General features: G+C 39.9%; 51 protein-coding genes, 1 tRNA gene and 1 pseudogene. 8 read left to right on the forward strand and 45 right to left on the reverse strand.

Annotated elements, in window-relative coordinates; translation table 11 throughout:
• Positions 1 to 158: 158 nt before the first annotated feature.
• The 12 genes from QM877_RS03465 to QM877_RS03520 all read right to left on the reverse strand — a co-directional run bounded on the left by QM877_RS03465 (position 159) and on the right by QM877_RS03520 (position 21,634).
• Positions 159 to 1,001: a carbohydrate ABC transporter permease gene (locus tag QM877_RS03465; RefSeq protein ID WP_049502842.1), complete on the reverse strand. Its 843-nt coding sequence runs from the start codon at positions 999 to 1,001 to the stop codon at positions 159 to 161.
• Positions 1,002 to 1,016: 15 nt separating this feature from the next.
• Positions 1,017 to 1,883, reverse strand: coding sequence for a carbohydrate ABC transporter permease (locus QM877_RS03470; RefSeq protein ID WP_075227343.1), 867 nt, complete (start codon positions 1,881 to 1,883; stop codon positions 1,017 to 1,019).
• 233 nt (positions 1,884 to 2,116) lie between these two features.
• Positions 2,117 to 3,442 (reverse strand): ABC transporter substrate-binding protein, encoded by a 1,326-nt coding sequence (locus QM877_RS03475; protein WP_049502843.1) that lies wholly within the window; start codon positions 3,440 to 3,442, stop codon positions 2,117 to 2,119.
• A 117-nt stretch (positions 3,443 to 3,559) separates the two neighbouring features.
• Entirely contained in the window at positions 3,560 to 4,258 is a 699-nt protein-coding gene (locus tag QM877_RS03480) for an N-acetylmannosamine-6-phosphate 2-epimerase (RefSeq protein WP_414317609.1), read from the reverse strand.
• A gap of 281 nt (positions 4,259 to 4,539) precedes the next feature.
• Positions 4,540 to 8,052 (reverse strand): SIALI-17 repeat-containing surface protein, encoded by a 3,513-nt coding sequence (locus QM877_RS03485; protein ID WP_414317610.1) that lies wholly within the window; start codon positions 8,050 to 8,052, stop codon positions 4,540 to 4,542.
• Positions 8,053 to 8,677: 625 nt separating this feature from the next.
• Positions 8,678 to 13,336, reverse strand: a complete 4,659-nt coding sequence (locus QM877_RS03490; RefSeq protein ID WP_414317611.1) for an SIALI-17 repeat-containing surface protein — start codon at positions 13,334 to 13,336, stop codon at positions 8,678 to 8,680.
• Between the two features lie 368 nt (positions 13,337 to 13,704).
• Positions 13,705 to 14,688, reverse strand: a complete 984-nt coding sequence (locus QM877_RS03495) for an acetylxylan esterase (RefSeq protein WP_414317612.1) — start codon at positions 14,686 to 14,688, stop codon at positions 13,705 to 13,707.
• A 445-nt stretch (positions 14,689 to 15,133) separates the two neighbouring features.
• Complete coding sequence (locus QM877_RS03500) at positions 15,134 to 16,060, reverse strand: ATP-binding cassette domain-containing protein (RefSeq protein ID WP_075228297.1); 927 nt, start codon at positions 16,058 to 16,060, stop codon at positions 15,134 to 15,136.
• A 10-nt stretch (positions 16,061 to 16,070) separates the two neighbouring features.
• Positions 16,071 to 17,138 (reverse strand): ABC transporter ATP-binding protein, encoded by a 1,068-nt coding sequence (locus tag QM877_RS03505; RefSeq protein WP_414317613.1) that lies wholly within the window; start codon positions 17,136 to 17,138, stop codon positions 16,071 to 16,073.
• Positions 17,139 to 17,146: 8 nt separating this feature from the next.
• On the reverse strand, positions 17,147 to 18,073 hold the full coding sequence (oppC, locus tag QM877_RS03510) for an oligopeptide ABC transporter permease OppC (protein WP_000104373.1): 927 nt from the start codon (positions 18,071 to 18,073) through the stop codon (positions 17,147 to 17,149).
• Positions 18,073 to 19,569: an ABC transporter permease gene (locus QM877_RS03515; RefSeq protein WP_000761009.1), complete on the reverse strand. Its 1,497-nt coding sequence runs from the start codon at positions 19,567 to 19,569 to the stop codon at positions 18,073 to 18,075. The genes oppC and QM877_RS03515 overlap by 1 nt, the downstream gene beginning before the upstream one ends.
• A 64-nt stretch (positions 19,570 to 19,633) precedes the next feature.
• Entirely contained in the window at positions 19,634 to 21,634 is a 2,001-nt protein-coding gene (locus tag QM877_RS03520) for a peptide ABC transporter substrate-binding protein (protein ID WP_414274110.1), read from the reverse strand.
• Between the two features lie 181 nt (positions 21,635 to 21,815).
• Here QM877_RS03520 and QM877_RS03525 point away from each other — a divergent pair.
• A tRNA-Cys gene (locus QM877_RS03525) sits at positions 21,816 to 21,886 on the forward strand.
• A 483-nt stretch (positions 21,887 to 22,369) separates the two neighbouring features.
• Positions 22,370 to 22,549, forward strand: a complete 180-nt coding sequence (locus tag QM877_RS03530; protein ID WP_414317614.1) for a hypothetical protein — start codon at positions 22,370 to 22,372, stop codon at positions 22,547 to 22,549.
• Between the two features lie 222 nt (positions 22,550 to 22,771).
• Here QM877_RS03530 and QM877_RS03535 read toward each other — a convergent pair whose 3' ends face one another.
• The 12 genes from QM877_RS03535 to QM877_RS03590 form a co-directional block, all read right to left on the reverse strand.
• Entirely contained in the window at positions 22,772 to 23,152 is a 381-nt protein-coding gene (locus QM877_RS03535; protein ID WP_414317615.1) for a PBECR2 nuclease fold domain-containing protein, read from the reverse strand.
• Between the two features lie 220 nt (positions 23,153 to 23,372).
• Entirely contained in the window at positions 23,373 to 24,704 is a 1,332-nt protein-coding gene (locus tag QM877_RS03540) for a hemolysin family protein (RefSeq protein ID WP_414313349.1), read from the reverse strand.
• 252 nt (positions 24,705 to 24,956) lie between these two features.
• Entirely contained in the window at positions 24,957 to 25,787 is an 831-nt protein-coding gene (locus QM877_RS03545; protein WP_301559504.1) for a DNA/RNA non-specific endonuclease, read from the reverse strand.
• Positions 25,788 to 25,984: 197 nt separating this feature from the next.
• Complete coding sequence (locus QM877_RS03550; protein WP_080980079.1) at positions 25,985 to 26,179, reverse strand: DNA-directed RNA polymerase subunit beta; 195 nt, start codon at positions 26,177 to 26,179, stop codon at positions 25,985 to 25,987.
• Positions 26,166 to 27,452 carry a UDP-N-acetylglucosamine 1-carboxyvinyltransferase gene (gene murA / locus QM877_RS03555; protein ID WP_414317616.1) on the reverse strand — a complete coding sequence of 429 codons (1,287 nt, stop codon included), beginning with the start codon at positions 27,450 to 27,452 and terminating at the stop codon, positions 26,166 to 26,168. The genes QM877_RS03550 and murA overlap by 14 nt, the downstream gene beginning before the upstream one ends.
• Positions 27,453 to 27,477: 25 nt before the next feature.
• Positions 27,478 to 27,708 (reverse strand): DUF1146 family protein, encoded by a 231-nt coding sequence (locus QM877_RS03560; RefSeq protein ID WP_000615324.1) that lies wholly within the window; start codon positions 27,706 to 27,708, stop codon positions 27,478 to 27,480.
• A gap of 56 nt (positions 27,709 to 27,764) precedes the next feature.
• Entirely contained in the window at positions 27,765 to 28,802 is a 1,038-nt protein-coding gene (locus QM877_RS03565) for a SepM family pheromone-processing serine protease (RefSeq protein ID WP_000730764.1), read from the reverse strand.
• On the reverse strand, positions 28,786 to 29,274 hold the full coding sequence (gene coaD / locus QM877_RS03570) for a pantetheine-phosphate adenylyltransferase (protein WP_153225126.1): 489 nt from the start codon (positions 29,272 to 29,274) through the stop codon (positions 28,786 to 28,788). The genes QM877_RS03565 and coaD overlap by 17 nt, the downstream gene beginning before the upstream one ends.
• Positions 29,264 to 29,803 carry a 16S rRNA (guanine(966)-N(2))-methyltransferase RsmD gene (rsmD, locus tag QM877_RS03575; RefSeq protein WP_049509607.1) on the reverse strand — a complete coding sequence of 180 codons (540 nt, stop codon included), beginning with the start codon at positions 29,801 to 29,803 and terminating at the stop codon, positions 29,264 to 29,266. The genes coaD and rsmD overlap by 11 nt, the downstream gene beginning before the upstream one ends.
• A gap of 60 nt (positions 29,804 to 29,863) precedes the next feature.
• On the reverse strand, positions 29,864 to 30,856 hold the full coding sequence (gene asnA, locus QM877_RS03580; protein ID WP_281335223.1) for an aspartate--ammonia ligase: 993 nt from the start codon (positions 30,854 to 30,856) through the stop codon (positions 29,864 to 29,866).
• A 96-nt stretch (positions 30,857 to 30,952) separates the two neighbouring features.
• Complete coding sequence (locus tag QM877_RS03585; protein ID WP_414317617.1) at positions 30,953 to 31,636, reverse strand: Bax inhibitor-1 family protein; 684 nt, start codon at positions 31,634 to 31,636, stop codon at positions 30,953 to 30,955.
• 53 nt (positions 31,637 to 31,689) lie between these two features.
• Positions 31,690 to 32,430, reverse strand: a complete 741-nt coding sequence (locus QM877_RS03590; protein ID WP_414317618.1) for a TrmH family RNA methyltransferase — start codon at positions 32,428 to 32,430, stop codon at positions 31,690 to 31,692.
• 33 nt (positions 32,431 to 32,463) lie between these two features.
• Between QM877_RS03590 and QM877_RS03595 the strand changes: the two genes are divergently transcribed.
• Positions 32,464 to 32,742: an acylphosphatase gene (locus QM877_RS03595; RefSeq protein ID WP_049502928.1), complete on the forward strand. Its 279-nt coding sequence runs from the start codon at positions 32,464 to 32,466 to the stop codon at positions 32,740 to 32,742.
• Between the two features lie 77 nt (positions 32,743 to 32,819).
• Positions 32,820 to 33,746 (forward strand): membrane protein insertase YidC, encoded by a 927-nt coding sequence (gene yidC, locus QM877_RS03600; RefSeq protein ID WP_414317619.1) that lies wholly within the window; start codon positions 32,820 to 32,822, stop codon positions 33,744 to 33,746.
• Between the two features lie 140 nt (positions 33,747 to 33,886).
• Here the strand turns inward: yidC and QM877_RS03605 are convergent, their stop codons facing one another.
• The 17 genes from QM877_RS03605 to QM877_RS03685 form a co-directional block, all read right to left on the reverse strand.
• Positions 33,887 to 34,978: a sensor histidine kinase gene (locus QM877_RS03605; RefSeq protein WP_414317620.1), complete on the reverse strand. Its 1,092-nt coding sequence runs from the start codon at positions 34,976 to 34,978 to the stop codon at positions 33,887 to 33,889.
• Positions 34,948 to 35,634, reverse strand: coding sequence for a response regulator transcription factor (locus QM877_RS03610; protein ID WP_049528276.1), 687 nt, complete (start codon positions 35,632 to 35,634; stop codon positions 34,948 to 34,950). Before QM877_RS03610 ends, QM877_RS03605 begins: the two co-directional genes overlap by 31 nt.
• A gap of 61 nt (positions 35,635 to 35,695) precedes the next feature.
• On the reverse strand, positions 35,696 to 36,415 hold the full coding sequence (locus QM877_RS03615; RefSeq protein ID WP_414317621.1) for an ABC transporter permease: 720 nt from the start codon (positions 36,413 to 36,415) through the stop codon (positions 35,696 to 35,698).
• 1 nt (position 36,416) lies between these two features.
• A complete protein-coding gene (locus tag QM877_RS03620; RefSeq protein ID WP_414317622.1) occupies positions 36,417 to 37,202 on the reverse strand; it encodes an ABC transporter permease in 786 nt (261 codons plus the stop codon).
• Position 37,203: 1 nt separating this feature from the next.
• Complete coding sequence (locus tag QM877_RS03625) at positions 37,204 to 37,914, reverse strand: ABC transporter ATP-binding protein (RefSeq protein ID WP_000438101.1); 711 nt, start codon at positions 37,912 to 37,914, stop codon at positions 37,204 to 37,206.
• A gap of 201 nt (positions 37,915 to 38,115) precedes the next feature.
• Complete coding sequence (gene pflA, locus QM877_RS03630) at positions 38,116 to 38,910, reverse strand: pyruvate formate-lyase-activating protein (RefSeq protein WP_001287990.1); 795 nt, start codon at positions 38,908 to 38,910, stop codon at positions 38,116 to 38,118.
• 133 nt (positions 38,911 to 39,043) lie between these two features.
• Positions 39,044 to 40,297 (reverse strand): diaminopimelate decarboxylase, encoded by a 1,254-nt coding sequence (locus QM877_RS03635; protein ID WP_414317623.1) that lies wholly within the window; start codon positions 40,295 to 40,297, stop codon positions 39,044 to 39,046.
• 72 nt (positions 40,298 to 40,369) lie between these two features.
• Positions 40,370 to 41,194 carry a pur operon repressor gene (gene purR, locus QM877_RS03640; RefSeq protein ID WP_049528290.1) on the reverse strand — a complete coding sequence of 275 codons (825 nt, stop codon included), beginning with the start codon at positions 41,192 to 41,194 and terminating at the stop codon, positions 40,370 to 40,372.
• A 102-nt stretch (positions 41,195 to 41,296) separates the two neighbouring features.
• The gene (locus QM877_RS03645) at positions 41,297 to 42,238 is read right to left on the reverse strand and encodes a 3'-5' exoribonuclease YhaM family protein (protein ID WP_075232254.1); all 942 of its coding nucleotides are present in this window, start codon (positions 42,236 to 42,238) and stop codon (positions 41,297 to 41,299) included.
• Positions 42,228 to 43,484, reverse strand: a complete 1,257-nt coding sequence (gene rmuC, locus QM877_RS03650) for a DNA recombination protein RmuC (RefSeq protein WP_414317624.1) — start codon at positions 43,482 to 43,484, stop codon at positions 42,228 to 42,230. The genes QM877_RS03645 and rmuC overlap by 11 nt, the downstream gene beginning before the upstream one ends.
• A 1-nt stretch (position 43,485) precedes the next feature.
• The gene (locus QM877_RS03655; protein ID WP_153225132.1) at positions 43,486 to 44,148 is read right to left on the reverse strand and encodes a thiamine diphosphokinase; all 663 of its coding nucleotides are present in this window, start codon (positions 44,146 to 44,148) and stop codon (positions 43,486 to 43,488) included.
• The gene (gene rpe, locus QM877_RS03660) at positions 44,111 to 44,767 is read right to left on the reverse strand and encodes a ribulose-phosphate 3-epimerase (RefSeq protein WP_049528300.1); all 657 of its coding nucleotides are present in this window, start codon (positions 44,765 to 44,767) and stop codon (positions 44,111 to 44,113) included. The genes QM877_RS03655 and rpe overlap by 38 nt, the downstream gene beginning before the upstream one ends.
• 10 nt (positions 44,768 to 44,777) lie before the next feature.
• Complete coding sequence (gene rsgA / locus QM877_RS03665; protein WP_414317632.1) at positions 44,778 to 45,656, reverse strand: ribosome small subunit-dependent GTPase A; 879 nt, start codon at positions 45,654 to 45,656, stop codon at positions 44,778 to 44,780.
• Between the two features lies 1 nt (position 45,657).
• Positions 45,658 to 46,530, reverse strand: coding sequence for a 16S rRNA (adenine(1518)-N(6)/adenine(1519)-N(6))-dimethyltransferase RsmA (gene rsmA / locus QM877_RS03670; RefSeq protein WP_414317625.1), 873 nt, complete (start codon positions 46,528 to 46,530; stop codon positions 45,658 to 45,660).
• Between the two features lie 31 nt (positions 46,531 to 46,561).
• On the reverse strand, positions 46,562 to 47,989 hold the full coding sequence (locus QM877_RS03675; RefSeq protein ID WP_414317626.1) for an SseB family protein: 1,428 nt from the start codon (positions 47,987 to 47,989) through the stop codon (positions 46,562 to 46,564).
• A 132-nt stretch (positions 47,990 to 48,121) separates the two neighbouring features.
• Positions 48,122 to 48,685: a ribonuclease M5 gene (gene rnmV, locus QM877_RS03680; protein ID WP_414317627.1), complete on the reverse strand. Its 564-nt coding sequence runs from the start codon at positions 48,683 to 48,685 to the stop codon at positions 48,122 to 48,124.
• On the reverse strand, positions 48,682 to 49,458 hold the full coding sequence (locus tag QM877_RS03685) for a TatD family hydrolase (RefSeq protein WP_414317628.1): 777 nt from the start codon (positions 49,456 to 49,458) through the stop codon (positions 48,682 to 48,684). The genes rnmV and QM877_RS03685 overlap by 4 nt, the downstream gene beginning before the upstream one ends.
• A gap of 154 nt (positions 49,459 to 49,612) precedes the next feature.
• Between QM877_RS03685 and QM877_RS03690 the strand changes: the two genes are divergently transcribed.
• Both QM877_RS03690 and QM877_RS03695 read left to right on the forward strand, forming a co-directional pair.
• Positions 49,613 to 51,457, forward strand: coding sequence for an APC family permease (locus QM877_RS03690; RefSeq protein WP_414311208.1), 1,845 nt, complete (start codon positions 49,613 to 49,615; stop codon positions 51,455 to 51,457).
• Between the two features lie 81 nt (positions 51,458 to 51,538).
• On the forward strand, positions 51,539 to 51,709 hold the full coding sequence (locus QM877_RS03695) for a hypothetical protein (RefSeq protein ID WP_414311209.1): 171 nt from the start codon (positions 51,539 to 51,541) through the stop codon (positions 51,707 to 51,709).
• 43 nt (positions 51,710 to 51,752) lie between these two features.
• Here the strand turns inward: QM877_RS03695 and QM877_RS03700 are convergent, their stop codons facing one another.
• The 4 genes from QM877_RS03700 to QM877_RS03715 all read right to left on the reverse strand — a co-directional run bounded on the left by QM877_RS03700 (position 51,753) and on the right by QM877_RS03715 (position 55,466).
• A complete protein-coding gene (locus tag QM877_RS03700; protein ID WP_414317629.1) occupies positions 51,753 to 53,717 on the reverse strand; it encodes a peptide ABC transporter substrate-binding protein in 1,965 nt (654 codons plus the stop codon).
• 142 nt (positions 53,718 to 53,859) lie between these two features.
• Positions 53,860 to 53,994, reverse strand: a complete 135-nt coding sequence (gene rpmH / locus QM877_RS03705; RefSeq protein WP_000831905.1) for a 50S ribosomal protein L34 — start codon at positions 53,992 to 53,994, stop codon at positions 53,860 to 53,862.
• A gap of 507 nt (positions 53,995 to 54,501) precedes the next feature.
• Positions 54,502 to 54,840, reverse strand: a complete 339-nt coding sequence (gene cadX / locus QM877_RS03710) for a Cd(II)/Zn(II)-sensing metalloregulatory transcriptional regulator CadX (RefSeq protein ID WP_049549049.1) — start codon at positions 54,838 to 54,840, stop codon at positions 54,502 to 54,504.
• An 11-nt stretch (positions 54,841 to 54,851) separates the two neighbouring features.
• Complete coding sequence (locus QM877_RS03715) at positions 54,852 to 55,466, reverse strand: CadD family cadmium resistance transporter (RefSeq protein WP_084972499.1); 615 nt, start codon at positions 55,464 to 55,466, stop codon at positions 54,852 to 54,854.
• A 28-nt stretch (positions 55,467 to 55,494) separates the two neighbouring features.
• Between QM877_RS03715 and QM877_RS03720 the strand changes: the two genes are divergently transcribed.
• The gene (locus QM877_RS03720) at positions 55,495 to 55,623 is read left to right on the forward strand and encodes a FanG protein (protein ID WP_080979389.1); all 129 of its coding nucleotides are present in this window, start codon (positions 55,495 to 55,497) and stop codon (positions 55,621 to 55,623) included.
• Positions 55,624 to 55,766: 143 nt separating this feature from the next.
• Positions 55,767 to 56,082, forward strand: a pseudogene (locus tag QM877_RS03725) (IS3 family transposase); the annotation flags it as partial.

The raw sequence follows: 56,082 nt of genomic DNA on the forward strand, positions 1-56,082 counted from the left end.
GTCAAAAATTAAGTTTATAAGTGTCTAACAAAACTTCAAGAAGTAAGGAACTCCTCTCCATTTTGTAGACACTTATAGATCCTATATTCTCTTAGTCTATCAACTATGCTTCTGCATACTGATAAACAGATTGTACTATATTCAATTTTCGCAGAGTACTATCCTTTAACAGCTCCCATAGTAATACCTTGAGTAAATGATTTTTGGAATACTAAGAAGACTGTTACGATTGGCACAGCTGCAAGGGCAGCACCCGCCATAATTAAACCATAGTTGGTTGCCATCTCGGCCTGCATAGTCGCAACCCCGAGTGAGATGGTCAAGTTGTTACGAGATGTCAACATAACCAACTGCATGAAGTAGTCATTCCATGTATTGATGAAGGTAAAGATTGCAAGAGCTGCAAATCCTGGCTTCACGATAGGGAAGGCTACGCTCCAGAATGTACGAATCTCGCCACATCCATCGATTTTAGCAGATTCGAGCAATTCTGTAGGAATGTTTTCACTGAACTGTTTCATGAGGAAGACCCCAAATGGCCATCCGATCAAAGGCAAGATAACTGCCCAAAGAGTGTCGTGGATCCCCATGAAGTTGACGATACGTACCAATGGTACAAGGACAACTTGTTTTGGAAGGGCCATGGCAGCGATGAAGATTGCAAAGAGAATGCGTTGTCCATAGAAACGTTTCTTAGCCAATACATAACCTGCTAGTGAAGAGGTTGCACAAACCAAGAACATCGTTACTAAAGAAATGAAGACTGAATTCCACATCCATTGCAAGGCTGGGTTTTGCACCATCAATTGTTGGAAGTTCTCCATTGTTGGAGCTTTAGGGAACCATTGTGGTGGAATCATAATGGTATCTGGTTGTGATTTGAATGCACCTGTCAAGATCCAGTAGAATGGGAAGATAAACAGTACAGTCAACAAGAGCAAAATGATTGTTGAAATAACAGTAAAGGCTGTTAATGGTTTCTTTTGTTGTGTAGGTTGCATAGCTGTCTCCTTTCCTTAGTATTCTACATCGTTTCCGAGGATCTTGAATTGAGCGAAGCTGACAAGGGCAATCATAACTGCCAAGAATACACCAATAGTATTGGCATAGCCATATTCAGTCAATTGGAAGGCTTTTTCGTAGAGGTAGTACATAAGTGTACTTGTTGAGTAGTTTGGACCACCAGATGTCAACAATTGAATCAAGGCGAAACATTGGAATGAGTTGATGGTTGTAATGATTGCGATATAAAGTGTTGTTGGAAGAAGGCTTGGCCATTTAATCTTCCAGAATACTTGAAATTCAGTCGCACCGTCAACACGAGCTGCTTCTACAAGTGAATTATCAATATTACCCATTGCAGCGATGTAAAGAATGATTGGTTGACCAACTGATGTTGTCAAAAGGATAATCATAATCGCCATCAAAGCCCAGTTTTTATCTCCCAACCAAGAAATGTTTTGGCTGATGATGTGGCTTGACTTAAGCACGAAGTTCAAAATACCTGATAGTGGATCGTAGATCCATTTCCATACTACTGTTACAGCAACACTACCTGTTACTACAGGAAGGAAGAAGACGAAACGGTAGAAAGATCTAGCGATGGCATTTTGTTGGTAAGTTTGTGATGCTACAAAGAGCGAGAAGAGTACAACGACTGGTACAGACCCAATAACCAAGATTACGGTATTAATCAAAGATTTTGTAAAGACAGGGTCTTTAAACATACGGATGTAGTTGTCCAAGCCCACAAACTCAAAGCTAGTCATCGAATAGTTGAAGAAACTAGTGATGAAGCCCATGATCATTGGAGCTAAAACGAAGACGGTAAAGAAGATTAATACTGGTGCTAGGAATGCGTAGGAAATAATAGTTTCCCGCATGCGAATTTTATTGATTTTCACAGTCGGCACCTCACTTTCACATAGTTTTGTTTTTTTGACTGTTATCTGACCCTGATCTAAAATCAAAATGAAATTTTTCTAAGATTCGTCAATGTAAAAACTTCATTTTAATTTTGACCTGTCAGTTGCTTCTATTTCAAACAAAAGCCCCCCTTTTCATACACAGATGTGCTCAGGGAAAAGGGGGGATTTCAGTTTTTATTTAGGGCTTATTATTTAGCTGCTTTTTTGATTGTTTCGTTCGCTTTTTCAGTGAATGCTTTCAAAGCTGCAGCAGGTTGTTCGTCACCATTTGATACAGCTTGCAACATTGGGAACCAAAGTGTTCTCATTTCAGCAAATCCGTCGATTGTGTTGTAGTATGGTGAGTAGTATTGAGTCCAACTACCGATTGTTTCCATACGTTTGTCATCATAAAGTTTTCCAAATGAAGTACGAACTGGGAATGCACCTGTACGAACTACGTCTTTAGGACCCCATTCTTTGTCATCTGCGATGAATTGGATGAATTTCTTAGCTGCTGCGACTTTCTTTTCGTCTTTGTTGTTAAATACTGCAAATCCGTTTACAAGGTATTCAAGAGCTGGTTTACCTGAATCAGATGGGAATGGTACTTCTACCACTTCAACTTTACTTGATTCCAAAAGTTTAGCTTGGATACCATTTTGAGCTGGTGCCCAAAGGATTGTGTAAGAAGTTTGACCGTTTGCAAAGTTTTGGATGTCTGCTCCACCGTCAAATTGTGAACCGTTGTTCAACAAACCATCTTTGATCCAGCTTGATGCTTTTTCAAGACCTTTAACGAATTTAGGATCGTCAGTTGTATATTTAGTTACTTCTTTATCAGTTACAGAACCGCCATAAAGGTTAGCGATGAAGGCGCGTGTTCCTTGGTCTCCCCCTTGACCTGAACTGAACAATGAACCTGGTGTATATCCTTTATCTTTAAGCGCTTTCAAAACTTTTTCAAAGTCATCAGTTGTCCAACCTTCTTTTACAAGGTTTGCAACTCCTGCATCTTCCAACATTTTCTTGTTCATAGCCATGTAGAATGGTGCAGAACTGATTGGATACATGTAAGCTTTATCACCAGCTTTACTTGCTTGGATGATATTTTCGTTGTTGACATCTTTAACAAATTCATCTGTAAAGAGGTCGTTCAACTCAGCCAATTTACCATTTTTACCGTATTGGATGATACGTCCTGGTGCATCAAAGAGAACGTCTGGCGCAGTTCCTGCTTCGATTGCTGTTGTGATTTTTTCTGGACCAGATTTGAAGTCGATTGTTTCTAGTTTAACTTTAACATCTGGATTTGCTTTTTCAAAAGCTTCGATGATAGATTTTTCATAAGTTCCTACACCATCGCCAGTTTTTTCTTGAGTAAAGACTGGGAATGCCCACCAAGTGATTTCAGTTTTTCCACTGTCACTACCAGAGCTAGCAGCATCTTTGTTAGCATCTGATTTGCCACAAGCAGCAAGAGATAGAACCGCAGCACCCGCAAGTACTGTACAAGCTAGTTTTTTAAATTTCATTTGTATTCTCCTAAATGATGATAAGCGTATCCGAATCGGATAATGAGTAATGTCGACTTTGTATACGTTTTCATTTTTTCCTACTAATCAACCACTCTCCTCGTTTTTTATATTGTGTTATTTAAGACCGGCAACAAATCGTTCCGTGATCTCTTTTGGTCTAGTAATAGCGCCACCAACTACGATACCTCGAACTCCGTAACCTAGGATTTGCTTAGCTTGTTCTGGTGTGTGAATTTTTCCTTCAGCGATGACGTCCACTCCTGCATCACAGAGTTTCTTGATGAGTTCAAAGTCTGGGCCATCCACTTTTGGACTGTAAGAAGTGTAACCTGACAAGGTTGTTCCGACAAAGTCAATTCCCGCTTCAACTGCTGTTAGACCTTCCTCAAAGGTACTTGTATCAGCCATCAAGAGTTGATTTGGATATTTTTCTTGGATCTGACGGATAAATTCTTGGATCTCCAAGCCATCATGACGTTCACGTTTGGTACAGTCAAGAGCAATGACTTCGATGTCAAGAGCTGCTAGTTCATCTACCTCTCTCATAGTCGCTGTGATGAATGGTTCCTGTGGTGGATAATCACGTTTAATAATTCCAATAATCGGAAGTTTAGTGACCTCTTTAATTTCCTTGATATCTCGAACACTGTTTGCTCGGATACCGACTGCACCACCTTGTTCAGCTGCTTTCACCAACAAGGGGATAACTCCTCCCGCTTCTGTGTAGAGCGGTTCATGAGGAAGTGCCTGACAAGAAACGATGATTCCATCTTTGATTTGTTCAATCAAGGCTTCTTTACTAATTTGTGGCATCTACTTTCCTCCTTTTCTTTTCCTTTGTGTTTATGTGACTATTATAGCTTATTGTTAAAACGCTTTCAATAACTTGTGCTAGAATAGATTGGAGTTTCAAAACAATTTTATGCAACAGTTTCTTCTGAAAGTAGTTTCAGGGACCTAACATCTATCCCAACACCTCTTAAATCTTAAAACCAGCCCTTTTTTAAAGAAAAAGGCCGTAACAAATTTCCGTTACGACCCTTTCTAACTAAGATTTAGTTTCACTAAGGAAACCTTCACTTTCAACTATTTGACTAAGCTTCTTTTCTCTTCCCAAAAGCAAACATACCAAGGAGCAACCCCACAAGTCCTACTGATGCAAGGGCAGAGGCATCTTCATTTCCTGTCTTAGGAAGAACATCTTGACGAACTGCAGGTGCTTGATAGGTCTTATCTTGTGCCGTAGCCTGAGATACAATAGACTGCTGACCTGTGAACTCCGGTACTTCTTGTACGGCTGCTTCGCTACCATTGACTCCACCTACAAATTCTGGAGATTCTGCTTTTGCTGCTTCTACTGCATTCACACCACCTGTAAATTCTGGTTGTTCATGAACCGCTGCTTCTACACCATTGACTCCACCTGTAAATTCTGGATTTTCAGCAGTCGCTGCTTCTACACCATTGACTCCACCTGTGAATTCTGGTACTTCATGCACAGCTGCTTCACTACCATTGACTCCACCTGCAAATTCTGGAACATAGGCTACTGCAGCTTCCTCACCATTGACTCCACCTACAAATTCTGGTACTTCGTTAACAGCAGCTTCGCTACCATTAACTCCGCCTGTGAATTCTGGAAGTTCTGCTATCGGTGCTGCTTCTTCGCCTACTGTACCAATAGGTTCAGTATACTCTGGAAGCTCCGTTACAGCAGCCTCTTCGCCATTCACCCCACCTTCGAATTCTGGTAATTCATGCACAGCTGCTTCAGCACCATTGACTCCACCTGTAAATTCTGGAATTTCAGCAGTCGCTGCTTCTACACCATTAACACCACCTGTAAATTCTGGTACTTCGTTAACAGCAGCTTCAGCACCGTTGACACCACCTTCAAAGGCTGGCAATTCATGAACTGCTGCTTCACTACCGTTGGCAGCTCCAGGAATACCTGCTCCTTCAAGACTCACTGGAAGATTGTGCATACTCTCAATCACTCCAGAAGCAAGTCCAGTTATTTCCTGACCAAGATCTGACTTATCTATTGTAAATAAAAGAGTCTTAGTATCATACTGGGTCATGAAGTTTACTTTTTTACCATTTGCCAACTGAAGTGTTGGTACTTTGTTGACTAGAACTTCTGAATCAAACTCTACTGCAAGAATTCCTGGCCATTTTTCAATAACATTTTTAACTTTGGCTTCTTTAGGAGAAATTCTTTGCTTCGTTAAGAAATCCCAGTTGAATTTCTTGAAGGATAGAGTATAAGGATTGCCACCAGCTTCATGATGCTCGTACAAGAGACCAAATTCTTTTGGTCCGATCTGTTGAAGTGAGTTATAGGCATACTCCCCTTCTTGAATCAAATGATGATGCAACCAAGTCAACTCGCCATCTTCTTCTACGCGAGCTACTCGAATATAACCATTCTTACGACCTGGGCCATTGGCATTTGCTAGAAGGATGTACTCTTTACCATCTTGAACCGTATGAGTCGCTGCCATTTGAACATAGACATCTGGTACATCATAGCGTGCTACATAGTTGTCCCATGTAATACCACCATCATTACTTGTCGCAACCTGCAAATCACCAGTCAAACCACGCATAAAGAGTTTCAACTGACCATTGTTCAACTGAACAACAGAAGCTTCTGTATTTTGAGCGTAGTAATTGTTCATGTTGCTTGAATCAACTACTGTACCATCATAAAGTGTACGGTTATCATTGACACCGCCACCCATATGCCAAGTCTTACCATGGTCATCTGAGTAGATGATGCGAGACGATTGAGATCCGTTGAGGTGGTTGGTTCTGTTTGTCGTATAGACAGGGACGACAATCCGACCTTTATGAGGTCCATTCTGGAGGGTAATTCCCACTCCAGGTCCCACACCTAAGAATTTCATCCAATCAGCTTTGACCATTGGAGTAATATCTTGTGGTGCAGACCAAGTCTTACCATCATCATCACTGTAAGACATCCATAGGTAGCTGTCTTTAGCAATTCTAAATGGAGAAGTTTTATTACTTGTAAAGTAGATATTTCCTAGTAGCTGCTCACCTTGATAAAGATCGCCTTTATCACTATAAGCAGGTTTGACTGGATTTACAACAACACGGTAATCCGTTGCCTGACCATCTGGTGTGTAGACAACACCATTTTCACGAATAGTATAGGCTCCATTTTCTCCTTCACGATAGAGAATTTGATAAGTTTTTCCATCGATTTCTTTGTAGGCCTCTTCTTTTTGAGAAGACATACCAAAGATACCTTTCCCTTCTGGGAACATATCATAGACTGAGAAGATGCGCTTAGTTTCAGTATCTTGAACCAAGACCATGTCGATATTCACTGGTGAACCAACAGATGGATCATTGGCTTTTGGGTTGTCTCGAAGATTGGTAAGAGTGATGCGATCGCCCCATGTTTGCCCCTTATCTTCACTTCGTTTGACGACCATACCGATATCCCCCCAGTCATAGTGGTGCAAGCGGCGTTCGTCAGCTCCAGCAATCAGAGTTCCCTTGTCGGTCTTAAGGAGGGCTGGAATACGGTAGCTATTGATTCCATCTGGATTTGACTGCCCATTTTTACCAGCTTCAAAGATATCCTTTTTATCTGTTATCTCAGCTCCTTCTGGAAGCTTTTTCTCTAATTCGGATCTTTCAAATAGGTAGCTACGATTTTGAACTTCTTCTGGACTCAAGGCACGATCGTAAACAGTTAGATTACGAACTTGTAAGCCTGCCCCCCAAACCATACTTCCTGCACGATTTGTGGAACCAATTTGCATATGATTTACATCAGGCATATCTTTGATAAAGCGTCCTGATTTCTTACTTGTTCGTGACAAGACTCCGTTTACATAGAGACGAACTTGCCCATCTGGAGAATCTGCACTTGGTCTTTCAACTGTAAAGGTTACTGAGTTCCACTGACCTGGTTTGACTGTTAATGGTGCGTCTGTGTATCGATCATAAAATTGGTCGCCGTTTTGATCGCGGCCCTCAATCAAGGCAACGTTGTTATACACAGCCATTGTAAAGTATTCATTTCTTACCTTATCACTTGATACTGAGAAAAGGTTGTAAAATGCTGGTGCAGAGGCATCTGGTTTGAACTCCATATGAATGGTCGCATTTTGAAGCTGTTTCAGTTTGTCCAATTGCTCTGTCAAATCAATTCTATTGCTATTTGCAGCATTAGTCTCTACATCTTCCTTTTCAAGAACAGTATTGACATTTTCCAACTCTCTAGCATAGTAATCACGTGGAAGCGCAGCTGGATCTTTTTCGGTTTCTCTAGTTGCTTCTGCCGTTTCTGCTGTTGCAGTTGTCTCTGTTCCAGTATGTGCTTCTGTAGATGCATGTGTGACTGTATCTACCCCATTAGACTCTGTCGCACTCTTTTCAGTATCTACTGCTTTTTCTGCCTGATCCTTCTCTACTCCTAGTTCTGTCATTTCCTTATTGGTAGTTGTTGATTCTTGTGCTAATACTGGCGATGCACCAAAAACAACTGCTCCAATCACTACTGAAGCGGCTCCTACTGTAAATTTGCGAATTCCGTATCGTTGTTTTCTATCCAACTGATTATGCTTCATCTTTCTTCCTTTCATTTTTAAAAATAAAGCGTTTTCTTTTTCGCTTAAAATTTTTAGCCATCTGACTAAATGACAAAAATTACTTTTTCACGAATGGTTACACTCGCTCTTTCAAATTCTCTCTCACTTAACGACCCATCGTTAACTAGAGTCTCCTACTCCTTTCAAATTTTATCTTATTCTCATTATATAATAAATCCTCCCCTTTTAAGAGAGATTGAGATAGAACAGATTATACTTTCAGTTTTTAAAATATAAACTAATATGTCCGAAACTACTTTCTGACGCTTTCTCTTTTTTTCTAACAGACAATTGCTTCATTCGGTTGAATCGTATTTTTAATGAACTTTATCTCAAACTTATACTCAATGAAAATCAAAGAGCAAACTAGGAAGCTAGCCGCAAGCTGCTCAAAACACAGTTTTGAGGTTGTGGATAGAACTGACGAAGTCAGTAACACATATACGGTAAGGCGAAGCTGACGTGGTTTGAATTTGATTTTCGAAGAGTATTAACTATTTGACTCCTGATTTATCTAGATCAAAAAGGCCGTAACTAGTTCTAGTCACGACCCTTTCTAATATAAGATCAAATTTCTCTATGAATTTCGTTGATTTTAACTATTTCATTGATCTTCTTTTTTCTTGCCCATGGCAAACATACCTAGGAGCATGCCTACAAGTCCTAGAGAGGCGAGAGGAGCAACAGCTTCACTTCCTGTTTCAGGAAGAAGTTGCTGACGAGCAGCAGGGGCTTGATAAGTTTTATCTTGTGCCATAGCTTGAACCACAATTGACTGTTCTCCCTTATACTCTGAGACCTCATGGATAGCAGCTTCTAGCCCATTAACACCACCTGTGTACTCTGGAACTTCTAACTTAGCGGACTCTACTCCATTTACACCACCTGTGTACTCTGGAACTTCTAACTTAGCAGATTCCACTCCATTGACACCACCTGTGTACTCTGGAACTTCTAACTTAGCAGATTCTACTCCATTTACACCACCTGTATACTCTGGTGCTTCTAACTTAGCAGATTCTACCGCATTGACACCACCTGTATACTCTGGTGCTTCTAACTTAGCGGATTCTACTCCATTGACGCCACCTGTGTATTCTGGAACTTCTAACTTAGCAGCCTCTACTCCATTGACGCCACCTGTGTACTCTGGAACTTCTAACTTAGCAGATTCTACTCCATTGACACCACTTGTATACTCTGGTGCTTCTAACTTAGCAGATTCTACCGCATTGACGCCACCTGTGTATTCTGGAACTTCTAACTTAGCAGCCTCTACTCCATTGACACCACCTGTGTATTCTGGAGAATCTAACTTAGCGGACTCCACTGCATTGACGCCACCTGTGTATTCTGGAACTTCTAACTTAGCAGCCTCTACTCCGTTCACACCGCCTTCAAACTCTGGACTCTCTGACTTAGCTCCTTCTTCGCCATTGACACCACCTTCAAAGTCTGATGTGTCTGACTTAGCTGCTTCTACTCCGTTCACACCGCCTTCGAACTCTGGGCTCTCTGACTTAGCTCCTTCCTCGCCATTGACTCCGCCTTCGAACTCTGATGTGTCTAACTTAGCAGCCTCTACTCCGTTCACACCGCCTTCGAACTCTGGACTCTCTGACTTAGCTCCTTCTTCGCCATTGACACCACCTTCAAAGTCTGATGTGTCTGACTTGGCTGCTTCTACTGCATTGACGCCACCTTCGAACTCTGGACTCTCTGACTTAGCTGCTTCTACTGCATTGACTCCGCCTTCGAACTCTGAAGTGTCTGACTTGGCTGCTTCTACTGCATTAACACCGCCTTCGAACTCTGAAGTGTCTGACTTGGCTGCTTCTACTGCATTGACTCCGCCTTCGAACTCTGAAGTGTCTGACTTGGCTGCTTCTACTGCATTAACACCGCCTTCGAACTCTGGAACTTCTAACTTAGCGGACTCTACTCCATTCACACTGCCTTCGAACTCTGGACTTTCTGCCTTAGCCCCTTCTTCGCCATTGACACCACCTTCAAAGGTTGAAATTTCATGAACTGCAGCTTCCCCTTTTGAAGTTTCCACTGGAATATATTCTGGAACTTCATGGACCGCGGCTTCTTCGCCGTTCACACCACCTTCAAAGGCTGGCACATCATGAACGGTTGCTTCGGCACCATTGACTCCACCTTCAAATTCCGGAACTTCGTTAATAGTTCCTGGTGGATTTTCTTCAACCTCTATTTCTGGAATTTCATGAACGGCTGCTTCCTCGCTGTTCACACCACCCTCGAAGTCTGAGACTTCATTGACTGCTGCTTCAGCACCATTCACACCGCCTTCGAATTCTGGGACTTCGTTAATAGTTCCTGGTGGATTTTCTTCAACCTCTATTTCTGGAACTTCATGAATAGCGGCTTCTTCGCCGTTCACGCCACCTGAGAAGTCTGGCACATCATGAACGGCTGCTTCCTCTCCGTTGACGCCACCATCAAAGGCTGGATCCTCATGAACTGTACCTTCACCATTGACTGCGCCTGTAAATTCTGGAACTTCATGGATTTCTGCTTTTGCGCCATTTTTCCCACCAGGAACTCCTGCACCTTCAAGACTTACAGGCAAATTATGCATGCTCTCAATTGCGCCATCAATGATTTCTGTAATTTCTTGACCAATATCTTCCTTGTTTACTGCAAATAACAATGTTTTGGTATCGTATTGCGTCAAGAAAGCAGCAAAGTTACCATTTGCCAATTTAAGAACTGGTGGTTGATTTACCAATATTTCAGAATCAAATTCTAGAGCAATGACATTTTTGCTCATCTCCACAGCATTTTTCACAGTTGCTTTTGTTGGAGCAATTCTATCCTTGCTTAAGAAATCCCAGTTGAATTTCTTATAAGACAAGGTGTATTCATTTTGAGTGGCAGTCGCATGCTCATAAAGCAAGCCAAATTCGCCATTTCCAAGATCTTGCAATGAGTTATAAGCAAATTTGCCACTTTGAATTGGATTATGTTTGAGCCAAGTTAGGTCTCCATTAGCTTCCACACGTGCCAAGTGCACCAAACCATTGTAGCGTCCTGGCCCACCTGCATTACTGAGGATGATATATTCCTTACCATCTTGTACTGTATGAATGGCAGACATTTGAACGTAGACATCTTTGACATCTGAATAGCGTTTTACATCTTTTTCCCAAGTTGCTCCACCATCTTTACTCGTTGCAACTTGCAAATCCCCTGTCAATCCACGCATGAAGAGTTTGAGATCCCCATTATTCAACTGAACAACAGTTGACTCAGTATTTTGAGCACCTGGATTATTCATAGTTGAAGAGTGAATTGTTTGGTTGCCTACTGGGCGGTTATCATTGACAGCTTCACCAGCGTGCCAAGTTTCACCATGGTCATCTGAGTAAATGACGCGTGAAGACTGAGAACCACTTAGGTAGGATACGTTATTTGTAGTATAGGCAGGGATAACAAGACGCCCTTTATGAGGTCCTGAATGTAAGGCAATACCTGTACCAGGTCCAGTACCTAAGAAGTGCATCCAGTCCTTACGAATGCCGTATGTAATATCTTTAGGTGCAGACCAAGTTTTTCCATCGTCATCGCTATAAGACATCCAGAGATAGTTGGTGTTTGAAACTCTAAAGATATTCTTGTCGCTATAATCGAAGTAGACATTACCAATCAGTTCTTCACCTTTATACAAATCACCCTTATCACTATAGGCTGGTTTCTTAGGATCAACTACAACACGGTATTCTGTCTTTCTATTTTCAGGGTCAAAGACTTCACCATTTTCACGGATTGTATAACGTCCTGCTTCACCTTTTTTGTATAGAACCTGATAAACCTTATCTCCAATTTGCTCATAGGCTTGTGGTGCTTTTCCTGGTAAATCTCTGACAGCTTCACCTTCTACGAACATATCAAAAATAGAGAAGATTCTCTTAGTTTTCGGATCTTGGACTAGGGCCATGTCAATGTTGACTGGTGATCCCGCATGAGCTCTTCTGGCATTCTCATTATCACGAGGATTTGAGATGACAATTCTATCTCCCCATGTTTTACCCTTATCATCACTACGACGAACAACCATACCGATATCACCCCAGTCAGAGTGATGCAAACGACGTTCATCAGCTCCAGCAATCAAGGTTCCCTTATCAGTTTTCAGCAGGGCTGGAATGCGGTAGCTTGCGATACCATCTTTATTTGGCTTACGGTTCTCACCACCTTCAAAAACATCCAGTTTATCAGTAACTTCTGCTCCTTCAGGAAGTTTCTTCTCCAACTCTCCTCTTTCAAAAAGTTGGCTACGTTTTTTAACTTCTTCTTGAGAAAGAGCACGGTCATAAACAGTTAGATTACGGACTTTAAGATTAGCACCCCAGAAGTTTTTGCCTGTACGTTTTGTTGTACCGATTTGTACATGATTGACATCTGGCATGTCTTGGATGAAGCGACCAGACTGAGGACTTGTGCGCGACAAGACACCATTTACATAGACGCGAACCTGACCTTTTGGTTGGTCAGCATTTGGTCTTTCAACTGTAAAGGTTACAGAGTTCCACTCACCTGGCTTAATCTTCAAAGGAGCAGTTTTATAATCACCATAGAATTGGTTTCCATTTGCATCACGACCTTCAACGATAGCTGTGTTATCAAGGATGGCCATAGTGAAATACTCATTTACTTTGGTATCACTAGAGACTGAGAAAAGATTATAAAAACGTGGAGCAGAGGCATCTGGCTTAAACTCCATATGAATGGTCGCATTTTGAAGTTTTTTAAGCTTGTCAAGTTCCTCTTTCATGTCAATTCTTTGACCATTTGAAGGATTGGTTTCCACATCCTCTTTTTCAATAACAGTATTGGCATTTTCCAACTCTCTGGCATAAAAGTCACGGGGAATATTTCCAACTTCCTCGTCTTCACTCTCTGTAGCTGGAGTTTCGTTTGATGCTTCTGTTTCTGTTGGTTTTTCAGACCCTGGGTTTGCTTGCAACTCTTCACGGCTCACTTCTGTTCCACTATTATTTACTGTGGTTACTTGGCCTGCAAGCTCCTTATCTAAATTAGCTAGACTTCCTGTCTCTACTTCCTTAGGCAATTCTGGCAAAGATTGCCCCGCTGTTTCACCATTCGCTGATGGTACCTCTTGAGCCAAAGCAGGGGCAGCACCAAAAACAACTGCTCCAATCACTACTGAAGCTGCTCCAACTGCAAATTTCCGAATTCCATATCTCTGTTTTCTATCAAAATCTCTCTGATTCATGTTTTCCCTTCCGTTATTTTTTAAAAAATAAAGCGCTTTCTTTTTTGCTTAAAATTTTTAGCCACTCAGACTAGATGCAAATAAGAAACTGTATTATTGAATGGAATTACCATTCTTTATAAATGAAATGCTGTTGCACTTTTATAAACTATATGTTAAGAATAAGCAAACAGCTAGACTCCTTTCACTTTTTATCTTAATCATATTATATAATAAATATTCTAAATTTTAGACTTTATAATCTATAATAGATTCTACTTTCAAATATATTTAGAAGTTTCAAACTACCTGAAACTACTTTCTCATTATCTGGGACACATAAAGAAAAGCCTGTAGTTCATTCGAAACTACAGAGCTTTTTTCAATTTTTAGTGACCAAGATAGGTAAAGGGGATCTCACTACCACACAACCAATTGTAAACTTGATCATTGACATGAACATTCATGGCTTCATGAGCGTATTCAGGCATGATACGATAACTCTTTTCACAAGTCAAACGGTTGTAAATAGCAAACTGAGTGATTGGATAGCAGACATCGTCATCAAGTCCAGTAATCATTCGAACTTCCCCCTTAATACGATGGGCAAGATTTTTTACATCGATATAGCTAAGTGTTTCCATAATCTGCTCTTCTGTCTCATGGAATGGATCATGGAACTTAAAGTAACGAAAAAGCTCATCATAGGCTTCGCTGGTATTTCCAATCTCTATCACTCGTCTAAAGTCTGATAAAAATGGATAAATAGCTACGGTTCGCTTAATCCGTGGATTCAACCCCGCAGCCACCAGAGCCAGCGCTCCTCCTTGAGAGGCTCCATAGCTTGCTAATTGCCCCTCATCCACTTGTGGGAAGCTAGCTACAATCTCAACTAATTGATAAATATCAAGATAAACATCCTTATAGAAGAGTTGCTCTTTTCCTTCTACTGCACCACGAATGATTTGGCCCTTAACAGTATTTCCGAGTGGCGAGCGCAAGCCATCTTGTGAGTAACCAGACTGACCACGGACATCCATAGATACAACACCATAACCAGCGACTGTAAAGGCCAACATATCTGCCCAATCCCAGCAACGTCCCATATAGCCATGGAAGTGAAAAATAACTGGTACTTTATGTTCAGATTTTGGTAAGACCACACGCGCATAAACAAGACCTTCCCGAGTGCCCTTAAAAGTTAGCTCATAACACTTCACATTTGGAATATGAAAATCACGTTCTTCTAGTTGGTAATCTGGCAAGACCGAAACCTTCTCTATTTCCCCATCCCAAAAATCGTCAAAGTCTTGCGGAACTTCATCTCGCCCTCTGTAAGTTTTCATTTCTTCTATTAGTGCTGGATTTCTCATAAAACCCTCCTTGATTTTGTAACCGTTACCATAACTCTAGCACATAAAGGAAAGCAATGCAAGACTGATATTTTAAATAGAAAGTGATTTTAATTTTGAAGATTCATCAGAGCTAGTCTGAAAGTAGTTTTATCCATTCCATTCTGTATACATTCAATACACTTTCAAAGAATAACAGCTTCTTTTCTCTCTTCTCCAAGAGTCATTGAAGACTAGTCTTATACTCTTCGAAAATCAAATTCAAACTAGGTCAGTTTTATCTGCAACCTCAAAGCCGTGCTTTGAGCAACCTGCGACTAGCTTCCTAGTTTGCTCTTTGATTTTCATTGAGCATTAGCATGTTCTCGGGTATATAGTTGTTTATCTTTAAACTAGTGTTTTTTACAAAATAAAAAAGTTTCATAACCTTAATAGAATTGTTCTACCAAGATTACAAAACTCTTTCTTATTTCAAATCTTTTTTATAGCGTTCCAACTCTGCTTGGTTTGCCCAAACATAGTGACCTGGACGAATTTCTACCATAGAAGGTTTATCAGTTTCATAGTCATGTTGATCTGGATCATAGACTTTCAAAACTTTTTTACGTTCCAAGATTGGGTCTGGAATCGGAACAGCTGATAGAAGTGCTTGCGTGTATGGATGAACTGGATTGTTAAACAATTCTTCAGTTTCAGCCACTTCAACAATAACACCCTTATAAATTACCGCGATACGATCAGAAATGAAACGAACTACTGACAAATCGTGAGCGATAAAGAGATAGGTCAAGCCTAATTCCTTTTGGAATTTCTTGAGCAAGTTCAAGACTTGGGCACGTACAGAAACGTCCAAGGCTGAAATCGGCTCATCCGCAATAACGAAGTCAGGTTGCATAACCAAGGCACGGGCAATCCCGATACGTTGACGTTGTCCACCTGAAAACTCATGTGGGTAACGTGTCAAGTGTTCAGCCAAAAGTCCCACTTCACGAATGATATTTTGAACTTTTTCTTTTCTTTCTTCTTCATCTTTAAACAAATGATAGTTATAAAGACCTTCAGAAATGATATAGTCAACCGTTGCACGTTCATTCAAACTTGCAGCAGGGTCTTGGAAAATCATTTGGATACGACGGATTAATTCCGAAGCTTGTTCACGTGATTTTTTACCATTGATTTTTTGACCTTCAAAGATAATATCACCTTTGCTGGTATCATTAAGACCGATAATAGCACGACCAATTGTTGTCTTACCACTACCAGACTCTCCAACAAGTGAGAAAGTTTCTCCTTTGTTGATAAAGAAGTTCGCATTTTTAACAGCGACAAACTTTTTGCTTCCTTCACCGAAGGAAATTTCTAAGTCTTTAATTTCTACTAATTTTTCAGACATTTCCTTCCTCCTAGTCCACAAGATGTGTAAAGCCCATCTTTTCACGAATCTTGTCGTGTAAATCTGCAATCACCGATGGTTTTTCAACTTTTGGAGCTTGTTCATGAAGCAACCATGTCTTAGCCCAATGAGTATCAGATACTGCAAACTGAGGTGCTTTTTCCTCGAAGTCAATCTTCATAGCATAATCTGAACGAAGAGCAAAAGCATCTCCCTTCAATTCAGTATAAAGCGATGGAGGTGTTCCAGGGATTGAGTACAATTCACCTTTGTCATCCGCAAGTTGAGGCAAGCTTGACAAGAGGCTCCATGTATATGGATGACGTGGGTCGTAGAAGATTTCTTCAACAGTACCATACTCGACAATTTCACCAGCATACATAACCGCTACTTTATCAGCGATACTTGCTACGACACCTAGGTCGTGGGTGATAAAGATTGTTGTAAAGTGGTATTCGTGTTGAAGTGACTTCAACAAATCAATAATCTGTGCTTGGATTGTCACGTCAAGAGCTGTTGTCGGCTCATCACAGATAAGAATGTCTGGACGACAAGCAAGAGCAATCGCGATAACGATACGTTGACGCATTCCCCCAGAATATTGGAAAGGATACTCGTCAAAACGTTTCTCAGAATCTGGAATACCAACTTTATTCATATAGTCAATTGCCATCTCTTTAGCTTCTTGAGCAGTCTTACCTTGGTGTTTAACAATAACTTCTGTGATTTGACTTCCGATTGTCTTGATAGGGTCTAGACTGGTCATCGGATCTTGGAAGATAGTTGCAATCTTGGCACCACGAATACTTTCCCATTCTTTATGAGAAGATAAGGTTGTCAAATCTTGTCCACGGTAATTAATACTACCTTGTGCAATACGACCATTTTCTTCCAACATTCCTGTGAATGTTTTTGTCAAAACTGATTTACCTGAACCTGACTCTCCAACTAAAGCGAGAACCTCTCCCTCGATCAGATCGATGGAGACACCTCGAATAGCTGTCAAAATCTTGTCACGAACATCGAATTCCACGACAATATCTTGAGCAGTCAAAATTACATTTTTTCCTTTTATCATGTCTACTCCTATCTATGTGTACGTGGATCACTAGCATCCGCTAGGTTCTGACCAACTACGAACAGTGACAAGGATACCAAGACCAAAGTTGTCAATGGAATCCAGAAGAGGTAAGCATTGGTTGTTACGTTCTGAGAATAATCCGAAATCAAACGTCCCAAACTTGGTACTGTGATTGGCAAGCCGAGTCCAAAGAATGACAGGAAGGCTTCATATGAGATAAATGCAGGAAGCATTTGTGATGTAGTTGTAACAATAACAGAAACCAATTGAGGCATGATATTTTTAATAACAATCTTATGGGTTGGTGTTCCCAGTGTACGTGAAGCAAGGTTGTACTCCAAATCACGGTAACGCATGATTTGGATACGAATCATATAAGCAATACCAATCCAAGTAGTTACACTCATGGCAAAAATCAAGTTCCAGAAACCTGCACCGATAGAGTAAGTCAAAACAATAACGATCAAAAGTGAAGGGATGTTATTGATAACGTTATAAACTTCCATCATGATACGGTCAACTGATTTTGAAATACCCCAGATTCCGCCGACAATAACACCAATAACAACGTTGATAAAGGTCGCAATTACGGAAATCAAGATAGAGTTACGTGCTCCAAACCAGACACCGTCAAAGAGAGATTTACCATTACTATCTGTACCAAACCAATGTTCAGCATTTGGCTTAATGTAACGAGCGCTAAAATCATTTACCTTACTTACATCATTGAAGTCAAAATCAGAAAACATTGGATAGATGAAACTCATCAATACGATGGAAATCAAAATACCAAGCATGATAATTGTTGATTTTTTCTTCAAAAACTGTCTAAAAACAGAACCCCAATATGAGTAGGCAGGAGCATCAATTGCTTCAGAGGCAAAATCATCTCGTTTTACAAATTGAAATTTATCATTACTAATCGTAGACATTATTTGCCTCCTTTCTCTGTCAATTTAATACGTGGGTCAATAATAGTCATCCAAATATCTCCAATCAAGTAAGAGAAAATTGAAACACATGTAAAGATGAAGACCAGACCAACTACCATATTGTTGTTTGATGCTTTTACAGAGTCAATCAACATTTTACCCATACCTGGGAAGGCAAAGACTGTTTCAGTAAGAGTTGCTCCACCAATAACACCAATAATTGAGCCTGGGATACCAGAAACGAGTGGTACCATAGCGTTTTTAAAGATGTGTTTGTTAGAAATTTCTTTTTCAGAAAGACCTTTAGCTCGAGCAAAACGGACAAAGTCTTGAGATTGTAAGTCAATCATGTAACGACGAATCCAGATAGCTAGACCAGGTGCTCCAAGTAATCCAAGAATGACTGATGGAAGGACATAAGATCGCCAATCGCCAGCACCCAAGATTGGGAATGAGTCTGGGAATCCGATAGAAGAACCAATCAAACGAATGATATAAACTAGAGCAATCGTTGGGAGAGCCATCAAGAAGGTCAAAGTACCTGTAGATAGGCTGTCAATCCAAGTATTCTTGAAACGAGCCATTGCTGAACCAAGAGGAACTGCAATCGCATATGAAATCGCAAGACCGATCAAACCAGTGATAGCAGAACTTGCAATCATAGATGGGTACTGATAGTTGCTTTCAGTAGCCGTATATGGATCATCTTTACCGTAGTTGGCTACTTCACGAGCATCTGCTTGACTCGGAGATTTATAAGTTCTTGAGTAAATGTTAACTGATGATGTTTTCTTACCAGTTGGGAATTGAACTTCAGAAGTCTTCGTTTGTCCTTGTCCTTGTGTAATAACTTGAAGAACAGGAGTATTGGCATAAGTTGGATAAGAATCTCCTAGGTTCAAGTTGACAAAGTTTTGGTGAACAAATGGGAACTGACTATTGAAGTACAAGAGGTATTTGTGTTTAGTACCTGAACCCACAAGAGACCAACCGATAGCAGGGTCATTCTCAAAGCGTAAATAACGCTCTAAGTTAGGATTCTCAGGGTCTTGGATCTTGTTTGTATGGTCAATATCAAGTAAGTTTGCGTAGAATTTGAACACACGCTCAAAAATAGGAATTTCACGTGTAGCGTAGAATTGTCCACTCTCTGTAAACTCACCTAGAGTCCAACCATTCCCAAGTTGTTGGATATATTTTTCATAGATTGCTTTATTTGTATCATTTGCATCTACTGTAACAGAAGAGTCAATGCTACTAGCTTTTTCCTGCAACTCTTTCGTATCGTAATATTCGATATAACCCATACGTTCAAAGACGGTATTTTCATAGTTATCACGTTTATCAGCTGTCGTTGCAATTTTATTGTAGTTAGTATCTTGTTTGAAGATTAACTTCCGTGGAACCATCGTATAGATGATTGTGTAAATCAAGGTCGTTACTAAGAAAATAGAAACCAACGACCGCAAGATACGCATAAAAACATATTTTTTCATATTATTTCCTTTAAATCCCAAAAGAACCTTCTCCTTTAGGAGAGAAAGTTCTGATGAGCATTATTTATTTCACATGACTCGCTAACTCTTTTTGAGCTTTTTCGTTTGATTCAGCTTTTTCTTTGAGCCATTTTTCACGAGCTTTTTGGTATTCTTCTTTTGTAATAGGTTTTTCACCAACCTCAGTGTACTTCAAGTAACCTGAGTTTTCTCCTTTAAGACCCGCAGCGGAGTAAGAAGAAGTAAATGGAATAACTTTAGATACAAATGATACAGCGGTTTCTTTTGGACCTGCCATCACAGGAATTGTCAAACCGTTGTCTGTTAACCAAGCTTGAGCAAGGGCATATTTTTCGTAGCGTTTTTGAACGTCTTGATTTTCTTTATTTGCTTCATCAACTAATTTTTCATAGTCAGACAAACCAAGTTTTTGGATAACTGATGCGTCAGTATCTTTGTCAATACCCATAAGCAAGCGAGTATTTCCGCCTTTAATCGTGTACTGGTCTAAGAAAGTTGATGGATCCTGATAATCTGGATTCCATCCAGTCAAAGTATGAATATCCCAGTCTTGTTCTTTTGCTGTTGGAGCACTGAATGAAAGTGGTAATGCTTCTGCTTGAGTCATTTGTTGAAGATCGATGACAACATTGTCTGATCCAAGTACGTTTTCAATAGATTGTTTAAGTGATTGAACACGGTTTACAACAGCTGTAGATTCTTGGATTGTTAGAGCATCCAAGTGGATTGGGAATTCTACCCCTTCAGCTTTCAAGCTTTCTTTTGCTTTTGCAAAGGCTGCTTTTGCTTTTTCTTCATTGTAGAGACCATTTTGCGAATCAGCAAGTGAAATGTTTGACCATGTACCTGAGTTTGTCTTCGAAAGACTTTCTTCTACAAGTTCACCAAATTGTTTGTCACCAACTGGAAGATTATATGGTGTGAAAGTATTACGGATTGCAACTGCAGCTCCTTCTGTACCATTTGTCTGTGCTGAGTAAGAATTACGATCTACCGCAAAGTTGAGGGCTTGACGGAATTCTTTATTTAGCAAGGCTTTTCTTGTAGATTCTTTTTGGCTATCTGTTGTTTTTGAAGTGTGGTTATAAGTTGAACGGCCATAGTTCACACTGACAGTAGCGATGGCTGATCCTGGTTCGCTAAAGTAGATGTTGTCTTTGAACTCAGACGCATATTTTTCGTATGTTGAGCTAGTAGGATAAATACGAGCTTTACTGTATTGTCCTTCTGAGAATCCTTTAGCAACAACATCTTGGTCTTTCCCATCCCAGTATGTAAATTTAATGTTTTGAATTTTAACTGCATCTTTATCCCAATAGGCATCATTCTTAGCCATTTCGATTGAAGACTTAGCTGTGATTGCTTTCAAAACAAATGGTCCATTATACAAAATAGAAGATGGATCTGTAGGTGCACCAAAGCCTTCCCCTTTAGATTTAAGGAAATCTTCATTGATTGGCATCATCACGCCATTTGTTGTTTTATCATTCCAGAAAGTCTCTGGCTGATTCAAGGTGTATTCCAGAGTGTTATCATCAACTGCTTTTACTCCAACAGTTGAAAAGTCGTTTGTTTCACCGTTAATGTAAGCGCTGAGTCCTTTAATTGAAGAACTAATAACAGACAGCCCTTTTGATTTTCCTTCTACCGCGTGTTTCAACCCTGTCACAAAGTCTTGGGCTTTAACTGGAGCGTATTCTTCTCCTTCAGCAGTAACCCACTTAGCATCCTTACGGATTTTATAAGTGTAAGTCAAACCATCTTGTGAAACTGTCCATGATTCAGCAATCGATGGTACGAGGTTGCCATATTTATCATTAGCAAGCAAACCATCTACTGCATTTGTAGTTACAAAAGAAGTAGAATCAACGTTGTTAACAACATAATCCAATGTTTCTGGATCAACTGAATAAACGTATTTATAATCTGATGCTAATTTTGCATTGCTTGAACCTGCATTTGAATTCGTGTTTGAACATGCAGCAAGCACTCCTGCCGCAAGCAAGGACACCCCCGCTACTGCAAGAATCCGACTTTTTTTCATGTTTAATTAACTCCTCTATTAAAATTAATGAGATACTGTTGATTATACCATAATCCCTTTCAAAAGTAAACGAATTTTCAGAATATTTTGTCGCATGCCTTTTGAAAGCAGGAAAACTTACATTTTCAGAAAAGAAACTATTGACGAGATTTAATTTAAAAGGTATAATAATAAAAGTTAAGGCGGTATAGCCAAGTGGTAAGGCACGGCTCTGCAAAAGCTTGATCGTCGGTTCAAATCCGTCTACCGCCTTATAGTACCGATTTTATCGGAATTTATCCAGACAAAAAGCCCGATTTTATGGGCTTTTTTATTTTTATTTCAGGATAAAAAAGGATAACTTTAAAAATCTTTTGGGGCGGATTTGGGGGCAAATATTTTCTAAAAAACTTTATCAAAAGTCTTGATTTTCTCGCTTCCCCGTGACATGATGTAATCAAGCAAAGGAAAGGGGGAAAGTGAACAAAGAAGATTGGATTAGCGATAGACAATATATCTGAAACAGGAACTGCTATCGCAAGTCTAATGACCGCGATAACGGTCGCAAGGCAAAACAAAAAGCGTAACCCAAAATTCCGACAAAAGAAAAGGTAAACGCTAAGAGGTCGGGGCGAAAGCCCCTTACACCTCTATTTTATCAAACGAAAAGAGGAAAAGCAATGGTTAGTGCAATAGCTATTTTTATAATTGCAATCAATGTATACATTTATCTCAAAAATAAAAAGGACAAATAAAATGAGAAAAGTTATTCAAGAATTATTAGACAGTTCGATATCTACATCTGCTATTTCGCAAGGCACTGGAGTTCCGTGGACTACTGTTTCTGACCTTAGAAAAGGAAAAACAAGCATGGACAAAATGGCCCTTCTCACAGCAGAAAAACTTTATGATTTTGCCATATCTGACAAGCAGTGATTTTGGTCACTGCTTGTATTATTTCAAAAAAACCTCAAGCCTGAGCCTGCGGTTTGTGTAATCTATTTTAAAATTCTCGAATGAAAAAAGGAGCATTACAGCCCCTCTTTTGAAATAACGGACACTTGGCTGGTCGGTGTACCCAGCATCTCAGGTACCTTTTTCAAGGTGCGGCAGGAACCTTTCTGCCCTCAAATGTCTTCCGTTAATTTTATTCTAGCACTATCTACTTTTTTTGTCAATTTTTCTCAATCTACCAGACTTAATACGACTTTGTAACTTATAATCTTGTATACGATACATGGTCGGGACGTAAAAGAAATCGCCACTTTTATGTAACTTGATAGCAACAAGTACATTATCATCAAATCTTTTTACATATTCAAAACTAGCGCCTTTCTCTCGTGGATTGATCCCAACGAAATCTGGATTACTTAGTATGAGTTCCAAATCTTCAATATGCTGAATCACATCATTATGATGGCGTTTCATCATATGACTTCTCAGCCCTTCTTTGTTAACCTTGATGTCGCTCGCTTCAAGAACAATATTAAAAATCTCTTTTACTTCATTAGTGACCTGACCAATTTTTTCATGATCCATCATTTCCTCCGTTATTCCACAACTATTATATCACATTTTATTTGGTCGTAATCAAGCATCAAGCTCAATCGTAAACTCCGGCTTGTCTGTCATACTATCATCTGGTTTCAGGCAGTACCAGCCATCTACCGCCTCTATATTATCAAAGGCTCCTACAGGAGTCTTTTCTTTTTAACTACTAGAAAAGCTTTATCAGTTCTGCTCTGATAAAGCTTTTGTTTTATTCTGTTTCTTCTTCTGATTCGAGTTCTTGGATTTGAACCTTAAGCTTGGTTACACGTCCATTTTTGACCTTATCATTGGTTAGAGTGATATGCTTATTGCTACTTTCTAACTCATAGCTAAGTTTTTCTGATGTTGGAATAGTTCCCACACCAGTCAAATAGTAACCTGCAATCGTATCTACATCGTCACTTTCAAGTTCGACATCAAAGTAGTCATTAAAGTCATTTAAATTCATTGTCCCTTGGACGATATAGGTATCTTCGCCAATTGTATGAACATAAACTTCAGCTCTGTCAGTTTCATCATCAATCTCACCAACAATCTCTTCAAGTAAATCCTCAAGAGTGACCAAACCAGCCATTCCCCCATACTCATCTAGTAGGATAGCCATCTGTCTTTGAGTATTTCTAAACTCTTTTAATAAATCATCTACAAAAATGGTTTCAGGTACAAAGAGTGGATCTTGTAAGATTCGCTTCCAGACAATATTGTCAAAACCGCTGGCAAAGGCTTCTTTGAGGAGACTCTTAGTATGAATCAATCCAATAACATTGTCCTTATCTCCATCATAAACAGGAATACGAGAAAAATTCTGTTTTAAGATACTTTGGATAATGGTTTGAGTGTCATCTTGAATATCTACCATGAAAGCATCGGTTCGAGGAACCATGACTTCACGTGCCATGAGCTCGTCTAGCGAGAAAATCCCTTGTAACATTTCAATTTCATCAGCATCCAAGGTTTCTTCACTCTTAGACAACATGTACTCAATCTCATCACGAGTCATTTTTTCATCTGCATCGTCAAATGTCATCGGTGTCAATTGACTCAAGAGATTAGTTGATGCCGAGAGCATCCAAACGAAGGGACTCACAATCTTACCAAGAGCAATAATAAACGGTACTGTTCGGATAGCCAAGGCATCCTTAAGATTTAGAGCAATTCGCTTAGGATAAAGTTCGCCAAAAACAATAGAAATATAGGTCAAGAAAGCTAATGATAAGAAGCTAGCTACCGCATAGGCAGTCTCGCTATTTCCCATCCAAGAGGCGATCAACTCTCCAAGTGAATCTGCTAGTTTAGCCCCTGACAAGATCGTAATTAAGGTGATACCAACTTGAATAGTTGATAAAAAGTGATTCGGGTTTTCAAGTACCTTTAGTAAACGGATATAGCGTTTATCTCCCTCCTCAGCTTTTTGCTCAACACGTGAACGACTAAGTGAAACCATGGCCATTTCTGTTGCAGAGAAAAAGGCATTTAAAAAGGTCAAAACAACTAATAAAACAAATTGCAGTAACAAATCCTGACTGCTCGGGTCTTCCATTTTCCTTCTCCTAAAAAGTATAATTGAAACTATTATACCATATTTTCCAATTTCTACACATTAATTTTCAATTTCTATGATAAAGGGTCGCTGAATAGAGAACTGCAATTCCAGTCCCGACGCCCTAGTTCAAGCCTTGTAAATTTTCAAAAAAGCTCTTTAAAATCAGAAGAGCAAAAAACAACCAATCGTGTCAACAGTTCTTGACTAATAAAAAACGAGGTTGGGATTTTCCCTCAACCTCTTGATCAATTAGTTGTTTTTTGTGACTGTGACCTCACCTGTTCGGTAATCTAACTGAATTCCCTTTTGGACATTTGGAATAACGACATTAAACTCCAATTCTCCATCAGAGGACTTAGCTTCAATCTGCGATGCAGACGGCACCAAGTCTTCCTCAGACGCATAGAGCAACGTCACACGGTAACGCACTCGTTTATTCTGATCTAGGGCTTTTCGAACCAAACTCTCATAGTAGTTTTGGCCTGTGGAATCTTCTGCACGCGCTTGGTTGGCCCAAGCTGTCTGTACGGCAATATTTTTAGGATTGCTGGTAGAAGCATCGAAGCCATCTAAACCACCTATCAAGGCATAGCCTAACAAGTGTCCTCTATCGACCGCATGGTTATAGCTTCCTTTTAGATTCTTAACCTGATGCCAACCCGCAGGCGTCCAAGATGTTGAACCATTGCCAGTTTCTTCACGGTCCTTGTACTGCCTTGTTGCTTTTGACATGATCGCATTCGCTACTGTGGGAACTGTCTCTCCTCCTACAGTTTTTGTCTTGTTATCTGCATAGGGTTTGCTTGAAACCTTAGCATCCAGATTGGTTTTATTGTTATTGACGATAAAGGCTCCTGCGCCATTCCATTCTAGAGTGCCCTTGATTTGTTTTTTAACCGAATCTGTTAGGACACTTTCAGCCAGTTCTTGACTTGGAGTATCAGACGACTGTGATTTTTGTTTTACTTGTGTTTGTGGTGCAGTGTTGGAAGACTGCATTTGTTTAATATAGTAGCTTCCTGCTGACAAGAGCAAAAAGAGCAAGAGACCAATTAGGGCCTGCCTTGTTTTTTTATTCATATTTTCTCCTTGTACTCTTCGAAAATCTCTTCAAACCACGTCAGCTTCACCTTGCCGTATATGTGTTACTGACTTCGTCAGTTCTATCCACAACCTCAAAACTGTGTTTTGAGCAGCCTGCGGCTAGCTTCCTAGTTTGCTCTTTGATTTTCATTGAGTATTACATTCACTTCCTAGAAAAAGACTGGTCTCCCAGTCTATTTTCCTGTAAATTTTGCGATGAGTTCTTGCCATTTTGCTGGCGCTAAAATAGCCCAAGGATCTTGACCTTTTCCTAGAATACCATAGCCAATCATCAAACCAATAGCAAGAGCTAAGAATCCTAGTAGTAATACTACAATTACTAGGATAAAGCGACGTAAGACATATTTGGATTGTTTATTCATCTTCATCAGCTTCCACACTTACCCGTTCAATCTTAGCTCCTAACTGAGCTAATTTTTCATGAAAACGGTAGTAACCTCTATCTAAATGGACAAGCTTTCCTACAACTGTTTCACCTTCAGCTACCAAGCCTGTCAAAATCAAGGCTGCACTGGCACGTAAGTCTGTCGATAGAACTTCTGCACCTTGGAGAGGCTGGCCTCCGACGATACGGGCTGTATCACGGATGATTTCAGAGTGCAAGCCCATACGACGCATTTCCTCTAAATGTTGGAAACGATTCTCAAATACAGTCTCTACCATGGTTGACTCACCTTGAGCAACGGTCATCAGAGCAGTGAACTGCGCTTGCATGTCTGTCGGAAATCCTGGATGTGGAAGTGTCTTGACGTGGACAGCCTTTAATTTTTCACGTTGAGAACGAATACGAATTCCTTCGTCCTCATCGATGACTTCAACACCCATTTCCAATAATTTAGCAATCAAGGGACGATTGTGTTCCCAGATGGCATCTTGAATCAAGACATCTCCACCAGTCATAGCAGCTGCTACCATGAAGGTCCCTGCTTCAATACGGTCTTGTACAACATTGTGGGTTGCACCGTGTAGTTGCTCAACACCAGTAATCGTCACAGTTTCAGTTCCTGCCCCCTTGACCTTGGCACCCATTTTATTTAGGAGAACAGCCAGGTCGACAATCTCAGGTTCACGCGCAGCATTTTCAATGACAGTCACACCGTTAGCAAGAGTTGCTGCCATCATCAAGTTTTGAGTAGCACCTACACTTGGGAAGTCCATGTAAATGTGAGCTCCGTGCAAGCGTTCTGCCTTAGCTTCGATATATCCTGCCGTTTGAGTAATTTGAGCCCCCATCGCTTCGAGTCCCTTTAGGTGAAGGTCGATAGGGCGACTACCGATAGTACAACCACCTGGCATAGAAACTTTAGCATGTCCTACACGAGCCAAGATTGGCCCCAATACCACAATAGAAGCACGCATCTTGCTGACATACTTATAGGGAGCTTCTTCGGTGATGTCTCCAGTAGCATCAACTTCAACAACATGTGCTTCTTGATCAAAGTCTACTTTCGCATTTAATCCACGAACCACCTGATTCATGGTAAAAACATCCGATAAAATAGGAACATTTTTTAAGACCGTTTTTCCTTCACTTGCTAAAATAGTTGCTGCAAGCAGTGGCAAAACTGCATTTTTTGCGCCCTCGATGGTAACACTTCCAACCAAACGATTATCGCCACCTTGAACTACAATTTTTTCCATAAAGTATTTTCCTTCACTTACAATTTTAGAATAACGTTCTAACTGCTTCTTGCCAAAGTTGGTAGAGGTTCAGAAAAAAGGAACTAATCAGATATCCTAAACCGATACTACACAATACTACCAAGAGTCGAACCTTCTTCGCATTATCCTTTGTCACCTTCAAAATTTGATCCCATCTGACCAAATCTTTCAAGAGCTGAAAGACTAGGTAGACAAAAAACATATGACTACTAAGGGTAAAAAACAATTGAATCATTTGCCTATTATACCATCTTCTTTTTTTCTACGCTAGTTTAGGGATTCGCCTACTGTTTAGGGATTGTTTTTTAAATAGTCAATCGCATCTTGAAGCGTTTTGACTGGAACGATTTTCATGTCTGTTTTAATCATTTGAGCTGCTTCTAGAGCTGTGTCATAGTTACTCTTGGCATTTGGATTTGCCTTTTTAGCTTCCTCAGTTACTGGATTGTTAGGAGCAAAGAATACAGTAGCTCCCTTTTTAGCTGCGGCAACCACTTTTTTATCAATTCCGCCAATGTCACCTACGTTACCATCTCTATCGATGCTTCCGGTACCCGCAATGATACGTCCATTTCGAAGAGTAGGATCTGCAATTTGCGTATAGATGGATAAACTGAACATCATTCCGGCACTAGGACCTCCAATGCCAGCAGTTGAAAATTTGATTGGTACATCACTAGATACTTCTGTGCGGTCAATCAAACCTATTCCGATACCATTCTTCCCATTTTCTAGAGTAATGATCTTTCCTTCGGCAGTCTTAACTTTTCCATCCTCCTCATAAGTAACCTTCACCTGATCGCCTAGAGTTTGAGAATTAACGTAATCCACCATCTCTTTTGAACTCTCAAAAGTTTTATCATTCACAGCTGTTACGGTGTCAGCAATATTAAGAACTCCCTTGAAAGTCGAGTTATCTGTTACAGTCAAAACGTAGACACCCAAATATTTGAGCTCTATTTCCTTACCCGCCGTCTTTAGACCTTGATATTTGGCCATGTTTTGCGAAGTTTCCATGTAAAACTGGTTGATTCTCATAAATTCTGCATCTGATGAACCACCAGTCATCTCTTTGGCGCTATGTATGTCCGTGAAAGGAGTTAGCCAGGCATAAAACAAGTCAACCATTCTAGCGTGCTTAACTCCAACCGTCACAAATTGGTAGGAACCTTCCTCTTGGTCAGGTTGGTTATTAACTTGTAAAACCTTTCGAATATCTTCAGAAGTTCCTGGCACCTCGATATAATAAGGCAGGGGCACCGTAAAAGCGATAAAAGTGATAATGAGCCCAATAATGAGATATAAGGGCCATCTAGTTTTTTTCTTCATTGTTTAACTCCTCTAGGACAGCATTTGGTACATAATCACTGATATCTTGACCAAATTTCAATAGTTCTCTCACAGCTGAAGAGCTGATGTAAACATGCTCCGGCCGACTGTGAAGGTAGATTGTCTCCATTTCTCCTGCTAGCTGATGGTTGTAAAAATCAAAACTGGCTTCATACTGAAGATCTGTTGCATTACGCAAGCCACGCACCAAGACCTCTGCACCTAATTTTCTAGCAACATCAACGACTAATTCATCGTGAGAAGCTATGACTTGGACATTTTTGAGATGTGCTAGTGCTTTTTCAACAGTTTTCTTTCGGCTCTCAATCGTCAAAAATCCTGTTTTATGAGGATTATAAAAAATTCCTACATACAATTGATCAAAGAGCTTACTTGCACGCTCAATGAGATCCAAATGTCCATTGGTCATCGGATCAAAGGAACCTGTAAATAGCCCAATCTTATCTGACATAAACCGTCACCTTACTAATCCCATATATTTTTTCCTTCCAGATACCCAAACAGGCGATTTCTTCTGGAAGTTCTACTGATTTATCGGTTTCGCAAACCACCATGACATCTTCTGAAAAAAGATCTCTCTCTGCCATTTTTTCAATATCTGACACGATTTGTTCTTTTGCATAGGGAGGGTCCAAAAAAATTAGATCAAAGGCACCATCCACCTGTTCTAATGCACGACTGGATTCCATTTTCAATAATTGAAACTTGGAAGTTTCCTTAGTCATTCGGATATTTTCTGCGACTATATTCTGGGCTCGGCGATCCTTCTCGACCAGAACGGCACTGGACATCCCTCTTGAGACTGCTTCGATGGATAGACCACCACTGCCAGCATAAAGATCTAGCACTCGCCCACCTTCAAAGTAGGGACCAATCATATTAAAAATAGCGCCCCTTACCTTATCTGAAGTAGGTCGAGTTGTTTTACCGTCCAGCGTCTTTAAAGGACGCCCTCCGTAGATACCTGATACGATTTTCATACCGTATATTATACCAAATTCTTATCAAAAAAAGAAAATCGAACCTTACGGCTCGATTGATTAAAGAATATTTTCGTAGGTGTCTCTCACTTCTTGTGGCCAAACACTGGTTTGGACTTCACCGATGTGCTTCTTACGAAGCAGGAACATAGCCATACGAGATTGGCCAATTCCTCCACCAATTGTCAATGGGAAGAGGCCGTTTAAGAGAGCTTTGTGCCACTCCAAAGAAAGGCGGTCTTCGTCTCCTGTGATAGCTACTTGGCGACGGAGGGTGTCTTCATCGACACGAATGCCCATTGAAGACAATTCAAAGGCTGCACCCAAATTATCATTCCAAACAAGGATGTCCCCATTCAAGCCATGATAGCCATTTTCAGATTCAGTTGTCCAGTCATCATAGTCTGGTGCACGTCCATCATGAGGTTTTCCATCTGACAATTCTCCACCGATACCAATTAGGAAGACCGCACCGAACTCCTTACAGATAGCATTTTCACGTTCTTTTGGTGTCAAGTCTGGGTAGCGTTCTACCAACTCTTCTGTATGGATAAAGGTAATTTGCTTAGGCAAAATTGACTCAATATCATAGCGTGCTTCTACTGCTAACTCTGTCAAACGAATCGCCTTATAAATCTTTTCTACCGTTTCTTTAAGATAGGCAAGATTGCGCTGTCCGTTTGGAATAACTTTTTCCCAGTCCCACTGGTCTACATAGACTGAGTGAGTCGCATCTAGTGAATCTTCGTCTGGACGAAGGGCCTTCATGTGAACAAAGAGGCCTTCACCCTCGCCAAAACCAAAACGGGCCAAGGTATGGCGCTTCCACTTAGCAAGCGAATGTACCACCTCATAAGATTCATCTGGAATTTGCAAAACCTTAACAGAAACTGGATGTTCAATCCCTGAAAGGTTATCCTGCATCCCGTCCCCAACTTTACTCAAGATTGGACCCTGCACTTCTACAACTTCTAACTTATCTTTCAAATACTGGGTAAAGGTATTTTTTACAAAGGAAATTTCTTCCTGTTGATGGATAAAACTTTTCTTCATACATCTCTCCTTTTGAATAATAAGATGATTATACCCTTTTGCTAGTAAAAATAAAAGTAAAAATTTAAAAAAGAGCTCATTTGAGCTCTAAAAGTATTAATCGTCACTTCCAAAGATACGCAAGAAGCTAAGAAAAAGGTTGATAAAGTCAAGGTAGAGGCTAAGCGCCAAAGAAATTGCCCAACCTGTAGCGACTTGACCATTTGATTCTTCATAAACATAGCGAATCTTTTGGTTATCCCAAGCAATCAAACCTGCAAAAACAAGAACCATGACTATACTGATAATGTAGTCAAAGAGACCACTGTTTAAAAATACATTGACAATCATAGCTAAAATGAAACCTACCAAGGCTGCAATCAAAGCACGCCCGATACCACTCAAGTCCTTTTTAATCACAACTCCGACAATTGCCATGACAAAGAAAAGGGCAGCGCTGGAAATGAAAGCCGTTAGAACCGTTCCTGGTAGATAGAGCGACACGATGAAACTCAGTGAAAAACCGTTCACTACTGAATAGATGAGAAACATCGGAAGAGCTGCTGGGTTATTTTTATAAGCCATATTACTTGCTGCAATCACAAGAGCAACTTCAACTACTCCTGTTACGATCAACCATATGCGAGCGTTAAACATCAACTGAACAAGAAGGTCTTGGAAGGTTGTTAACATTAAGGCTGAAACAAGTGCAGATAGGGCAATCCCAATCCCTACAAAAGCATAAACTTTTGCATAAAATTGATTCAAACCTGAACGTTCTTGAATAATTGTTTGATTCATATCTTTTTCTCCTTATGAAATCTCTTTACTGATTATAACAAAAATCAAATCATTTAACTCAAATAAAACATGAGTATGCCTGCAGCAATAGCGACATTGAGGCTTTCCGCTTGCCCTTTCATGCTGATGTGGACCAATTGGTCTGCCTGGTCTGTCATGAATGGACTAATGCCCTGCCCTTCATTTCCCATAACCAAGGCAAAATCCTCTAACCAATCCAGTTCACGATAATCTTTAGAATGTTGAGACAAGGTGGTGGCTAGAATGGGCAGGTGATTCTTTTTAGCCTCTTCAACAAATGTTTCAACAGGCATACGATAAATCGGCAAATGGAAATGACTGCCTTGCATGGAGCGAAGCGTTTTGAGGCTATAGATATCTGCTGACTTGCTGGAAACGATGACTCCAGAAAAACCTGCTGCATCTGCCGTTCGAATCATGGTCCCAACATTTCCAGGATCCTGCACATCTTCTAAAAAGAGATACTTTCCTTGGCTCAAATCTGGTAAATGCTCCTCCTCCTTTTGAACAATGGCAACAATGCCCTGAGGCGTTTGAGAATCTGCTAAATCGAGCAAGATTTCTTCTGTCACAAGGACAGTCTGAGGATAGTCTACTAATTTTTCACCATACTCTGCGAGAGCAAAAATTTTCTCAATCTTTGCACCAGCCTGAACAGCTTCTTCAAACAAGTGCCAACCCTCAATCAAGTAAGAGGTTTTCCGATATTTTTTTTGATGTAATTTTTTGGCATTTTTCACCACAGAATTGGCTTTAGAGGTTATAATAGTCATAGAAATATTATAACACAATCAAGGAGGTTTGGTATGCAAAAGGTTAAAATGATCGCCCAAGGTCGCGTCCAAGGAGTGGGCTTCCGCTGGGGTGTCTATACCCTAGCTCTAGAACTAGGTGGCATTACGGGTCGTGTCTGGAATAACGATGACGGAACCGTTGAGATTCTGGCCCAGGCAGAGTCTTCTGCCATTATGGCTAAGTTTATCCAAGAGATTCGAAAAGGCCCTACCCCATTCTCTAAAGTAACCTACCTAGATGTGCAAATGAGTAACTTTCCATCTTATTCAGACTTCAAAGTCGCAAATTAGGTCTCTAGAACTATTGTATATTTCCCAAAAAAACAGTAGAATAGAAAGGTATAATTTTTAAAGAAGGAATAAAAACAGTGAAATCAATTAAACGAATCGCTCTCTCGGCTATGGGAGTGGCTATGCTATTAGTCTTAACAGGTTGTGTCCAGGTTGATAAATCAACAGGACTCCCAACTGGTCCCGTTTGGGATTTCTTGGGTGCTCCAATGGGAGAAGCTATCAAATACTTCGCCAATGATCAAGGCCTCGGTTTCGGTGTTGGGATCATCATCGTAACCATTATCGTTCGCTTGATTATCCTCCCACTTGGTATCTACCAATCATGGAAGGCAACGCTTCACTCTGAAAAGATGAATGCTCTCAAGCATGTCCTTGAACCACATCAGACTCGCCTGAAAGAGGCAACAACTCAAGAAGAAAAACTAGAAGCTCAACAAGCTCTCTTTGCTGCTCAAAAAGAGCACGGCATCAGCATGTTTGGCGGTGTGGGATGTTTCCCTATCCTCATTCAAATGCCGTTCTTCTCTGCTATCTACTTTGCTGCCCAACATACTGAAGGAGTTGCCCAAGCAAGCTACCTAGGAATTCCTCTGGGCTCACCTAGTATGATTTTGGTTGCCTTTGCTGGTATCCTTTACTATCTTCAATCACTCCTTTCTTTACATGGAGTTGAGGACGAAACTCAAAGAGAACAAATCAAGAAGATGCTCTATATGAGTCCTCTCATGATTGTCGTGTTCTCTGTCTTCTCACCAGCCAGCGTTACACTTTACTGGGTTGTCGGTGGTTTCATGATGATCCTTCAACAATTCATCATCAACTACATGGTTCGTCCACATCTTCGTAAAAAAGTACGCGAAGAATTTGCTAAGAACCCACCAAAAGCAAGCAAAACTTCAGGCGCTCGTAAAGATGTAACCCCTGAACCAGCAACAGCTATCACAACTTCTAACAAGAAGAAAAACAAAAAACGCAATGCTGGAAAACAACATTCTAGATAAAGCTACGTATATTATCCAATAACTAAAAAACGAATGAATGATAAATAGTTTTCATGAACTAGGTATCATTCATTCGTTTTTATTATCTACTTTCACATCTTAATTTATTTAAATCCTATGACAACAAATTAGTAAGTAAATCACTTTGATTTAATACAATCGAGAATCATTAAAACTTCTGCTCCCTCGTCTCTATTTCTAAGCTCAACTCGACCTTTGTGCAGTTTTGCAACTCTACATACAAAACTAAGTCCAATACCATAATGTTGCTCTTTAACCGATCTAGCTTTATCCATCCGATAAAAGAGCTTCCCAAAATTAGTTAAAACTTCATCTGGAAATTCAGAGCCATTATTCCATATCCCTATTTTCAATTCCTTCCCCTCTTGCTCTACCCTAATTTTAATTTTAGGATTCTGTTTATCTGCATACTCCAAAGCATTTGTTAAAATATTTTGTATTGCACGAATCAGAAGAGATGGATTTATATAATAGCTTTCAGTTCCTTTCAAATTTTGTTCAAAAGAAAACTTCATCTGATTTTTTATCAAAAAAGAGACTTCTTTCTCTAATTCATTGATAAAATCTGAAGAAGAATACTCCGTCCAACCTGTCTCATCATCATAGTAAGTTTTAGAATAATGAATCAACTGATTAAAATAATCAAGTAAGCGTTGACTAGCATGAACTATATCTGCTAAACATTCTTTAGACTGCTCATCTTTAGTGGACGTGTGCAAAAATTCTGCATTCCCTTTGATGATAGTTAAAGGTGTCTTCAAATCATGAGACACTGCTGAAACCTGAAACATCAAGTCTTCTTTCTGTTGCTTCTCATCATCTAATAGCTGTCGAATACGATCCTGCATCACAATAATTCGATTTCCAGTCTCACGAAATTCCTTAACTGTTAATCTTTCTGTACATTCGCTTTCTAGCCACATACTCTTTTCATAAATCAAATTCATTTCATAACTCAGTTTTGTCAACAATTTACCAATGTGATAACTTATTAGAATAATCAATAAAACACAAATATATATCCATGATGACACATTGAAAAAAATTGATTGAACATCATTATTTTTAAGAGGTTTTCCATCCTCCATTATTTGTATAGATACAGAAGCTAAGGGAATAAGATAAGCTAATAATAAACCAAGACCAAACTGCCAAATAATTCTCCAGCAGGTTTCTCGAATTAATTGTCTAAAACTTTTGATTCTACCCATTGATATCCTCCACCGTACAAGGTTTTAATTGGATTTAATTGATAAGGTTTCAGCTTTTGACGAATTTGATAAATATACTCTGAAACCGAACGTAAAAGAGCTTCTGAACTTTGTGGATATAGATAATTATAAATTTCTTCAATTGAGTATATTTTATTTGGGTGACTTGCTAGAAGGCTGACAATATCAAATTCCCTTCTTGTCAAGGCAATCTTATCATTCTTTATAAATAGTTCCTTACTATCAGTATATAGTACAAGCTTCCCGCTTTTTATCTGATGAACAGTTCCTTTAGTCCGTTCTTCACGACGTAGGTGCATTTTAACACGTGCTAAAAGCTCCTGCATACTGAAAGGTTTCATAATATAATCATCGGCGCCTGCATTGATTCCAGCTACCAAATCTTCAGCCATATCCTTAGCAGTTATAAAACAGATAGGAACAGTTATCTGATCGCGAATCATCTGACAGATTTCTAAACCACTAACAGGCATCATAATATCTAACAAAATCAAGTCAAATTCTGTAAAATCACAAAGATCAATCTCTTCTATGTTATTTCGTATGACTACTTCATATTTTTCATATTCTAGTACCTTTTTTATTAGGCGAAGAATAGCAAGATCATCATCTACCACTAATATTTTGTAAGCCATAACTCACCCCCTTGAATATATTATAACACTAACTGAGAAAAAGACAGGATATCCCCTGTCTTTAGCGTACATTTCTTTCTCTAAGTATCAGTGTAGCAACTACAAAAACAATTAATAACCAAACTATTTGTATCCCTAAGCCTTGCCACACTGGATAATAAAGCGACAAGGGATGGGTATAAAAACAATTCATACTAGCTAGTAATGGTAAATTTCTAAAAAAAGAACTGAATTGTAGTAGCATTTGTCCCAACCCCAATAAAAGGGATAAACTTATTCCCAAAATTAAGATAAAAGACTGGGAAATAAATACAAAAATACCACTTAAAAGAGAAAAGGTTAAAATAGAAATACAAACTGGAAATAGGATTGTTAGAACATGTTTAATATTGCTCAAAAGATTGATATTGTAGTATCCTTGGGCAATTAGTATACATGCTGATATTACAGCTAGCAATAATACAATTTCCATACATAATAGAATAGCTAGTTTAGATATTATAAATTTCAAACGGTTTGGACAGGTAAGAAAACTGGTACGAAGGCTAGAACCTGTAAATTCTTGACCTATAAATAGTACAGCTAGACTAATAAAACCTGCCTGTCCTAAATAGAGACTTTGCAGTAGCTGTTCCAAAACAAAGTGTAGGGTCAACTGGTCTGTCTTACTATTTAAAAAAATAACCATTGCCGGAACACAAAGTAACAGAGCACCTATAATCAACCAGTGCCAAGGATTCATCATAAACTTGAGATACTCACTTTTAAGTTGCTCTTTCAACTTACTCACCTCCTCCGATATCTGACTGAAGTAATCGGTAGATTGCTAAAGCCAAGAATGACAAATTCCAACAAAGTAAAAGCAAAATATTTTGTAAACTATTCTGTTCTAACATTTGAGGAGATGTAGCAATCAGTCCATAGCTCAATGAAACTGGAAGAAATTTTGCAATTGATATATGGTCGGCTAAGAATGTTCCTAAATTATAGACTTGAGGAAGCAAAAACAATAGGGGAACAAGGGCTTTTTTAAATGTTAAAGCTAGAATATAGGCTAAAAGCCCCAACAATGTCCAAGCTATACTGTCCAAAAACATATAGAACCAAACTGTCCCATTTAGTGAAAAAAGCAATAAACCATCTTGTCCTAAAACATAATGTGTCATGTTAATCGTCAGAAATATTGATAGGAAGGAAATGACAAAAGAAAATACCAGCCAAATTAATGTCTTTGAAACTAGGAGAGTAATTCGACTCGGATTAGAGAGGAGGCTTGTGCGAATAGCAGAGCCTTTATACTCTTCAGCTCCGTAGATTGAGCCTAAGATAATCATAAAAAAAATGCCAACTAAAGTAACATCAAAACCTAAAAATTCAATAGGGGGAATAGCTTCTACTAACTCTGGGGTTGTCTCTGGGGTAGCATGGATACCAACTGAAACAATTTGAGATGCACCAACATTTGCTAAAAACGTTTGAAATACTAGTATCAAGAATAGTACAATATGAGTAGCTCTCTTATAAAGTAATTTCAAGATTTCAGAATGAAGAGAGTAAATAAGTCCCATATCACTTTCCTCCCTCTGTTAAACTAAAGAAGACTTCTTCTAGTGAAGAAAGATTTTTCATCACTTCTTGTAAAGTCCCTTTTATAAGAACTTTGCCTTTATTTATGATGACCACATCATCTGTTACTGCTTCCACTTCCGATAATATATGAGAGGATAGTAAGACTGTCTTCCCTTCTTGAGCCTGTTTTTTTATAAACTCTCTAAACCAACGAATTCCTCTTGGATCCAACCCATTTGTCGGTTCATCCAATATCAGATACTGAGGATTCCCTAATAAAGCTGTTGCAATTCCCAAGCGTTGTCCTTCTCCTAATGATAATTTCCCAATTTTAGATTTTTTCTTATGACTAATATCCACCATATCCAAGACTTGCTCAATTCGCTGACTGGATATCCCATTACTAGCAGCAACAATTTTCAAATGTTGATAAACAGTCCGATCATCAGGAGCTCCGACACTGTCAAATGAAGCTCCTACAGTCTTTAGAGGAAATTTTAATTCCTTATAAGTTTGATCTCCAATTTTGGTAAGACCAGATGTTGCTTTGTCTAATCCTAATAAGATACGTAAGGTTGAACTTTTACCAGCTCCATTTGGACCCAGGAAAGCAGTCACTCTACCTGCTTTTGCTTCAAAAGAAATATCTTTTAAAATTTGAGTTTGACCATATGACTTACATAGATTTTTAATGGTAATACTTTGTTCCATGATGTTCTCCTATTCAATTTGTTGTATCAATTTAAACAAGTATATATTAACCAATAATTTTCGGATTTTTTTCAGAATTTTAAATCTTTGTAAAATCTGTACTGTCATATAACTCATAAAAATTTTATTTTGTTTAATTTAGTCTTATCTATATTTATTTGTGTAAACTTAAAAGCCCGATGTTTCCATCAGGCTTCTTTTTTATCCATGTACACGTTTCATATAGTCTTGATAGCTTTCTGTGTCCATTAGTTCCTTAGCATTCTTGACGCGATCTGCTGTTGGAGGTTTAACTCCTTCAAGGGAATATGGAATCCCAAGTTCACGCCACTTGAACTCACCCATGGTGTGGTAAGGCAAGATTTCAAACTTATCAACATTTTTGAGAGTTTTTACAAACTTACCAAGCTCAATCAAATCTTCATCGCGGTCTGTCAATCCAGGTACAAGAACGTGACGAATCCAAACAGGTTTACCGATTTCTGACAAGTATTGAGCACAAGCCAAGATGTTTTTATTTGTTTGGCTGGTTACAATCTTGTGTTGTGCTTCGTTGATTTCCTTGATATCAAGGAGAACCAAGTCTGTCACGGCCATTAACTTGTTGAACTTTTCTAGATAGCGTGGTTTGTTACGGAATGGAAGGGCACAAGTATCCAAGGTGCAGTGGATACCTTTTTCCTTTGCCTTAGTAAAGAGGGCAATCAAGAAATCAATCTGCAAGAGGGCTTCTCCTCCACTGACTGTGATACCTCCCTTGTCACCCCAGAAACCACGATAACGAAGCGCTTCTTCTAGAACATCATCTACTGTTCGTACACGAGATTTATTTGTTTCCATAGCCCAAGTATCTGGGTTATGGCAATATTGGCAACGCATCTGACAGCCTTGCAAAAAGACAATAAAACGAATCCCAGGGCCATCTACCGCCCCAAAACTCTCTGTCGAATGCACCATTCCTGTCACTTGTCCATAGTCAATTATTTCCTCAGACATATCGTTACCTTCCTTGAAAACGTTTTATAGTTTTTATTATACCATGACTGAAAAGAAAAACCACAGATTTTGCCTATTTTTTAGAAAACAATCTGTTTTTCACTTTCAACTTTCATGATTTTCAAAATATTTATTAATCCTTGTCAAAATCAAAGCCATAGAGAGTCGCAAAATAGTCCTCTGGTCGCTCTGCTCGGCGGATCAAGCGTGCTCCACCATCCTCTGTATATAGAATTTCTGCCGAACGAAGCTTGGCATTGTACTGGTAACCCATAGAGAAGCCATGCGCACCTGTATCATGAATGACTAACAAATCACCAATTTCTGTTTGAGGTAGCTCACGATTAACTGCAAACTTGTCATTGTTTTCACAGAGAGAGCCTACAACATCAACTACTTCAGTCTGACCATCAGGATGCATCATATTAGTAATGTGGTGATAAGCACCATACATAGCTGGTCTCATAAGATTAACAGCTGAGGCATCTACTCCTAGATATGTACGGTAGGTTTTCTTTTTATGAGTTACTTTTGTGACTAAAATTCCATGAGGTGCCAACATAAAGCGCCCTAGTTCTGTAAAGATCTTAACCTGACCAAGTCCTGCTGGTGTGAGGACTTCTTCATAAACCTGACGAACTCCCTCACCAATCAAAGCGATATCATTAGGCTCTTGATCTGGGCGGTAGTTAACTCCGATACCTCCAGAAAGATTGATAAAGTCCAGTGAAATACCTAACTTTTCCTTGATTTCTACTGCCAATTCAAAAAGCTGACGTGCTAATTCTGGATAGTAGAGATGGGTCACTGTATTGGAAGCTAGGAAGGAATGAATCCCAAAGGTTTTAGCTCCCTTTTCTTTCAAGATGGCAAAGGCTTCAAAAAGCTGTTCCTTAGTCATCCCGAACTTAGCTTCACCAGGATTATCCATAATATCCGTACCTAGTTCAAATACTCCACCAGGATTGTAACGGCAAGAGATGATTTCGGGAATACCTGCTGCACGTTCCAAATGCTCGATATCTTCAAAGGCATCTAAATTAATCGTCGCACCTAATTCACGAGCATAGGTATATTCTCTATCTGGGGTATTGTTAGATGAGAACATCATATCAGAACCGGTAAATCCCAGTTTATGACTCATCAAAAGTTCAACATAACTGGAACAATCCACTCCACATCCTTCTTCTTGTAAGATTTTCAAGATGGCTGGAGTTGGCGTTGCCTTAACTGCGAAGTATTCTTTAAAGCCCTTATTCCAAGAAAAGGCTTTGTTTACTGCTCGTGCTTTCTCGCGAATCCCTTTTTCATCGTAAAGATGGAATGGGGTTGGAAACTCCTCAACAATCTTTTCTAAGGCTTCACGTTTAATAAATGGTGTTTTCATAGGACTCCTTCATATTCATTATCAAAGAAAGGCTGGGACGAAAGTTCCAACCTTTGTATTTCAAGTCAATTCTTATTTTTCTGTATCAAAGATATTTCCAACTTCAACAGCAATTTGTTGGTTCTTCACATCAATGTTCGTGACTCTCAAGAGTGACTTGTAGTCGAACTGTTGTTCACGGTCTTCCTGTGCATTATCAGCAAAGACAGCTACACCAGCCAACTCTGAATCAAACTCAGACAAGAGGCTAATCATCCCGTTAATGGTTCCTCCACCCTTCAAGAAGTCATCGACGATCAAGACACGACTTCCTGCTTTGAGGCTACGTTTTGAAAGGAACATCTTTTCGATACGGTCACTAGAACCTGAAACATAGTTGACACTAACAGTTGAACCTTCAGTGATTTTCAAGTCGCGACGGACAATGACAAATGGTACGTTGAGGACATTTGCTACCGCATTCGCAAGCGGAACCCCTTTGGTCGCAACAGTCATAACGGCATCAATCTTCTGATCCATAAAGCTCTTAGCAATAATGCGACCGATATTTTTCAAAATAGCTGGAGTGCTCAATAGGTCAGATAAATAAATGTAGCCACCTGGCAGAATGCGGTCACTCTCTGAAAGTTTATCACGAAGCTCTTCGATAATCGTTTTAGACTCAAGGGTAGAGATCGATGGTGTAAAAATAACACCACCACCAGCACCTGTCACCGTTTGAATATGACCGATTTCAATTTCTTCGAAAGCACGTTTAATGATGACGATATCTTCAGAAATAGACGATTTGGCAGATTCATACTTTTCCGCAAAGGTGTTGAGACTGGTTAATTTGTATGGATTGTTAATCAAGTAATTGGAAATGACAACCATCCGATCACTTCTTCTTAATTTCATTATATTTTTACCATTCTTTTTTATTTAGTCTTTTTCTCATTATATCACACTAAAGCAAAAAAACGAACTTTATTGCCTAAATAAAGTTCATTTTTTTAGTTTCTAGTCTAATTTTGGCTTGTAGAAGGAACGATTGTCCATAGCAAATACTTTATTGGTCATTTCTCCCTTATCAACAAGGGCCAGAGCTGTTGTCATCATCATCATGCTGGCATCCAAATTATCAATCATATGAATAATTTCTGCTTCCATCACTCGAGGACGAACTGGACTACCATACTCAAGGAGACCATGATGACTGAGAATGACATGGCGAAGAAGTACAACCTCTTCTCTGGTATCATCAATGCCAAGTTCCATTACCGCTTTGGTAATTTCGCTATCAATCAGAGCGATATGACCGATAAGGTTTCCTCTTACTGTGTACTCTGTCTGGTCAGGACCTGTCAACTCAATAACCTTGGCAAGGTCGTGCAACATAATTCCCGCATAGAGCAAGCTCTTATTGAGCTGAGGATAAATATCTGCAATTGCTTCTGCCAAACGAACCATAGTGGCAGTATGATAAGCAAGACCTGTTTCAAAAGCATGATGGTTGGTCTTAGCAGCTGGATAAGAGTAGAATTCCTTGTCATACTTGGTGTAGAGATTCCGAACAATTCGCTGCCAAATTGGATTTTCAATTTTAAAAATCATCTGCGCCATATACTCACGAATCTCTTTGGCATCTACTGGAGATTTAACCTTAAAGTCCGCTGGGTCATTGGGTTCCCCAGGCTGAGGTAAGCGAAGGGTGATCTGATTAACCTGAGGGGTGTTATTATAAACTTCTCGGCGTCCCTGCATGTGGACTACTTTCCCTGCTGTAAAGGTTTCAACATTGTGGGGTTGAGCATCCCAGAGCTTCCCTTCGATTTCTCCACTATCATCTTGGAAGGTGAAGGCTAGGTAGTTTTTCCCAGCACGTGTCTGTCTCAGGTCAGCTGACTTAATCAGGTAAAAGCCTTCAAAAAGCTCATCTTTCTTCATGTGACTAATCTTCATATTCTTCCTCATCTTCTTGAAATTGGAGCAAATCAAGCATAGGCTCACCTTCTGATAACTCAATGTGACGAAGCGTTCGCTCGATAGCTGTAGTACGACGGTTTAATAAATCATCAATATTGCCAGAGGCATATTGGAGATGTTTTTGTGCCTTGACCAGAATCCCACCAAACTTGCCAAATTCGGTTTTGACACTAGCTAGGGTTTTACTAATATGATCTGCACTTTTTTGAATGTTTAGAGTCTTGAAACCAACCGATAGGGAGTTAAGAAGAGCCGACAAGGTACTTGGACCTGCAACGATAATTTGCTCCTCCCGTCTCAAATCATCAAAGAAAATCGGATTGCGAACAATTTCCGAATAGAGTCCTTCTGTCGGAACAAACAAGACTCCAAAATTGGTTGTCCGAGGTGGCGCCAGGTACTTACTCTTAATATCCTTAGCAAAACGCTTGACGCTTGCTAGGAGAGACTTACGACAGCGCTCAATCTCGTCCTTGTCACCTGCTTCATAGGCTTCTTCCAGACGGTAATAATCCGCCAGGGGAAACTTAGAATCAATCGGTAGATAAACATATTCCTGGTCACCTTGCCCAGGTAACTTGATAGCGTATTCCACACGTTCACTAGAGTTTTCAACCGTTGCAAATTCTCGTTCATACTGGGCAGGTGTCATGATGTCTTCAATAATCTGCCCCAGTTGTAATTCACCTAGAATTCCTCGGGTCTTGGTTCCAGAAAGGACTTTATTAAGCGCACCGACATCTCGCGCAACCGTCTGCATTTCACCCAGACCTCGATTGACAGATTCCAGTTGTTTAGAAACCGTCTCGAAGGATGCTTGCAAGCGAGTTTGCAAGGTCTTTTCTAACTTTTCCTCGACTGTTTGGCGCATCTGTTCCAAGCGTTGCTCATTTGATTCCTGCAAGGCTTGGAGACGTTGGTCGGTCTTATCTCTGGTTTGGAGGAGGTTCTCATTCATTTCCTGCCGAACCTGAGTCAGACCCTGATGCAATTCGATACGCACTTCCTGCAAGCGATCACTGACAGCCACTTCAAGATTTTTTTGATCAATCTGACTAGCTTGTCGAGCTTGTTCAAAGCGATAATCCAGCTGGTCTGAGAGATTATCTGCCTGATCTTCTAAACTCTTGGTCAAATATTGCTCCTGCTTGTCCTGCCTTTGCCAAATCAGAAAAAGCCCGGCTAGGTTAGCAATTAATAACAGTAGTAATACAATCTCCATCCTACCTCCTGTCCTTGCTATGCAAGACAACCACATAGCCATCTGGGCAAGTCACTGACACTTCCCTATCTATATATTCGTTAGAAGCGTAAACTTTCTTAAAGAAAAAATTCTCCTCTGTCAGTTCATACTTGGCACCGAGTATTGTCAAACGACTATCCCTCACAGGCATAAAGGCCAAATAATCATAGTCCGAACGTGGTTCTAGCTGACTGGTCCCTTCTGGGCAATAGCTAATCAAATTTTGCCCATCCTCAATCTCTATTTGACGCATATAGGGCGCCAATTTAAGATTGCTGGGTAGAAAGACATTAGCTAACATATGGTCAATGCGACCACCTAGGGCACCAAAAATAGTGACCTGAGCTTGAGGACTTTTTTCAAAAATCGTTAAAAGCGCTAGTTCCAGATCCGTATCATCTTTTTCTGGCTGGGCTTGGACAAAGCGCTGGGCATTCGCCTGAATCAACTGACGTTCTTCTACAGTCACAGAATCAAAATCCCCAACTGCAAGAGCAAGAGGAAGTTTTTCCTCTAGTACCCAAAGCGAGCCTCGATCCACACCGACAAAGCAGTCAAAATTTGTCCGATAGTGACCGCGGTCTCCGCCTGCAAAAACTGCAACTTTAGTCCAGTTGTTTTCTGAGAGCTTGCACTCGTTCATTGACATCTCCCTTAAAAACATAGGATCCTGCTACAAAAACTGTTGCACCAGCTTCTTTGGCTTGAGCAATAGTTTTATCATCAATCCCACCATCCACTTCAATTTCAAAATTCAAGCCTTTTTCCTCACGAAGGGAAACCAATTCACGTATCTTATCCATGGTTTCAGGCAGAAATGCTTGTCCGCCGAAACCTGGGTTAACGGTCATGACTAATACTTGGTCAACCAAATGAAGCACATGCTTAATCGCTTCAACAGGCGTACCAGGATTGATGACTACCGAAGGTTTAACACCGAGAGAACGAATTTTTTGAAGAGCGCCATGGATATGAGGTGTTGCCTCAACATGGATGCTGATAATATCCGCTCCCGCACGCGCAAAGTCCTCTAGATGATGTTCAGGATTAGAGACCATCAAATGGCAGTCAAAGACCATCTTGCTATGAGGACGAAGGCTTTCAACCACACCTGCACCAAAGCTGATCTGAGGTACAAAGTGACCATCCATGATATCGATATGGGCGTATTCTGCCCCAGTTGCTTCTAGGCGTTTAATTTCACGTTCAAAGTTGGCATAATCCGCTGCCAGAATTGACGGAGCAATCTTGTATTGAGACATAGGTTTCTCCTTATTTTGGAATTTTTTTGCTGACTTTTTTATAGGTTTCTCTACGATTTTCAATCTCACTGAGGAATTGTAGGTAGTTGTCAAAACGGAAGGTGGCAATGTTCCCCTCTTCTACTGCTGGTTTCACTGCGCAAGATGGCTCATGGGTATGAGTACATGTACGGAACTTGCAGTCTCGACTGACACTAGCAATTTCTGGAAAGGCTAGATTAAGGTCTTCTGCTGTTGTTACTTCGTAATCCAGCGATGAAAAACCTGGTGTGTCTGCGATTTTCCCACCATTGAGATTGTAAAAACTAACCGCTCGAGTGGTGTGACGACCACGACCCAGACTGTCTGAGATTTCTCCCGTTTCTAGATTGAGATCAGGTGCGATTTTATTGAGCAAAGTTGACTTTCCAACACCTGTCTGCCCCATAAAGACCGTAACCTTGCCTGTCAACAAGGGTAAAAGTTCTTCTTTACTCGTCACAAAATCGTAACCAATAGCACGATATGTTTTCTCGTAGAAATCCAGTTCTCTCCTATCCTCTAGTAAGTCCATTTTGGAAATATAGACAATAGGGTGAATGCCCTTGTGCTCCAAAAGGACCAAGAAGCGATCCAATAAATTGCTATTAAAGTCAGGTTCCTTGACGGACATAATGACAACGGCCTGGTCAATATTGACAATGGGTGGACGAACCAAACTATTTTTTCGTTCATGAATCTTGAGGATATAACCTTCGGAATTCTCCTCTGCAGAAAATTCTACCCAATCTCCAACATAGGGGGTATGGCCTTTTTTACGAAAATTCCCACGTGCGCGTGTTTGATAAACCTGGTCCTCACTCTCCACATAGTAGAAGCCAGCCAAGGCTTTAATGATTTGTCCCTGCATCTTAGAGCCCTTGTCCTTTAAGCGCATCTGCTAGACTGGCAAATTCTGCCAAGCTGAGAGCTTCACCACGTACAGATGGTGACAAGCCTGCTTGGTCCAAAGCCTTGGTCAATTTGTCCTTGATCTCCTCAGTTTTCCCAAAGTAACCTGTCAAGTTGTTCCACAAGGTCTTGCGGCGATGAGTGAAACTTGCCTTGGAAACCTTAAAGAAGAAGTTCTCGTCTGTTACTGCTACAGCAGGTTCTGGACGACGCACCATTTTCAGGATAGCTGAATCCACATTTGGTGCTGGCACAAAGACCGTACGAGGTACGATAAAGGCAACCTTAGCTGTCATGTAATACTGAACGGCAATCGACAAGCTGCCGTAAGCCTTGGTATTTGGCTTAGCAGAGATACGATCTGCCACTTCTCTTTGCATCATAACCACAAACTCACTAAAAGGAATGCCACTCTCAATCAAGTGCATGAGAATAGGTGTCGTGATATAGTAGGGTAAGTTGGCCACTACCTTGATGGGCAAGTCAGGATTTTTGAAATTCTGGATATGTTGCGCTAGGTCAACTTTTAGAATGTCTTCGTTAACTACGGTTACATTGTCAAAATCCCGCAAGGTATCCGCTAGGATTGGTACCAAGCGGTGGTCAATCTCAAAAGCCATGACTTCTGCTGCACGCTCAGCCAGAAACTCTGTCAAGGCACCAATACCTGGCCCGATTTCGATAACATTAACCTGGTCATCAATCTCAGCCGTATCCACAATTTTTTGGAGGATATTGGTGTCGGTCAAGAAATTTTGCCCGAAGGATTTTTTAAAGGTAAAACCGTGACTCTCCAGCACTGCCTTAGTCACGCTATAATCTGCAATTCTCATTTATTCTCTTTTCTAATTATTAAAAAACTCTCTAATCTTTAGCTCTGCCTTCTAGTTCCTCACTGAGCTCTTGCATTTCTTTAAAAGCTGTTAGACTAACATAGGCACCAGCTTCATAGTATTCCGTTGGGTTTATGGCATAGTCAAAGCCTTCAATCATGCCTCCAGCTTCTTCAATCATGCCATTCCACTTTTCATCAAAGACCATTCTCAGACGTTTCCAATCAGTAAATACTGGAACGGAATTTCGTCCATCTTTTCCCTCTCTAACGGGAATATTAAAGTTAGCGTCTTTTTCCAAAACAAAGGAATTCCCTTCTGAATTATCTTCTGGGAATCCTGATGCTGCATCTAATGGAAGCAAGAATTTTGCTTTAGGCATAGCCATAGAGAAGAACTTGTAGTAAAGTCCATAAACTAGTTCTTGCTCTTCTGTAGTCGGTTGGTCCATCTGCCCCATCAAAAGCATCCATCTTACTAGGTCAGGGTTCATCACAGGAACTTGTATTTCTGGTAAATCAGAAAAATCTGGTTTTTGAACCAAGGCAGGAGCGCTGATGCTGACTTCCTTGGAATTAAAGATTGCTCCCATGGCACCATTTAAGTAAAAGGCTGTCCCAAGGAAATTCTCAATCCCTTTTTTATCTTCCGTATTTTCAATCAGTTTTACGACTGAGTTTGGTCGACTATCAATGGTTTCTTTAAATTGGCGATACCAAGATGGCGTCAAAAGCATGATCATGGGATCTGTGCACAAATAGCCCTCTTCTCCCCTGTCATAGGTCGTTGAGAAAAGATAGGGTTCACCTGTTTTTTCCGAATAAACTGCATAAACCGAATCTGCTACCAACAACTTGTCCTTGACAATTTCTGCTAGACCTTCCAACTTGCGGGTGTTAGCTTGATAGCTTTCTTCACTTTCAGTTTCCTGATTTTGACGGCATTTCCATAAAAAGAGACGTAAAATTTCTACGCTATCATCAAGGCTAGCTGCCAAATAGTCTTCATTTGTTAACTGACCCTCTTGGATGGCTACAAAAGCACGATAAAGAGCATCTGAATAGCTAGATAATTTTTGCTCTTCCTCAACACCTGAACTAAAGAGCACACTTCCTTTTTTCAATTTATCCAAAGAAGGAATCCTATCAACCACTAGATGCGCGAGAACTTCATCAGTTAGACTATCTGCATCTTTGTTTTGACTGCTGAGTTTTTTAACCTCTACAGTACCAAGACTTTCCATTCCTTGGTCGGGATTGCAAAATTGCAACTGATCCCCAACATTCAGACTACCTTCTAAACTCCCAACAATCAATAATTGATTCGTTTCCTTCATCGGGAACAAATCTAGAACACCAATACATGCATTGTTTTTAGATTCTTCTGTTTCTTTCTGTGCTTCAGTGATTTCAGCTGCCTCTGCAGTTTCCGTCTTTTTTAAAAAATCAAAGATTCCCATAACTTTTCCTCATTAACTCCACACAAGGCTAATCCTGTGGAGCACTTTTCTAATGCTTGCTATCAAGCCTGATTAAATCGTATATGATCACTTCTATTGTATCATATTCCCCCTACATTTTGGGGGAGTTTCTCAACCCTCATACGATTTCATGGCATCTTCAACTTCAGCTAAACTGATGCCAAATAATTCTAAACGCTTGAGAAGTTGTTTCCCATTGGAATAACCAATACGTAGACTCTCTCCTAGATATTCTCTGCGTTTTCGGCTATCTGCGCCTGCTAGAAAACCAAGACGAATCAAGTCACTACGGCTAATGTCAAAGTCACTTTCTGCTTCAAATTGCTCTGTTACTTGTTCCAACGCTGTTTTCAAGTCTTCATAACTGGCATGTTCGATTCCTAGGGAACGTCCTTTGGTCTTGGACTTTGGCACTGCCTCATCACGTTTGAGAAAAGCGTGTTGCACTGTTGGAACAGCCGTCATAATCATCCGACGGATCCGTTCACCATTAAAGTCAGGATCTGTAAAGACAATCACCCCATGACGTTGGTGTAGACGTTGGATTCGTTCAAGATCTTGCTCATTGATAGCAGAGCCACGAGTCTCATAGGTCTCCACATCAAAATAACGTTTGAGATTGGCCGTATCATCACGCCCTTCTACTACGATGACTTGGGAAATTTTCTTTTTCATGATTTACGTTCCAGTCCAAAAATTCGTTCTGCATTTGCACTTGTCGCAGCAGCTAATTCTTCTGTCGACACGCCACGCAAATCTGCAATAAAGTCCACTACATAGCGCGTGTAAGCTGTCTTGTTTTCGCGACCACGTTTGGGAACGGGTGCCAAGTAAGGGGCATCAGTCTCTACCAAAATCTTATCCAAAGGCAATTCTTTGGCCGCCTCTTGAATGTCTGTCGCTTTTTTAAAGGTCACCACTCCAGAAAAGGAAATAGTCATACCAAGCTCTACAAACTTCTCAGCCCACTCCAGTGGACCTGAGAAGGAATGCATAATCCCACCACGGGGACCAACTTCCTCACTCTTAATAATCTCATAGGTATCTTCTAGCGCATCACGGGTATGGACCACAAAAGGCAAGTCCAGTTCCTTAGATAGCTGAATCTGACGACGGAAAACTTGTTCCTGCACCTCTTTGGGCGCCGTCATCCAGTGATAGTCCAAACCAATCTCACCCAAGGCTACCACTTTAGGATGTTTTAGCTTATCCAACAGGTATTTCTCAACGTCATCTGTATAAGTCCCTGCTTCTGTCGGATGCCAACCAATCGTCGCATAAAGTTGGTCATATTCTTCCACCAATTCTAAGGCACGTTCAATGGTTGGTTTGTCAAAACCAACAATATTCATCCGAGTCACACCCATTTCAGCCGCTAGGTCTATTTCTTCTGCTTCTCTTCCCAAAAATTCTTCCACATTCAAGTGGGTATGTGTATCAAAAATCATGTATATTCCCTCGTTTTTTCTACCTTCTATTATACCAAAAAACTAGTCTCATTCTTATAGGAAAAAATATTTTGAAATCATTCATTTTTTCTTGACGACTTATTTTCATAGCAGTATAATAACTCTTGTTGAAATTTTCAGAAAAGGAAAGAAAATGTTTACAAAATTAAAATATACCTTTATTGGTCGTCCCCTTAAGTCCTTGACTGAAGGCGAGGGAGGACTACTTGGAAAAACACAGGCACTTGCAATGCTCTCAAGCGATGCCCTTTCATCTATCGCCTATGGACCTGAGCAAGTCGTCCTTGTCTTGGCTAGCCTATCTCCACTTGCTATTTGGTGGAGTCTCCCTATCGGCATTTTTGTCCTCTTGCTACTTGCTAGTCTAACCATTTCTTACCGACAAATCATTCACGCCTACCCTCAAGGTGGGGGTGCCTACATGGTAACACGAGAAAATCTTTCTCCTGAGCTCGGTTTGATTGCCGGTGGAAGCTTGCTTGTTGACTATATGCTAACAGTAGCCGTATCCGTGGCCGCAGGAGCTGATGCGATCACAGCAGCACTTCCTGCACTCCATCCCTACAATCTCCATATCTCCATTTTTCTAGTATGTTTGCTCATGCTTTTGAATCTGCGTGGCTTGAAGGAATCTGCTAGTTCTCTGATGATTCCTGTCTATCTCTTTATCTTTAGTACGGTCTTCCTCTTATTGTTTGGTATCTTCCAACTATTGACAGGTTCTCTCAGCTATCATGCAACCTCTGCAATTGGTCAAACCGTCCCAAGTCTCTCAATTGTCCTAATTTTAAGAGCCTTCACCAGCGGTTCAGCTTCACTAACAGGGGTTGAAGCCATCTCAAATGCCGTTCCATTTTTCAAGACTCCCAAAGAGAAGAACGCAGCTCAAACATTGACCATCATGTCTCTGATTCTTGGTTTTCTCTTTGCAGGAATTACCTTCCTAAACTACTGGATGGGGATTACACCTCAACACGGAGAAACAATCCTCTCACAAATGGCTAAAGGAATTTTAGGGGATTCAGCTCTCGGTCAGATTGTTTATTATCTCTTCCAATTCTCAACTGCCCTAATCCTAGCCGTAGCTGCAAATACTGGTTTTTCTGCCTTCCCGATGTTGGCATACAATATGGCTAAGAACAAATACATGCCCCATCTCTTTATGGAAAAGGGAGACCGCCTGGGTTATTCAAACGGTATTTTGACCTTAGCCTTTGGCGCTATGATCCTTCTGCTCATTTTCAACGGAAATACAGAACGCTTGATTCCTCTTTATACTATTGGAGTTTTCGTACCTTTCGCACTTTCTCAAACAGGGATGATTCGCCACTGGAAAAAAGAAAAAGGCTCTCATTTCTTAAAATCTGCCTTTGCAAATATCCTAGGTGCCATCATTTGTTATGCCATCGTTCTTATCTTACTCTTCTTCAGACTTGGAGATATCTGGCCATTCTTCCCTATTATCCTGGTCCTAACCTTCCTCTTTTTGTCTATCCACAGTCATTACCAAAAAGTGGCCAAACAGCTTCGACTTTATGAAGGAATTCAAAAGAAAACCTACGATGGCAATATCGTCCTTGTATTAGTGGGAAATGTTACCCGAGTCAGCGTCGGAGCGATTAATTACGCTCAAAGCATTGGAGATGAAGTTTTGGCCATGCACATTTCCACCAAGGAAACGGAGGAAAAAGACCAAGAAATCCTCCAAGAATTTACCGACTACTTCCCAAATATCACTCTAAAAAACATTAATACTAGCTATCGCGATATCATCACACCTACAGTTCGCTATGTTCGAAAAATCTCTCAAGAAGCCAAGAAAAAGAACTACACAGTTACAGTTCTAGTACCCCAATTTATCCCTAACAAACCTTGGCAAAATATCCTACACAATCAAATGAGCCTCAAATTGAAATACGCTCTCAGATGGCACGAAGATGTCGTCGTTGCCAGCTATTCATATCATTTGAAAGAATAAAGAAAAGGCATTACCAGAACCAACAAGCTACTGGTAATGCCTTTTTTCTGAATCTAGTCCCTAAAATTAGCCTTATACTCAATGAAAATCAAAGAGGAAACTAGGAAACTAGCCGCAGGCTGCTCAAAGCACTGCTTTGAGGTTGTAGATGAAACTGACGAAGTCAGCTCAAAACATGGTTTTGAGGTTGTAGATAAGATTGACGAAGTCAGTTACCTATACCTACGGCAAGGCGACGTTAACGCAGTTTGAAGAGATTTTCGAAGAGTATTAAAATTTTATTGATAACCTTCTTCTATCGAATGTGGTTAGCCAAATCTTCTTGGGCTTTTTTATTAGACTCCGCTTTTTCTTTTTGCCATTTTTCATAAAGTTCTTGATACTGTTTAGCAGTCACTGGTTCCTTTTGCAATTCAACATATTTGTAGTTGTCCGCATCTCCTTTGTGCCCAACAAATGAGAAGGCCCCTGTAAACGGAACTGTCTTACGGAAGAGAGGATTAGCCCCTCCACTTTGAACTGGTAGGAAGAGAGCACTATCTGTCAACCAAGCTTGAACTTCGGCAAATTTTTCATAACGTGTTTGCGTATTTTCATTCTCATTATCTGCCGCATCCAACAACTCCTTGTAGGTAGCTAAACCGAGTTTTTCCTTGACTTCATTGTCTTTTCCTGGAGTCAAGCCAAGATTTTTCAACTGAGAACCAGAGTCTGGATCCAAAAGGTCAAGATAGGTTTTCGGATCTGAGAAATCTCCACTCCACCCTGAGATATCGATGTCATAGTCCTTTTGATCAGCAGTATCTGCAAAGAAGGTAGCATTGTCTTTCTCGTCTGGAGACAATTGAATGATATCAATAACAATATTATCGGATCCAAGCGTTGCTTCAACGGTCTGCTTGAAGGAGCTTGCCTGCTGAACATCCAACTTAGCAGTCTGGTCAACCAACATATCCAGGTGGATAGGGAAGGTCACACCTTCTGCCTGCAAACTTTCTTTAGCCTTAGCAAATTCAGACTTGGCCTTTTCAGGATCCAAGAAAGCAGCTTGAGCGTCGTTTAGATTGATATTAGACCACTCTGTACCATAGTTGACTATTTTTTCATTGACAGCATCTCCAAAGTTTTTGCCACCGATTTGAACAAAGTTACTTGGTGTGACTGTATTTCTAAGGATTCGATCAGCCCCATCTTCTCCATTTGTCTGGGCAGCATAGGCATGACGGTCAAAGGCAAAGTTAATAGCCTGACGGAAGTCTTTGTTTTGCATTGCTAGACGAGAATCCGTCTTTTCTTTGTCCGTCTGTTTCATGGTTTGCTTGTAGCTTTGACGATTGACATTGAAGAGATAGTAGAAGGTTATAGCATTTTGAGGGGTATAGGTAATCTTATCTTCATTCCCTTTTTTCAGCTGGTCAAAGACTGAGCTTGTTGGGAAAATACGCCCGTCTGTATAGTTGCCTTCCAAGAATCCTCTAGCCAAACTATCTTGGTCTGAACCGTCATAGAAGGAAAGTTTTACTTTTTCAATCTTCACATTGTCCTTGTCCCAGTAATTAGGATTTTTTTCAAACTCAATTAAAGATTTTGAAGTGAATGATTTGAATAAGTAAGGTCCATTTGACAGGATACTAGATGGAGTTACACTTCCAAATTCGTCCCCCTTAGATTTCAAAAAGGCTTCATTGACTGGACTCAAAATTCCACCTGTTGTCTTAGAATTCCAATAGGACTCCGGCTTGTTTAAGGTATATTGGAGAGTATAGTCATCGACTGCCTTGATACCAACAGTCTCAAAGTCTGATGATTGCCCCTCAACATAGTCCGCCAAACCTTTGATAGAGTCTTGCACCAAGTACAAGTTTTCTGCTTTTTTATCCGCCGCATACCTTAGGCCTGTCACAAAGTCATGAGCTGTTACCTCTGTATATTCTTCCCCTTCAGAGGTATACCACTTGACACCTTGACGGATTTTATAGGTATAGGTCAAGCCATCTTTTGATACTGTCCATGATTCAGCCATGGAAGGAACCAGATTGCCATACTTATCATTTTCCAACAAACCATCAATCAAGTTTGTCGTAATGCTAGACGTCGAGCCACGTGTCGAAGTAATGTAGTCTAATGTATCTGGATTGCTAGCAAATACATAAGAGTAGGTTTTATCAGATGCATTTGACTGTGTCGAGCTACAAGCTACCATCAAGAAGCTAGCACTCAAAACTCCAGCCCCTAGTAAGAGAGCTTTTGATTTTTTCATAAATATTCTCCATTTATATATTATATGAAATATTATACACTATTTCAGAAAAAATAGAAAGTAAATGCAGGCCATCATTTAGGGCAAAACAAAAGCCAGTAGACTCGAGTTCCTACTGACTTCTTTGTTGAATTCGTTTGGATTATGCAGCCAAAACTTTGCGTCCTTTACGACGACGAGCTGCCAATACGCGACGACCGTTTTTAGTTGACATACGGTTACGGAATCCGTGTTTGCGCGCACGACGTAGTTTACTTGGTTGATAAGTACGTTTCACGATGAATACCTCCTCATAGATTTTGTATTCGTTTAGCCGGCTATAAAGTGATCAGTTACTAAACATACTTTACTATTCTATCTGATTCTTTCGCATTTGTCAATAGCTCTGACAAATGTTTCCAGCTTTTTTGCTGGGGGGATAATTTGAAAATCCTTCCAATTTACTTTCGAAATCTATAAAATATCTAATGTACTAGTAATTTACCCAATTGGTACACTCAAAGTTCCAAGTTTTTCCTCTTGAACCCTTCCGCCTGCCTATTAAATGTAAAAGGTGCTTTCTATATTTTCCTTCTGTCACTTCTTGCATTTAAAAAGCAACAACACCGTAGGATGACGATTCTACCGTATTTTAATTGGCAATAAACAAGATATTTAGCAATAATCCTTTCTAGTTATCATCGATTAAATCTCTTTTTTAAAAAAACTAATATGTGTAGTTATCTAAAACCTCTATCTATTTTTCTTAAACAACACAAAAACACTCTAGACGTAAAAATAGTTGTTATCCTAGTTGATTAAAAAAATCTCTGATTTCCTCATCTTTTATAAAATAATATATAATTTTCCCCTCTCTTCTAGTGTCCAAGATGTTTTGATTGGCTAGTTTACGAAGATGGTGGGAGGCAGATGCCATACTGAGATCTAGTAAACAGGCTATATCACAGACACAGAGTTCTTCAACAGCAAGGAGATAAAAGATGATATTTATCTGTTTATTATCGGTAAACTTTGTTAAAATGCGAAGTGATTTTTGGACTTTTTCCTTTTCAAGGTAGTTCATTGCGGTTGTAACATTTTGTTGATTTATAATATTCACTTGGCATATACTATCTTTTTTCATAATTTTTTCTCCTAGCCGAACACAGTCCTTAGCATGTCAAAGCTGTTGTTTTCAATCAGGATATACATCCCCAATCCTAAATAAACAACGGCAATAAACCATCTGCTATATTTTTCCAAAGTTTCTCCAACAGAAGGGACTTGAGCCAATTTTTGGGCAGAAAAAACCAAGAGATAAATCATGACTAGAAAAGTAAGTAAAGCCACTATCAAATTCGCTAAATTTAAGGTAATAAAATATGGGACAAAAACACCAATATTATCAGCACCACAACTTGCAAAAGTAATCATAGCGACTAAAAAAATCAGGTTTTTATCATCTTTGCGCAAACCATCTTTTGCAATAGCTTCTCCATCAGAATCTCCTAAAAGCAAAACTTTGAGTCCTAGGAAAATTGGAATCAAACCGAGCAAACCTAAAATCTCTTTACTAGGAATATAATTTAAGACAAATGCAAAAAGTAAACTTAGCAATATTAGACTAACAGAGCCTAGAAATTGTCCTAAATAGATGTTAATGATGTCTTTTCTGCTTTTTCTTTTGGCAAAAAATAACATTAGGATAATAAGTAAGTCTACGGCTGTCCCAGAATACAGGATTATTGAAGTAACAACATTTTGAATCATAAAACACCTCATTCAAATATATTTTTGAATGTATTTTAACATTAAACTTTGTAGATGTCAACTTCAGCTCCATCAAAATATAGATAAGAAGGTAGTGTACCAAACATTAAAAAGCTCTGCCATCGAAATGATAGCAGGGCTTAATTTCAATATCTAAATGATATATTTATCTAAAAAAGGTAGTGAAAAAGGTAGAGATTGAACTGAAATATAGTAAAATTAACAAAAGAAAAAAACGCTTGGAATGAACTGCACCCCAAAAGTTAGACAGAAAAAATCTAACTTTTGGGGTGTTTTGTTATGAAATTAACTTATGATGATAAAGTTCAAATCTATGAACTTAGAAAACAAGGATATAGCTTAGAGAAGCTTTCAAATATATTTGGGATAAACAATTCTAATATTAGGTACATGATTAAATTGATTGATCGTTACGGAATAGAGTTCGTCAAAAAAGGAAAAAATCGTTACTATTCTCCTGATTTAAAACAAGAAATGATTAATAAAGTCTTACATGAAGGCTGGACTAAAGATAGAGTTTCTCTTGAATACGGCCTCCCAAGTCGTACTATACTTCTTAATTGGCTAGCACAATACAAGAAAAACGGGTATACTA

Source organism: Streptococcus infantis (assembly GCF_047463655.1).
Taxonomy (GTDB): domain Bacteria; phylum Bacillota; class Bacilli; order Lactobacillales; family Streptococcaceae; genus Streptococcus; species Streptococcus infantis_Z.

Bases quoted from the DNA above. Each gene is read 5' to 3' on its own strand.
- QM877_RS03530 (WP_414317614.1), top strand. From the start codon at position 22,370: ATGAGAAAAGTTATTCAAGAATTATTAGACAGTTCGATATCTACATCT.
- QM877_RS03480 (WP_414317609.1), bottom strand. From the start codon at position 4,258: ATGCCACAAATTAGTAAAGAAGCCTTGATTGAACAAATCAAAGATGGA.
- QM877_RS03690 (WP_414311208.1), top strand. From the start codon at position 49,613: ATGTTTACAAAATTAAAATATACCTTTATTGGTCGTCCCCTTAAGTCC.
- QM877_RS03625 (WP_000438101.1), bottom strand. From the start codon at position 37,914: ATGGAACAAAGTATTACCATTAAAAATCTATGTAAGTCATATGGTCAA.
- QM877_RS03595 (WP_049502928.1), top strand. From the start codon at position 32,464: ATGCAAAAGGTTAAAATGATCGCCCAAGGTCGCGTCCAAGGAGTGGGC.
- QM877_RS03565 (WP_000730764.1), bottom strand. From the start codon at position 28,802: ATGAAGAAAAAAACTAGATGGCCCTTATATCTCATTATTGGGCTCATT.
- QM877_RS03515 (WP_000761009.1), bottom strand. From the start codon at position 19,569: ATGAAAAAATATGTTTTTATGCGTATCTTGCGGTCGTTGGTTTCTATT.
- rsmA (WP_414317625.1), bottom strand. From the start codon at position 46,530: ATGAGAATTGCAGATTATAGCGTGACTAAGGCAGTGCTGGAGAGTCAC.
- QM877_RS03540 (WP_414313349.1), bottom strand. From the start codon at position 24,704: ATGGAAGACCCGAGCAGTCAGGATTTGTTACTGCAATTTGTTTTATTA.
- QM877_RS03500 (WP_075228297.1), bottom strand. From the start codon at position 16,060: ATGTCTGAAAAATTAGTAGAAATTAAAGACTTAGAAATTTCCTTCGGT.
- QM877_RS03490 (WP_414317611.1), bottom strand. From the start codon at position 13,336: ATGAATCAGAGAGATTTTGATAGAAAACAGAGATATGGAATTCGGAAA.
- QM877_RS03585 (WP_414317617.1), bottom strand. From the start codon at position 31,636: ATGAATCAAACAATTATTCAAGAACGTTCAGGTTTGAATCAATTTTAT.
- QM877_RS03610 (WP_049528276.1), bottom strand. From the start codon at position 35,634: ATGGCTTACAAAATATTAGTGGTAGATGATGATCTTGCTATTCTTCGC.
- QM877_RS03590 (WP_414317618.1), bottom strand. From the start codon at position 32,430: ATGACTATTATAACCTCTAAAGCCAATTCTGTGGTGAAAAATGCCAAA.
- QM877_RS03695 (WP_414311209.1), top strand. From the start codon at position 51,539: ATGAAAATCAAAGAGGAAACTAGGAAACTAGCCGCAGGCTGCTCAAAG.
- QM877_RS03495 (WP_414317612.1), bottom strand. From the start codon at position 14,688: ATGAGAAATCCAGCACTAATAGAAGAAATGAAAACTTACAGAGGGCGA.
- QM877_RS03655 (WP_153225132.1), bottom strand. From the start codon at position 44,148: ATGAACGAGTGCAAGCTCTCAGAAAACAACTGGACTAAAGTTGCAGTT.
- QM877_RS03715 (WP_084972499.1), bottom strand. From the start codon at position 55,466: ATGATTCAAAATGTTGTTACTTCAATAATCCTGTATTCTGGGACAGCC.
- QM877_RS03605 (WP_414317620.1), bottom strand. From the start codon at position 34,978: ATGGGTAGAATCAAAAGTTTTAGACAATTAATTCGAGAAACCTGCTGG.
- QM877_RS03550 (WP_080980079.1), bottom strand. From the start codon at position 26,179: ATGAAGATGAATAAACAATCCAAATATGTCTTACGTCGCTTTATCCTA.
- QM877_RS03645 (WP_075232254.1), bottom strand. From the start codon at position 42,238: ATGAAGATTAGTCACATGAAGAAAGATGAGCTTTTTGAAGGCTTTTAC.
- coaD (WP_153225126.1), bottom strand. From the start codon at position 29,274: ATGTCAGATAAGATTGGGCTATTTACAGGTTCCTTTGATCCGATGACC.
- QM877_RS03700 (WP_414317629.1), bottom strand. From the start codon at position 53,717: ATGAAAAAATCAAAAGCTCTCTTACTAGGGGCTGGAGTTTTGAGTGCT.
- QM877_RS03475 (WP_049502843.1), bottom strand. From the start codon at position 3,442: ATGAAATTTAAAAAACTAGCTTGTACAGTACTTGCGGGTGCTGCGGTT.
- QM877_RS03675 (WP_414317626.1), bottom strand. From the start codon at position 47,989: ATGGGAATCTTTGATTTTTTAAAAAAGACGGAAACTGCAGAGGCAGCT.
- rsmD (WP_049509607.1), bottom strand. From the start codon at position 29,803: ATGAAAATCGTATCAGGTATCTACGGAGGGCGTCCTTTAAAGACGCTG.
- QM877_RS03485 (WP_414317610.1), bottom strand. From the start codon at position 8,052: ATGAAGCATAATCAGTTGGATAGAAAACAACGATACGGAATTCGCAAA.
- rmuC (WP_414317624.1), bottom strand. From the start codon at position 43,484: ATGGAGATTGTATTACTACTGTTATTAATTGCTAACCTAGCCGGGCTT.
- QM877_RS03465 (WP_049502842.1), bottom strand. From the start codon at position 1,001: ATGCAACCTACACAACAAAAGAAACCATTAACAGCCTTTACTGTTATT.
- asnA (WP_281335223.1), bottom strand. From the start codon at position 30,856: ATGAAGAAAAGTTTTATCCATCAACAGGAAGAAATTTCCTTTGTAAAA.
- rpe (WP_049528300.1), bottom strand. From the start codon at position 44,767: ATGTCTCAATACAAGATTGCTCCGTCAATTCTGGCAGCGGATTATGCC.
- QM877_RS03560 (WP_000615324.1), bottom strand. From the start codon at position 27,708: ATGATTCAATTGTTTTTTACCCTTAGTAGTCATATGTTTTTTGTCTAC.
- oppC (WP_000104373.1), bottom strand. From the start codon at position 18,073: ATGTCTACGATTAGTAATGATAAATTTCAATTTGTAAAACGAGATGAT.
- pflA (WP_001287990.1), bottom strand. From the start codon at position 38,910: ATGTCTGAGGAAATAATTGACTATGGACAAGTGACAGGAATGGTGCAT.
- QM877_RS03635 (WP_414317623.1), bottom strand. From the start codon at position 40,297: ATGAAAACACCATTTATTAAACGTGAAGCCTTAGAAAAGATTGTTGAG.
- QM877_RS03620 (WP_414317622.1), bottom strand. From the start codon at position 37,202: ATGGGACTTATTTACTCTCTTCATTCTGAAATCTTGAAATTACTTTAT.
- QM877_RS03470 (WP_075227343.1), bottom strand. From the start codon at position 1,883: ATGCGGGAAACTATTATTTCCTACGCATTCCTAGCACCAGTATTAATC.
- rnmV (WP_414317627.1), bottom strand. From the start codon at position 48,685: ATGAAAAAGAAAATTTCCCAAGTCATCGTAGTAGAAGGGCGTGATGAT.
- QM877_RS03520 (WP_414274110.1), bottom strand. From the start codon at position 21,634: ATGAAAAAAAGTCGGATTCTTGCAGTAGCGGGGGTGTCCTTGCTTGCG.
- rsgA (WP_414317632.1), bottom strand. From the start codon at position 45,656: ATGCAGGGACAAATCATTAAAGCCTTGGCTGGCTTCTACTATGTGGAG.
- QM877_RS03720 (WP_080979389.1), top strand. From the start codon at position 55,495: ATGTATTTTAACATTAAACTTTGTAGATGTCAACTTCAGCTCCATCAA.
- QM877_RS03685 (WP_414317628.1), bottom strand. From the start codon at position 49,458: ATGATTTTTGATACACATACCCACTTGAATGTGGAAGAATTTTTGGGA.
- purR (WP_049528290.1), bottom strand. From the start codon at position 41,194: ATGAAATTAAGAAGAAGTGATCGGATGGTTGTCATTTCCAATTACTTG.
- QM877_RS03505 (WP_414317613.1), bottom strand. From the start codon at position 17,138: ATGATAAAAGGAAAAAATGTAATTTTGACTGCTCAAGATATTGTCGTG.
- murA (WP_414317616.1), bottom strand. From the start codon at position 27,452: ATGGAAAAAATTGTAGTTCAAGGTGGCGATAATCGTTTGGTTGGAAGT.
- cadX (WP_049549049.1), bottom strand. From the start codon at position 54,840: ATGAAAAAAGATAGTATATGCCAAGTGAATATTATAAATCAACAAAAT.
- QM877_RS03545 (WP_301559504.1), bottom strand. From the start codon at position 25,787: ATGAATAAAAAAACAAGGCAGGCCCTAATTGGTCTCTTGCTCTTTTTG.
- QM877_RS03535 (WP_414317615.1), bottom strand. From the start codon at position 23,152: ATGGATCATGAAAAAATTGGTCAGGTCACTAATGAAGTAAAAGAGATT.